Origin of the sequence: Streptomyces sp. NPDC005435 (assembly GCF_040703155.1) — a bacterium.
In the GTDB taxonomy this organism is placed as follows: domain Bacteria; phylum Actinomycetota; class Actinomycetes; order Streptomycetales; family Streptomycetaceae; genus Streptomyces.
Window position 1 is genome coordinate 1 of the sequence record NZ_JBEXEQ010000008.1, and the last position, 57281, is coordinate 57281.

Annotated in this window: 50 protein-coding genes and 1 pseudogene (1 of these 51 running past the window's edge); 16 read left to right on the forward strand and 35 right to left on the reverse strand. The window is 73.3% G+C overall.

The window, feature by feature from the left end; all coding sequences use genetic code 11:
- The first annotated feature begins 143 nt into the window (after positions 1-143).
- Entirely contained in the window at positions 144-776 is a 633-nt protein-coding gene (locus tag AB0898_RS11755) for a TetR-like C-terminal domain-containing protein (protein ID WP_366802720.1), read from the forward strand.
- Between the two features lie 161 nt (positions 777-937).
- Here AB0898_RS11755 and AB0898_RS11760 read toward each other — a convergent pair whose 3' ends face one another.
- A complete protein-coding gene (locus AB0898_RS11760) occupies positions 938-1840 on the reverse strand; it encodes a class I SAM-dependent methyltransferase (protein ID WP_366802721.1) in 903 nt (300 codons plus the stop codon).
- A gap of 197 nt (positions 1841-2037) precedes the next feature.
- Here AB0898_RS11760 and AB0898_RS11765 point away from each other — a divergent pair, with 197 nt between their 5' ends.
- Positions 2038-2808: a ferritin-like domain-containing protein gene (locus tag AB0898_RS11765; protein WP_366802722.1), complete on the forward strand. Its 771-nt coding sequence runs from the start codon at positions 2038-2040 to the stop codon at positions 2806-2808.
- Here AB0898_RS11765 and AB0898_RS11770 read toward each other — a convergent pair.
- Complete coding sequence (locus tag AB0898_RS11770; protein ID WP_366802723.1) at positions 2777-3520, reverse strand: class I SAM-dependent methyltransferase; 744 nt, start codon at positions 3518-3520, stop codon at positions 2777-2779. The two genes, AB0898_RS11765 and AB0898_RS11770, sit on opposite strands and share 32 nt — an antisense overlap.
- Positions 3521-3685: 165 nt before the next feature.
- On the opposite strand from AB0898_RS11770, the gene AB0898_RS11775 reads away from it, so the two are divergent.
- Positions 3686-4549, forward strand: coding sequence for a helix-turn-helix transcriptional regulator (locus AB0898_RS11775; protein WP_366802724.1), 864 nt, complete (start codon positions 3686-3688; stop codon positions 4547-4549).
- A 57-nt stretch (positions 4550-4606) separates the two neighbouring features.
- Here AB0898_RS11775 and AB0898_RS11780 read toward each other — a convergent pair whose 3' ends face one another.
- Entirely contained in the window at positions 4607-5083 is a 477-nt protein-coding gene (locus tag AB0898_RS11780) for a MarR family winged helix-turn-helix transcriptional regulator (protein WP_407078330.1), read from the reverse strand.
- Between the two features lie 119 nt (positions 5084-5202).
- Between AB0898_RS11780 and AB0898_RS11785 the strand changes: the two genes are divergently transcribed.
- On the forward strand, positions 5203-6267 hold the full coding sequence (locus AB0898_RS11785; protein ID WP_366802725.1) for an alkene reductase: 1065 nt from the start codon (positions 5203-5205) through the stop codon (positions 6265-6267).
- A gap of 64 nt (positions 6268-6331) precedes the next feature.
- Here AB0898_RS11785 and AB0898_RS11790 read toward each other — a convergent pair whose 3' ends face one another.
- The 3 genes from AB0898_RS11790 to AB0898_RS11800 all read right to left on the reverse strand — a co-directional run bounded on the left by AB0898_RS11790 (position 6332) and on the right by AB0898_RS11800 (position 9514).
- Positions 6332-6757, reverse strand: coding sequence for an OsmC family protein (locus AB0898_RS11790; RefSeq protein ID WP_366802726.1), 426 nt, complete (start codon positions 6755-6757; stop codon positions 6332-6334).
- A gap of 93 nt (positions 6758-6850) precedes the next feature.
- Positions 6851-8917 (reverse strand): alkaline phosphatase family protein, encoded by a 2067-nt coding sequence (locus AB0898_RS11795; RefSeq protein ID WP_366802727.1) that lies wholly within the window; start codon positions 8915-8917, stop codon positions 6851-6853.
- A gap of 165 nt (positions 8918-9082) precedes the next feature.
- Positions 9083-9514, reverse strand: a complete 432-nt coding sequence (locus AB0898_RS11800; protein WP_366802728.1) for a hypothetical protein — start codon at positions 9512-9514, stop codon at positions 9083-9085.
- A gap of 82 nt (positions 9515-9596) precedes the next feature.
- Between AB0898_RS11800 and AB0898_RS11805 the strand changes: the two genes are divergently transcribed.
- Both AB0898_RS11805 and AB0898_RS11810 read left to right on the forward strand, forming a co-directional pair.
- Complete coding sequence (locus AB0898_RS11805) at positions 9597-10370, forward strand: MBL fold metallo-hydrolase (protein ID WP_366802729.1); 774 nt, start codon at positions 9597-9599, stop codon at positions 10368-10370.
- Between the two features lie 14 nt (positions 10371-10384).
- Positions 10385-11005 carry a VTT domain-containing protein gene (locus tag AB0898_RS11810; RefSeq protein ID WP_366802951.1) on the forward strand — a complete coding sequence of 207 codons (621 nt, stop codon included), beginning with the start codon at positions 10385-10387 and terminating at the stop codon, positions 11003-11005.
- A gap of 55 nt (positions 11006-11060) precedes the next feature.
- On the opposite strand, the gene AB0898_RS11815 is transcribed toward AB0898_RS11810, so the two are convergent.
- The 5 genes from AB0898_RS11815 to AB0898_RS11835 all read right to left on the reverse strand — a co-directional run bounded on the left by AB0898_RS11815 (position 11061) and on the right by AB0898_RS11835 (position 16635).
- Positions 11061-12155, reverse strand: coding sequence for an MBL fold metallo-hydrolase (locus AB0898_RS11815; protein WP_366802730.1), 1095 nt, complete (start codon positions 12153-12155; stop codon positions 11061-11063).
- Positions 12152-13405 carry an aminotransferase class I/II-fold pyridoxal phosphate-dependent enzyme gene (locus tag AB0898_RS11820; RefSeq protein ID WP_366802731.1) on the reverse strand — a complete coding sequence of 418 codons (1254 nt, stop codon included), beginning with the start codon at positions 13403-13405 and terminating at the stop codon, positions 12152-12154. The genes AB0898_RS11815 and AB0898_RS11820 overlap by 4 nt, the downstream gene beginning before the upstream one ends.
- 149 nt (positions 13406-13554) lie before the next feature.
- Entirely contained in the window at positions 13555-14367 is an 813-nt protein-coding gene (locus tag AB0898_RS11825; protein WP_366802732.1) for a hypothetical protein, read from the reverse strand.
- A 265-nt stretch (positions 14368-14632) separates the two neighbouring features.
- On the reverse strand, positions 14633-14890 hold the full coding sequence (locus tag AB0898_RS11830; RefSeq protein ID WP_366802733.1) for a DUF6158 family protein: 258 nt from the start codon (positions 14888-14890) through the stop codon (positions 14633-14635).
- Between the two features lie 125 nt (positions 14891-15015).
- Positions 15016-16635 (reverse strand): ATP-binding cassette domain-containing protein, encoded by a 1620-nt coding sequence (locus AB0898_RS11835; RefSeq protein ID WP_366802734.1) that lies wholly within the window; start codon positions 16633-16635, stop codon positions 15016-15018.
- A gap of 125 nt (positions 16636-16760) precedes the next feature.
- Here AB0898_RS11835 and AB0898_RS11840 point away from each other — a divergent pair, with 125 nt between their 5' ends.
- Together AB0898_RS11840 and AB0898_RS11845 are read left to right on the forward strand one after the other, a co-directional pair.
- Complete coding sequence (locus tag AB0898_RS11840; protein WP_366802735.1) at positions 16761-18257, forward strand: phosphatase PAP2 family protein; 1497 nt, start codon at positions 16761-16763, stop codon at positions 18255-18257.
- Between the two features lie 132 nt (positions 18258-18389).
- Positions 18390-19217, forward strand: a complete 828-nt coding sequence (locus AB0898_RS11845; RefSeq protein ID WP_366802736.1) for a class I SAM-dependent methyltransferase — start codon at positions 18390-18392, stop codon at positions 19215-19217.
- Between the two features lie 28 nt (positions 19218-19245).
- Here AB0898_RS11845 and AB0898_RS11850 read toward each other — a convergent pair whose 3' ends face one another.
- Positions 19246-21090: a transketolase gene (locus AB0898_RS11850; RefSeq protein ID WP_366802737.1), complete on the reverse strand. Its 1845-nt coding sequence runs from the start codon at positions 21088-21090 to the stop codon at positions 19246-19248.
- Positions 21091-21321: 231 nt separating this feature from the next.
- Between AB0898_RS11850 and AB0898_RS11855 the strand changes: the two genes are divergently transcribed.
- Positions 21322-21669 (forward strand): VOC family protein, encoded by a 348-nt coding sequence (locus tag AB0898_RS11855; protein WP_366802738.1) that lies wholly within the window; start codon positions 21322-21324, stop codon positions 21667-21669.
- A 105-nt stretch (positions 21670-21774) separates the two neighbouring features.
- Here AB0898_RS11855 and AB0898_RS11860 read toward each other — a convergent pair whose 3' ends face one another.
- The 10 genes and pseudogenes from AB0898_RS11860 to AB0898_RS11905 form a co-directional block, all read right to left on the reverse strand.
- On the reverse strand, positions 21775-22326 hold the full coding sequence (locus AB0898_RS11860; RefSeq protein WP_366802739.1) for a GNAT family protein: 552 nt from the start codon (positions 22324-22326) through the stop codon (positions 21775-21777).
- Positions 22327-22342: 16 nt separating this feature from the next.
- Entirely contained in the window at positions 22343-22519 is a 177-nt protein-coding gene (locus tag AB0898_RS11865; protein WP_407078331.1) for a hypothetical protein, read from the reverse strand.
- A 14-nt stretch (positions 22520-22533) separates the two neighbouring features.
- Positions 22534-22806, reverse strand: a pseudogene (locus AB0898_RS11870) (MerR family transcriptional regulator); the annotation flags it as partial.
- Positions 22807-22844: 38 nt separating this feature from the next.
- Complete coding sequence (locus tag AB0898_RS11875) at positions 22845-23768, reverse strand: LD-carboxypeptidase (protein ID WP_366802740.1); 924 nt, start codon at positions 23766-23768, stop codon at positions 22845-22847.
- An 11-nt stretch (positions 23769-23779) separates the two neighbouring features.
- Positions 23780-25744: an LpqB family beta-propeller domain-containing protein gene (locus tag AB0898_RS11880; RefSeq protein WP_366802741.1), complete on the reverse strand. Its 1965-nt coding sequence runs from the start codon at positions 25742-25744 to the stop codon at positions 23780-23782.
- A 4-nt stretch (positions 25745-25748) separates the two neighbouring features.
- Positions 25749-27053, reverse strand: a complete 1305-nt coding sequence (locus tag AB0898_RS11885; protein ID WP_366802742.1) for a M20/M25/M40 family metallo-hydrolase — start codon at positions 27051-27053, stop codon at positions 25749-25751.
- Complete coding sequence (locus AB0898_RS11890; RefSeq protein ID WP_366802743.1) at positions 27046-27879, reverse strand: M55 family metallopeptidase; 834 nt, start codon at positions 27877-27879, stop codon at positions 27046-27048. The genes AB0898_RS11885 and AB0898_RS11890 overlap by 8 nt, the downstream gene beginning before the upstream one ends.
- A gap of 160 nt (positions 27880-28039) precedes the next feature.
- Positions 28040-28585: an NUDIX domain-containing protein gene (locus AB0898_RS11895; RefSeq protein WP_366802744.1), complete on the reverse strand. Its 546-nt coding sequence runs from the start codon at positions 28583-28585 to the stop codon at positions 28040-28042.
- 111 nt (positions 28586-28696) lie between these two features.
- On the reverse strand, positions 28697-29086 hold the full coding sequence (locus tag AB0898_RS11900) for a universal stress protein (protein WP_366802745.1): 390 nt from the start codon (positions 29084-29086) through the stop codon (positions 28697-28699).
- Between the two features lie 103 nt (positions 29087-29189).
- Entirely contained in the window at positions 29190-30368 is a 1179-nt protein-coding gene (locus AB0898_RS11905) for a radical SAM protein (protein ID WP_366802746.1), read from the reverse strand.
- A 392-nt stretch (positions 30369-30760) separates the two neighbouring features.
- Between AB0898_RS11905 and AB0898_RS11910 the strand changes: the two genes are divergently transcribed.
- Complete coding sequence (locus AB0898_RS11910) at positions 30761-31759, forward strand: NAD-dependent epimerase/dehydratase family protein (RefSeq protein ID WP_366802747.1); 999 nt, start codon at positions 30761-30763, stop codon at positions 31757-31759.
- A gap of 30 nt (positions 31760-31789) precedes the next feature.
- Entirely contained in the window at positions 31790-32359 is a 570-nt protein-coding gene (locus AB0898_RS11915) for a hypothetical protein (RefSeq protein ID WP_366802748.1), read from the forward strand.
- Between the two features lie 25 nt (positions 32360-32384).
- On the opposite strand, the gene AB0898_RS11920 is transcribed toward AB0898_RS11915, so the two are convergent.
- From AB0898_RS11920 to sbnA, 12 genes are all read right to left on the reverse strand, one after another.
- The gene (locus tag AB0898_RS11920; protein ID WP_366802749.1) at positions 32385-32825 is read right to left on the reverse strand and encodes a hypothetical protein; all 441 of its coding nucleotides are present in this window, start codon (positions 32823-32825) and stop codon (positions 32385-32387) included.
- Between the two features lie 3 nt (positions 32826-32828).
- A complete protein-coding gene (ctaD, locus tag AB0898_RS11925) occupies positions 32829-34532 on the reverse strand; it encodes a cytochrome c oxidase subunit I (RefSeq protein ID WP_366802750.1) in 1704 nt (567 codons plus the stop codon).
- Between the two features lie 294 nt (positions 34533-34826).
- Positions 34827-35546: a class I SAM-dependent methyltransferase gene (locus AB0898_RS11930; RefSeq protein ID WP_366802751.1), complete on the reverse strand. Its 720-nt coding sequence runs from the start codon at positions 35544-35546 to the stop codon at positions 34827-34829.
- A gap of 172 nt (positions 35547-35718) precedes the next feature.
- On the reverse strand, positions 35719-38292 hold the full coding sequence (locus tag AB0898_RS11935) for a SpoIIE family protein phosphatase (protein ID WP_366802752.1): 2574 nt from the start codon (positions 38290-38292) through the stop codon (positions 35719-35721).
- A gap of 445 nt (positions 38293-38737) precedes the next feature.
- Complete coding sequence (locus tag AB0898_RS11940; protein ID WP_407078332.1) at positions 38738-41188, reverse strand: MFS transporter; 2451 nt, start codon at positions 41186-41188, stop codon at positions 38738-38740.
- Between the two features lie 163 nt (positions 41189-41351).
- Complete coding sequence (locus AB0898_RS11945) at positions 41352-41795, reverse strand: SRPBCC family protein (protein ID WP_366802753.1); 444 nt, start codon at positions 41793-41795, stop codon at positions 41352-41354.
- 240 nt (positions 41796-42035) lie between these two features.
- Positions 42036-42992, reverse strand: a complete 957-nt coding sequence (locus tag AB0898_RS11950) for a hydroxyacid dehydrogenase (RefSeq protein ID WP_366802754.1) — start codon at positions 42990-42992, stop codon at positions 42036-42038.
- Between the two features lie 71 nt (positions 42993-43063).
- Entirely contained in the window at positions 43064-43699 is a 636-nt protein-coding gene (locus AB0898_RS11955) for a LysE family translocator (protein WP_366802755.1), read from the reverse strand.
- A gap of 2 nt (positions 43700-43701) precedes the next feature.
- Positions 43702-44631 (reverse strand): homoserine O-succinyltransferase, encoded by a 930-nt coding sequence (locus AB0898_RS11960; protein WP_366802756.1) that lies wholly within the window; start codon positions 44629-44631, stop codon positions 43702-43704.
- Positions 44628-46598: an FAD/NAD(P)-binding protein gene (locus tag AB0898_RS11965; protein WP_366802757.1), complete on the reverse strand. Its 1971-nt coding sequence runs from the start codon at positions 46596-46598 to the stop codon at positions 44628-44630. Before AB0898_RS11965 ends, AB0898_RS11960 begins: the two co-directional genes overlap by 4 nt.
- Complete coding sequence (sbnB, locus tag AB0898_RS11970; protein ID WP_366802758.1) at positions 46592-47599, reverse strand: 2,3-diaminopropionate biosynthesis protein SbnB; 1008 nt, start codon at positions 47597-47599, stop codon at positions 46592-46594. Before sbnB ends, AB0898_RS11965 begins: the two co-directional genes overlap by 7 nt.
- 63 nt (positions 47600-47662) lie before the next feature.
- Positions 47663-48610, reverse strand: a complete 948-nt coding sequence (gene sbnA / locus AB0898_RS11975; RefSeq protein WP_366802759.1) for a 2,3-diaminopropionate biosynthesis protein SbnA — start codon at positions 48608-48610, stop codon at positions 47663-47665.
- 783 nt (positions 48611-49393) lie between these two features.
- Between sbnA and AB0898_RS11980 the strand changes: the two genes are divergently transcribed.
- The gene (locus AB0898_RS11980) at positions 49394-50962 is read left to right on the forward strand and encodes an alpha/beta hydrolase (RefSeq protein WP_366802760.1); all 1569 of its coding nucleotides are present in this window, start codon (positions 49394-49396) and stop codon (positions 50960-50962) included.
- A 16-nt stretch (positions 50963-50978) separates the two neighbouring features.
- On the opposite strand, the gene AB0898_RS11985 is transcribed toward AB0898_RS11980, so the two are convergent.
- Entirely contained in the window at positions 50979-51563 is a 585-nt protein-coding gene (locus AB0898_RS11985; protein ID WP_366802761.1) for an adenylosuccinate lyase, read from the reverse strand.
- A 414-nt stretch (positions 51564-51977) separates the two neighbouring features.
- On the opposite strand from AB0898_RS11985, the gene AB0898_RS11990 reads away from it, so the two are divergent.
- The 4 genes from AB0898_RS11990 to AB0898_RS12005 all read left to right on the forward strand — a co-directional run.
- The gene (locus tag AB0898_RS11990; protein WP_366802762.1) at positions 51978-53783 is read left to right on the forward strand and encodes a 3-hydroxybutyryl-CoA dehydrogenase; all 1806 of its coding nucleotides are present in this window, start codon (positions 51978-51980) and stop codon (positions 53781-53783) included.
- A 271-nt stretch (positions 53784-54054) separates the two neighbouring features.
- On the forward strand, positions 54055-54882 hold the full coding sequence (locus tag AB0898_RS11995) for a TetR family transcriptional regulator (protein ID WP_366802763.1): 828 nt from the start codon (positions 54055-54057) through the stop codon (positions 54880-54882).
- A gap of 465 nt (positions 54883-55347) precedes the next feature.
- Positions 55348-56685, forward strand: coding sequence for a crotonyl-CoA carboxylase/reductase (gene ccrA, locus AB0898_RS12000; protein ID WP_366802953.1), 1338 nt, complete (start codon positions 55348-55350; stop codon positions 56683-56685).
- A gap of 20 nt (positions 56686-56705) precedes the next feature.
- On the forward strand, positions 56706-57281 hold the 5' portion of the coding sequence (locus AB0898_RS12005; protein ID WP_366802764.1) for a protein meaA. The gene runs 1452 nt beyond the window's last position; the window shows 576 of its 2028 coding nt (coding positions 1-576); the start codon lies at positions 56706-56708; its stop codon lies off the right edge, out of view.

Sequence of the window (57281 nt, forward strand, 5' to 3'; positions counted from 1 at the left end):
GGGAGCGGCGTCTGGTGCCGTGCGTCGCAAGGCGGAGGAGGGAGTCGATGCGGAGCATCGGCGACCGACGACAACGCGGCGAGGTGCGGTGCCAGGCGTCGCGAGCCCGGCCTGATCGACGAGACACCCCCTAGGCTCTGGGCATGGGCAGGCCGAGAACGAATGACGAGGGCGTCGCCGAGCGACTGGTGGCGTGCGCGACGGAGATGCTGGCCACGCGGCCCCGGGAATCGGTCACGGTCCGCGTCGTGGCGGCGGCCGCCGGGACCTCGACGGCGGCGGTGTACTCCCTGTTCGGCGGCAAGGACGGCCTGATCGCGGCCGTGCGCGACCGGGCGGTGGCCGGGCTCTTCGCGGACCTGTCGGCGGTGCCGGCCACCGGAGATCCCCTCGCCGACCTGCGCGCGCTCGCCGTGGCGTACCGGCGCTGGGGGCACGGTCACCGTCATCTGTACACGGTGCTGTTCGGCGGGGTGCAGTCCTTCGAACCGTCGGGGGAGGTCGGGGCGGCCGACCCGGTGGGGCCGCTGGTCGCGGCGATCGAGCGGGCGGTGGCGGGGGGCGCCCTCGACGGCGACGCCACGGCGATCGCGCTCTCGTTCTGGGTGGCCCTGCATGGAGTCGTGACGCTCGAACTGGCCGGTGCGCTGGACCTGTTGGCGGCGGACGCGGCGTTCGGGGCGGCGGTGGGGGCGACGCTGCGGGGGTGGGCGACGGTCGAGGCGTTCGCCGAGCTGCGGGAGGGTCTTGGTGCGGGGCGTGTCCCTGGCTTGTGAGGTGCCGCTGCCCTGCCGGGCGCCCTCTGCCCTGCCGCGCACCCTCTGCCCTGCCGGGCGCCCTCTGTACTGCCAGTCCCCCTGACCTATCGCGTGCCCCCGCCTGCCCGTGCCCTCCGACGCAGGCGGGGCCTGCGTCAGGGGGCGGGCAGGAGTCCGGTTTACGCGGGTCGTACCGCCGTGTAGATCGTGTACGCGTCCAGCAGGAACACGTCCGGCCGGAGGTGGACGCTCGCCGGGTCGGTGGGGTCGAGGAGGCGGTCGAGGGTGGTGCGGTCCTCGGGGGTGAGGTCGTCGGGGGCGGCGTCGCGCAGGCGGGTGAGGGTGTGGACGACATGGGCGCGGGCCTGCTCGGTCGCCGGGGCGGGCAGGTCGAGGAGGAAGCTGCGGGTGCGGGCGGGGCGCAGTCCGGCGGCGGTCAGGAGGGCGGGCCAGTCCTCGGTCTCGGTGACGGCGCCGGGGAGTCCGGCGCGCATCCGGGCGAACCACTCCTCCTCCAGGGCCGTCAGCCGGGACTGGAGTCCGGGGCGGCCGATGCCGATGTCGCGGGGCAGGAAGCGGGCGGGCAGGCCGCCTTCCAGGAGGGCCAACGTGCCGCCGGGGGCGAGGCGTTCGGCGAAGGCGGTGAGCGCGGCTCCCTGGTCGCCGAGGTGGTGCAGACTGCGGCTGGCCCAGAGGAGATCGACGGGGTAGTCCAACTTGTCCAGCACGTCCGGCAGTTCACCGGTCAGCGTGCTGAAACGGCCGCCCAGTCCGCGCTGTTCGGCACGCGTCTGCGCCCGCTCGAGCAGCGGGGCGGCGGCGTCCACCGCCACCACCCGCGCCTGCGGGAACGCCTCCGCGAACAGGCACGCCACGACACCGGGGCCGCTGCCCGCGTCCACGATCAGCTCAGGGGCGGGCACCTGTTCGGCCAGCCAGGCGATGGCCTGCTCGTACGTGGGGGTGTACAGCTCCGCCTGCGCCTCCAGGACCGGTCCCTGCTCGGCCCAGTCGAGGTCCGTGTGGCTGTGTCCGTGCGCCTCGTGGTGCTGGTGGTGGTCGTGGTGCTGGTCGTGCGCCATGGTGGCCCGCCTCTCTTCCGGATGGGCCCAGCGTGCGACGGCGTGAGGGGCGGGGGCCAGTTCTGTTGCCGTTACGGCAAGTGCGGATGCCGTACGAGCGGCGGGCGGGGCGGGGGCGGACGCGGTGGAACGGTTCGGCGCCCGCGCGCGTCGTCCCTCATCAGGGTGCGAGGGCCGCACCCGGGGAGGGGGCCGGGGTGCGCCGGAGCGATTTCGCGGAGTGGACACGGCGGTTCGAGGAGGAAGGCGAGCGGCGGACCGCCCTGGGCGACCCGGACTGGCGGCGCGGCGCCACCGGGCACCCGGCGGTGTGGGCGAGCGTCCAGCGCTTCCAGGTCGGGGAGGACGGCGACGGCGCCGGCCTCCTCGCCAAGGCCGGCCGCGCGGGCGACCCCGACTACGCGCGGGCGGCCCGCCTCTTCGTCGCCGAGGAACAGAACCACGCCCGGCTCCTGGCCCGCCTCCTCGCCTCGGCCGGCCTGCCGACCCTCGCCGGCCACTGGAGCGACGCCGTCTTCGTACGCCTGCGCCGACTCCTGGGCCTGCGGCTGGAGTTGCTCGTCCTCATGGTCGCGGAACTGATCGCCCTCCGCTACTACCGCGCCCTCCGCGACGGCACCACCGACCCCCTCACCACCGAGGTCGCGGCCCGCGTCCTCGCCGACGAGGAACGCCACATCCCCTTCCACTGCGCCCGCCTGAGCGACTCGTTCGCGGAATTCCCCCGCCCCCTGCGCCACCCCCTCCTCCTTCTCTGGCGCCTGCTCCTGCTCACCACCTCCCTCTTCGTCGCCCTCGACCACGGCCGCGCCCTGCACACCCTCGGCGTCGGCCGGGCACGCTTCACGGCGGACGTGATGGCGACGGCCGGGACCGCCGTCACCGCGATCCTGACGCCCACGACGGACGGCCCGGCTCAAGGCGACGGCGGCTGCCTCACTCCCGTTTCCGATAAGCCCGCAGCCTGAACACCGGGTCCGCGCGCGGGCGTTCCTGGTCGGGGAGGTGGGAGAGGAGGGTGGCGAAGCGGGTGGTTTCCGGGGCGCCCGGGGGGAGGGTGCCGAACCAGCCGCGGCCGAGGTCGGTGATGGTGGTGCGGGGGCTGCGGCCCTGGCCGACGCCCACGAAACGGCCCTCGCCCGCGGGGACCAGGCCGGCCTCGGCGGCGTGGGCGGTGACGATGTCGGGGGCGTCGGCGGCGGGGGGACGGGTGCGGGGGGCGAGGACGGCGTCGATGTCGCTGCCCACGTCGTGGGAGCGGGCCTTGTCGACGGTGGTGACGTAGGTCCCGCCGGGGCGCAGGACGCGCGCGACTTCGGCGAGGACCGCGCGCCGGTCGGCCGGGTCGGCCAGCAGATGGAGGAGCCAGATGCTGGTGACGGCGTCGAAAGTGGTGTCGGGAAAGGGGAGTTGGCGGCAGTCGGCGCGCAGGATCGCGCCGGGAACGAGGACCGCGGAGCGCCGGGTCATGGCGCGGGCCCGGTCCAGCCCGGTCACGCGCAGGTCCGGGCGGGCGGCGGCCAGGCGCCGGGTGACCGTGCCGGTGCCGCAGCCGAGGTCCAGGAGGCGGCCGGTGCGGTCGGGGATCAGGGCGAGGACGGCCTCGGCGGCGGCCTCGGCGCGAGCCTCGCCGCCACGGGAGGCGTCGTAGGTGTCGGCTTCCTTCTCATAGTCGAGCACGCGGCCAGTCTGGGGGCGCCGCGTTTGCCATGTCCCGTTATTCGTAAAGGAGTTGACAGATCGTCAGATACGCGTTCCCGATCTTTCTTACCTTTGAACACGTGTGCGGGAGCCCGGCTCGTGACAGACTGACTACACGACGTCAACGCGTAGGGGAGGGCGGGCGTGAGTGAGCGGCGGGCGGCGCCCACCGTGGGCCAAGTGGTCCTGGGCAGGCGGCTGCAGGAGCTGCGCGAGGCGGCCGGCCTGGGCCGGGACGCGGCCGCGCGGGTGCTCCATGTGAACGCCGCGACCGTACGGCGCATGGAGACGGCCGAGGTCGCCCTGAAGATCCCGTACGTCCAGGCGCTGTTGTCGACGTACGGCGTGACCGGCGACGAGGCCGCCGCGTTCGTACAGCTCGCCGAGGACGCGAACCGCCCGGACTGGTGGCAGCGCTTCCACGACGTGCTGCCGGAGTGGTTCAGCCTCTACGTCAGCCTGGAGGGCGCCGCCCGGCTCATCCGCTCCTACGAACCCCACTTCGTCCCGGGCCTGTTGCAGACCGAGGCGTACGCGCGCGCCGTGCTGGAGGCCGGGACCATCGGCCAGCACGCGCCGGACTCGGTCGAGCGGCACGTCACCCTGCGCATGGAGCGGCAGCACCTGCTGGAGCGGGAGGACCCGCCGTACCTGTGGATCGTCATGGACGAGACAGTCCTGCGCCGCCCGGTCAGCACCCGCTCCGAGGTCATGCGCGACCAGCTCGACAAGCTCCTCGAATACGCCGAGCGCGACCGGATCACCCTCCAGCTCGCCGAGTTCGCCGCCGGCCCGCACCCCGGCACCTACGCCCCGTTCACCCTCTTCCGCTTCCCCCAGCGGGAGTTGCCCGACATGGTCTTCACCGAGTACCTCACCGGCGCGCTGTACCTCGACTCCCGCGAGGAGGTGTCCACCCACCTGGAGGTACTGGACCACATGACGGCACGGGCAGCCTCGGCACAGCGGACACAGAAGCTGCTGCGGGAGTTCCGCGAGAGCCTGTAGCGCTCCGCGCGCGGAACCGGCGTTGCCGCCACGGTGCGGCAGGCCCCGCCGGGAGGCTCACTCGGTGAGGTTCCGCTCGACTGCCGCCAGAATCCTGGCCAGATGACCTCGGTCCTCCTCACTGACACCGGCAAGCGTACGGTTCTCCAACTCCTGCCACATCGTTCCCACTTCGGGGCGCAGTGCCTCCCCGGCCTCCGTCGTCGCCACCAGCACGGCACGGCGGTCTTCCGGGTCGGGGGACCGGGTGACGAACCCCTTCTGTTCGAGCCGCTGCACCATCCGCGTCACCGTCGACGCGTCGAGGTCGAGCATCTTGATCAGCTCGGACTGCCGCTGCGGGCCGGTCTCCCACAGCCGCATCATCAGCAGCTCCTGTCCTGCGTACAGGCCCATGCGGCGCAGCAGCTGTCCGGCCGCACTCCGGTGGGCGCGGGCGACGCGGGCGATGGCGTGGCTGATCTGCCCGCTGCCGCCACTGTCCTGACCTGCACGGACGTCACCGCAGGCCATGTCGGTCGGCGTGTGGTTCACGGGGTCAGCCTCCTTGGCCGGTGAAGTTCCGGGTCCATTATGTTGGCTGACCAAGTAGTTGCGCTACGGTGAGTCCGGCCGAATCATTGGCTAACCAAATAACAGTCGAGGGGACAGTCATGCCTACTGCTTTCGACAGTGTCACCGTCGGAAAGACCAAGCTCGCCAACCGGATCGCGATGGCGCCCATGACCCGCAGCCGCGCCTACGACGGGCTGCCGTCCGAGCTGACGGTGGAGTACTACGCGCAGCGTGCCTCCGCCGGCCTGATCATCACCGAGGGCATCCAGCCCTCGGTCGTCGGCCAGGGCTACCCCTTCACCCCGGGCCTGCACAGCGCCGAGCAGGTGGCCGCCTGGCGCAAGGTCACCGACGCCGTGCACGCGAAGGGCGGAAAGATCTTCGCCCAGATCATGCACACCGGGCGCATCGGCCACCCGGTCCTGCTGCCCGACGGTCTCGTACCGGTGGGCCCCTCGGCCGTCGCCGCCGAGGGGCAGGGCTTCACGCCCGAGGGCCCGAAGGACTTCGTCGTCCCGCGCGAGCTGACCGGGGCGGACATCGAGCAGACCATCACCGACCACGTGACGGCGTCCCGCAACGCGATCGAGGCAGGCTTCGACGGTGTCGAACTGCACGGCGCCAACGGCTACTTGATCCAGCAGTTCCTCGCACCCAACAGCAACCGGCGCACCGACGCCTGGGGCGGCTCGGTCAAGGGGCGCATCCGCTTCGCGGTGGAGGTCACCTCGGCGGTAGCGGACGCCATCGGCGCCGAACGCCTCGGCCTGCGGCTGTCCCCCGGCTCGACCCTCAACGACATCCACGAGCCGGATCCGCGCCCCACCTACGAGGCGCTGGTGCGCCGGCTCGCCCCGCTCGGCCTCGCCTACCTGCACGTGCTGGAGGCAGGCGACCGGGACGTGACGCTGTCCCTGCGCGGGCTGTTCCCCGGCACCTTCGTCCTCAACCCGAATACCGGCGAGCGCCCGACCGGACCCGAGGACCTCGTCCTGATCGAGGACGGCACCACCGACGTGCTCGCCTTCGGCCGGCTCTTCCTCGCCAACCCCGACCTGCCCGCCCGCCTCGCCGCCGACGGCCCCTTCAACACGGCCGACCCGGCCACCTTCTACGGCGGTGACGCGACGGGCTACACGGACTACCCGGCACTGTCGGCCTGACGCCGCTCCCGGGATGACCGGGGGTGCGGTGCCCCCGGTCACCCAGGGGCACCGCCCGTCCGGATCAGGCCAGTTCGGCCGTCAGTGTGATCGGGACGCCGGTCAGGGCCTGGCTGACCGGGCAGTTCTTCTTGGCGTCCTCGGCGGCGGCGGCGAAGGCCTGCTCGTCCAGGCCGGGGACCTCGCCGCGGACGGTGAGGTGGATGCCGGTGATGCCCTCGCCGGGCTGGAAGGTGACGTCGGCCTTGGTCTCCAGGCGGGTGGGCGGGTTGCCGGCGCCGGTCAGGCCGTGCGAGAGCGCCATGGAGAAGCAGCTGGAGTGGGCGGCCGCGATCAGCTCCTCGGGGCTGGTACGGCCGTTCGCCTGCTCGGCGCGCGACGGCCACGAGACCGGCTGGGAGGCGATGCCGGAGGAGTCGAACGTGACGGTGCCGTTGCCCGTCAGGAGTTCGCCCTCCCAGACGGTGTGTGCGGTGCGCGTGGTGGCCACGGTGGTTCCTTTCGCAGGTGATCCCGTTTCCGGGCTCTGTTCAGCCCATCCGATCACATCCGGCGGCGCGGCGGGGTGAGGACCCGTCCGCGCTCAGGCGGCGCGCCGGTCGCCGTCGGTGTCGAGCGGCACCTCGGGTCCGTTCAACTCCCGCAGCCAGCGCCGCAGTACGGCGTGCACGTCCTCGGCGCCCACCAGCTCCCCGCCCGGTGCGGACAGCGCCAGCGGGGAGAGCAGGAAGGGGCGGGACTGGGCGCCGCCGAGGCCGCCGTGCGAACCGATCTGCTCCTCGAAGGCGAGGACTTCGCCGGTCTGCGGGTCGTAACAGGAGTTGACCATGATGTCGGCGGTGTGCGGGAAGGCGTGCGTGCGGCGTACGGCCTCGGCCGCGCCGGGGCCGAAGGGGGCGAGCGGGCCCGGGTGTTCGTCGAGGCCGGCGAGCGGGATCTCGGTGCCCGCGGGGCCGAGCACCACACCGCCGTGCTTCTCGCTGCGTACCAGCAGGAAGCCGACGCCGGGGTGGTTGGCGAGGGTAGGCAGCAGGGCGGGGTGGCGGGCGTCGATCTCCTCCTTGGTCAGCCGGTGCGGCATGTCCGGGAAGGAGATCAGGCCGAGGTTGCCGGAGGCGAGGACGACCGGTTCGAGGCGGCGGGCGGGGCGCGGGAGTGTCTCGTCGGGCTCGTCGGGGCGGCCGAGGGCGGCGCGTACGGCGGCGCGGGCCTCGGCGCCGCTGTGCGTGTGCTCGGCGCGGCGCGGTACGGGCAGCCCGCAGCCCGCGCGGACGAGGTCGGCAAGGGTGAGGCCGTAGCGGGCGCGGAAGGTCTCGCCGGGGCTCTGGCCGTGGTCGGAGAGGATCACCAAGTGGTAGGGGCGGGGCGCGTGTTCGGCGGCCTTCTCGATGAGGGCGACGGAGCGGTCGAGCCGGCGCAGCACCTGCTCCACGTCGCGGCTGTGCGGTCCGGAGTGGTGGGCGACCTCGTCGTAGGCCACGAGGTCGGCGTAGACGACGCTGCGCCCGGCGAGCAGGTCGCCCATGACGGCGGCGACCACGACGTCCCGCTCCACGACGGTGGCGAAGGCGCGGATGAAGGGGTAGAGGCCGCCCCGGCTCACCCTCGGGCGGTCCCGGCGCAGCCGGGCGCGTACGGACTGGCCGATCTCGCGGCCGATCTCGGCGGCGAAGGACAGGGCGGTGCGTACGGCGTTGGCGGGGTCGCTGAAGTAGGCGAAGTACCCGGCGCGGGAACGGTTCTCCCGGCCCCGGCGGCGGGTCGCGATGGACAGCACGAGCGCCTGTTCCCCGGCCCCGCCGCTGAAGAGGTTGCCCCGGCTGGCGCCGTCCATGGCGAGCAGTCCGCGCTCGCCGGTGCGGATCATGGCGCGGCGCTGGAGTTCGGCGGCGGAGGTGGGCCGGTTGCAGACCATGACCTCGCCGCGCTCCTTCTCGTACCAGCGGAACGCGGGCACGTCGAAGGTGCTGCCGTGCAGGATGCCGAGCTGGCTGGCGCCGGTCTGGCTGGACCAGTCGGTGCGCCAGGGGGTGAGCCGGTGGGTCGGCTCCCCGGCGTCCCCGCCGGTCAGCAGGCGGGCGAGGGCCGGCAGCTGTCCGGCGCGGACGGCGGCGGTGAGCACGTCGTGTCCCACGCCGTCGAGCTGGACGCAGACCAGGCCGGGACCGGCCGGGCAGGGCGGGGTGCCCCGGCGGCGGCGGTCGGCCAGGCGCAGCAGCCGGCGCCGGTAGGCGTCGTCGTCGCGTACGGCGAGGGCGCCGCCGGTCGCGGAGGCGACGGCGGACATCACGGCGGCCACGATGACGGCGGTCTCGGGCGCGGCCTCGCCCTGCCCGGTGGGGCTCAGCCGCAGCGCGAGCAGCAGCAGCGAGCCGTTGAGCGCGAAGACCAGGAGGCCGAGGAAGAGGGCGGGCACGAGCAGCAGCAGCCGTACCAGGAGCGGCCAGACGAGGGCGGAGAGCAGACCGAAGGCGCCCGCGCCGCAGGCCGCGGTGATCGCGATCCGGGTCGCGCTGTCGCCGTCGGCGGACTGCAGCCGGAAGTCGGGCAGCAGCCCGGCGAGCACGAGCATGGTGAGCGTGGAGACCGCCCACACCGTGACGCTCCGTCCGAGCTGACCGGCGATCCGCCGCCACCGTACGTCCCGCACGCCCCGTGCACCTCGCCTCCCGGCCCGCACGGCACCGGGCCCCGCTCCACCTTGCCACACCGGGGTGCGAAGCCCGGGTGATCCGGATCACCGGGGCGATACCGGGCGCGGGGCTCCCGTTCGGAGACCGGCCGTTCGGAGGCCGTCCCGTCAGAGCCCGTCCCGTCAGAGCCCGTCGTACCCCGCCGTCGGCATCGACAGTCTCCGGTGCACCCGCGCCTTCATCGCCGCGTCGTACGCCGGTTCCGCGCGCCCCACGGTCTCCACGCGCACCCCGCGCCGGACGCACTCGGCGGTGAACTCCTCCACCGAGGACAGGGCGCGTTCGAGGACACGCCGGCTGGGGGCGACGAAGACGTCCACACCGGAGCGCACCCCGTCCCACAGGGCGCCGTGGTCGAAGCGCACTCCGCCGACCAGGAGTTCCCGGGTGACGACGAAGCCCTGCTCGGCGGCCCAGCGGGCGCACATGGCGTGCTGGCTGCGGGAGTCGACCAGGAACGGGTCCTCCTCCAGCTCCTCCAGCGGAGTCAGGCTGGCGATGGCGGTGACCCGCACCGGCGCGATCCCGTCGGCGGCACCCCGTAACGGTCTCATGGCGTCCCCTCACCTCCGGGTTCGCCGCAGACCCTACCGCTGCCCGTAGGCTTCAGGGGAGTCGCGCGAAGGAGGTGCGGGGGTGCCGGTGGAGGTCACCTGGTGGGGGCACGCGACCTGTGCCATCCGGGATTCGGACACACGGGTGCTCACCGATCCCCTGTTCGCCGTGCGCCTCGCGCATCTGCGCCGCCGCCGGGGCGCGTTGCCCCCGGCGCGCGCCCGGCACGCGGATCTGGCGCTGGTGTCCCATCTGCACTCCGACCATCTGCACCTGCCGTCGCTGGCCGGGCTGGAGCCGGGTACGCGGCTGCTGGTGCCCCGGGGCGCCCCGCGCGCGGTGCCGGGGCTGCGGCGGCTGCGGCATCTGGACCTCACCGAGGTCGAGCCCGGGGACGAGGTACGGGCCGGGCCTCTGCGGGTACGTGTGGTCTCCGCCCGGCACGACGGACGGCGGCTGCCGTTCGGCCCGCACCACTCCCCCGCGCTCGGCTACGTGGTCGAGGGCGAGGCGCGGACCTACTTCGCCGGGGACACCGGTCTCTTCGACTCCATGGCCGAGGAGGTCGGCCCGGTGGACGTGGCGCTGCTGCCGGTGGGCGGCTGGGGGCCGTTCCTCGGCGAGGGGCACCTGGACGCGGGGCGGGCGGCGCGGGCGCTGGCCGGACTCGGGCCGCGCTGCGCGGTGCCGGTGCACTACGGCACGTACTGGCCGATCGGCATGGACGCGGTCCGCCCGCATGAATTCCACGCCCCCGGCGACGAGTTCGCGCGCCTTGCGGCCCGGGTCGCGCCGGAGGTCGCGGTGCACCGGCTCGGGCACGGCGAGAGCATACGGCTGGAGGTCGCCCGGTGAGATGCCCGGCGGGCGTGGCCCTGCTGGCGGCGGCCGTCCCTCAGGTCGTACCGCCCGAGTCCACCCAACAGGCGCTCGGCTACCCGTCGTTGTTCCTGCTGGTGCTGATCGGGGCACTGGTGCCGGTGGTGCCGACCGGGGCGCTGGTCAGCTCGGCCGCGGTGGTCGCCTTCCATCAAACGGCGCCGTACGCACTGGCGTTGGTCTTCGTGACGGCATCCTTCGCCGCCTTCCTGGGGGACGCGGCGCTGTACTGGCTGGGGCTGCGCGGGCTGCGTTCGCAGAGCGGCTCGCGCTGGCTGGAGGCGATACGCGACCGGGCGCCGGAGGAGAGACTCGCCGGCGCCCAGGAGAAGTTGGCGGATCACGGGGTCGCGGTGCTGGTGCTGTCCCGGCTGGTTCCGGCGGGCCGGATACCCGTGATGCTCGCCTGTCTGCTGGCCAAGTGGCCGCTTCGCCGCTTCGCCCGGGGGAATCTGCCGGCCTGCCTGGCGTGGGCGGTGACGTACCAGCTGATCGGCATCCTCGGGGGTTCGCTGTTCCCCGAGCCCTGGGAGGGCGTGGTGGCGGCGGTCGCGCTGACGGTGCTGGTCAGCGCGGCGCCGGGGGTGGTACGGCGGTTGCGGGGGCGGTGAGGGGCTTCTCGTACGCCGGGTGCGGCGGCTTCTCGTACGGCGCGGGCGGTCCGGGTCAGTCGAGTACCCGTGAGGCCCCGATCGGCAGGTCCCACAGGTCCTCGCGGTCGAAGCCGGCCTTCTCCCAGGCGGCGCGGACCCGGGTGAGCGGTTCCAGGACCGGTTCCGCCGAGAGGACGAAGGTGCCCCAGTGCATCGGCGCCATCCGCCGGGCGCCGAGGTCCTCGACGGCCTGGACGGCTTCCTCGGGGTCGCAGTGCACATCGCTGAGCCACCAGCGCGGGTCGTAGGCGCCGATCGGCATCAGGGCCAGGTCGATCCCGGGGTAGCGGCGACCGATGCGGCTGAACCAGTGGCCGTATCCGGTGTCCCCGGCGAAGTACACGCGCTGTCCGTCGGGCGCGGTGAGCACCCAGCCGCCCCACAGGCTGTGGCAGGTGTCGGTGAGGGTGCGCTTGGACCAGTGGTGCGCGGGCACGAAGTCGAAGCGGACGCCGTCGAGTTCGGCGCCCTCCCACCAGTCCAGCTCGGTGACGCGGGTGAACCGCCTTCTGCGGAACCAGCCGCCGAGCGCTGCGGGCACGAACATCGGTGTGTCGCGCGGGAGTCGGCGCAGGGTCGGCGCGTCCAGGTGGTCGTAGTGGTTGTGGCTGATGACGACGGCGTCCACCGGGGGGAGCGCCTCCCAGGGGACGCCGACCGGGGTGACGCGGGCGGGGGTGCCGAGGATGCGGCGTGACCACACCGGGTCGGTGAGCACGGTCAGGCCGCCCACCTGGACGACCCAACTGGCGTGCCCGGCCCAGGAGGCGGCGAGGGTACGGGCGCCGACGCGGGGCAACGGACCTGGCTCGTAAGGGAGTCGGGGGATGTCGGCGAGGCCCTGCGGGTCGGGGCGTATCGCGCCCTCGCGGGCGAAGCGGGCCATGGCCTTCAGCCCGGGCAGCGGCGCGGTGAGCCGGTCGTGGAAGGTGCGCGGCCACACCCGGCGCTCGCCGAGCGGGCGCGGTTCGGCGAGCGGCGGAAAGGCGGGCGGGGGCGGGGACTTGGGCACCTTGCCGACGGGGACGGCGGTGGTCGTGCCGGCGGTCGCGCTGGTCGCTTCGGGGGTCGTGGCGGTGGACCCGGGCTCGTGCGTCTGTTGCGTCATCGAGGATGCTCCCATCGCTGAGCGTCGTCACGGAGATCGTCGAAAACCGACCCCAAGGACATCAACGCGCGTTGCACATGCGGCAGTTCCGTCGGTGTGGGCGACGTGAGGCTTTCGGTGCGTTCCGCGTCGGTCGCGCCGGTCAGGGGGCCGGTGGCGAGCCGTACCCGCAGCGCGCCGAGGTCGTCGCCGAAGCGGTGGGCGCCGGGGGCGGACATCGGGAGCCGGGCGGTGAGGTGGTCCTCCAGTTCCTGGGCGTCGCCGACGCCCCGCGCGGCGAGCGCCTCGCGCAGCGGGCCGAGGTCGGCGTACACCTGGCGGCCGGCCTGCGGGGGCCGGGCGAGCGCGCCGCCCGCGACGACCGCGTGGCGCACGGCGGCGGCCAGGTGCGCGTGCAGCCGTACGGCGGCCTCGCGGCGGGCGATGACGGGCTCGGGCTCGTCGAGCGCGTAGCGCGCGGCCTCCGCCACGGGCGCGGCGACACGGGCGCCGAGCGCGGTGAGCGCGTCCAGCACCCGCGCGTGGAGCCCCTCCCCCGCCGGACCGGCCGGGAAGCGGGCGACGGCGGCGGGCCAGCCGGTGGGGAGCAGGGCACCGGCCAGGTCGCTGACGACGGTCACCCGGTCGGGCAGCATCTCGGCGGGGCTGAGCAGCACGGTCTCGTGCGGGGCGTGCAAGGTGTCGCGCCAGGTCTCGTCGCTGACCAGGTGCAGCCCTTCGGCGGCCGCCGCCTCGACCGTCTCGTACAGCGGCTCGGGCGGGGTGACGGTGCCGGTCGGGTCGTCCGCGGCGGACAGCACGAGGAGCCGGGGGTCGCCGCCCTCGGCCCGTACCCGGCGGACGGTCTCCAGCAGGGCGTACGGGTCCGGCACGCCCCCGCTCTCGGGCGGCACCGGCACAGGGAAGACCCGTCTGCCGAGCAGCCGGGCACAAGGTTCCCACCAGGCGGCGTGCGGGCGGGGGACGAGCACGTCGCCGCCGTCGGCCGCGAGCGCGGCGACGATCGCGAGCAGCAGCGCGGGCGCGCCGGGCGCGGCGGCCACCTGGTCGGGGACGGTGGGCAGCGCGCGGCGGGTCCAGTAGCCGCAGGCGGCCTCCAGCAGGGCCGGGGCGCCCCCTACGGGCTGGCCCGGAGCACGGCCGGCGTCCGCGAGGCGGGCGGCGAGTTCGGGCAGCACCGGCAGACCGTCACCGGGCAGGGACGGGCCGTAGCGGACGGGGCCGTGGCCCTCGGTCTCCGTCGGTCGCATCGTCGCCTCCGCGCGCTGGGTGTGCCGTTGCCGCTCACTCGCCTGGTGCCGTGTGACCCGTGTGCCGGTAGTGCCCTCGGTTTGGTGTGTACCCGGTGATCGGCCCGGCATGGCTGCCGGTTCGGGTCGCCCTGGTCACAGCGCGGACGTCAGCCGTCGGACGGGCGCCGTCGCCTGCGGGGCAGATACGGCGCGCCGAGGCGGTGCAGGGCGGCGGCGCAGGCGGCGGCGATGAGCGCGGCGCCCGCCGCCAGGAGGGGGACGGAGCCGGTGAAGGAACCGCCGGTGCCGGCGTCGACGCCGTGCTGGACGGTGGGTGGGGGGTCGCCGGGGGCGCGGCCGGTTCCGGTGTCGGTGCCGGGGCGGTCGGGGGTGCCGGTGCCTGTGCCTGTGCCTGTGTCGGGGCGGTCACCGGTGCCGGTGCCTGTGTCGGGACGGCTCTCGGTGCCACTGCCGGTGCCTGTGTCGGGACGGTTCCCGGTGCCGATGCCACTGCCGCTGCCGGTCTCGGGCCGGTCCCCGGTGCCGCCGCCGCTGTCCCGCTCCGGGGTCTGACCGGTCCCGGGGGCGGCTTTGCCGGGCGCCGGAGAGCGGCTGTCACCGGTGCCGGGGGCCGGGGAACGGCCCGCGGCGATACCCGGGGCCTGGGAACGCGCCACGCCACCCGCACCCGCACCCGGCACATCCGCCACCCCGGCCCCGTCACCGCAGTCCCCGCCCCCGGAGCCGTCCTCGGGGGCATCCCCGAGACCGTCGTCCGGAACGTCCCCGGGAACGTCCTCGGGGATCTCCGCGCCGGGGATCTCCGCACCCGGCACGGCAGGGCCGTCACAGGCCGCGGCAGCGGCCGGCGCGGCCCGCGCGGCGGGCGCGTCCGCGCCCCGGCCGGAGGCGAAAGCCATGGTCGGGCCGGTTATGACGAGCACGGTGGCGGCCGTGAGGGCGCGGGCGGTGCGGTGCATGGGGAGGGCTCCTCGGCAGGGCGGCGACGACGGCCGACGCCTGTCGGCAACCGCTGCCGCGCCGGTCGTCGGCCCGTCTGCGGGACACGGCTCTCGTGCCCTCGCCTGCCATCACAGCCCGCCGCGCGCCGCACCGCGCGCGGCCGGACCCCATTCGCGGGACGCGACCGCCCGTGCGGGTGACGCGGGCGGCCCGAAGGAGGCTCCCCACAGGTCCCGGGGCAGCTCAGGGTCAGCTCCGGGCCAGGTCCGGGTCAGCTCAGGGTCAGCTCCCGGGCGTCCCCGGCGCCGCCGCCTCGCCGCACCCCCGCTCCCGCGCCCCCTCGCGGGTGCGCCCCGAGCTGACCAGGCGGCGCGGGTTGCGGCGCAGGTACTCGCCCTCCAGCTGCGCCATGCGTTCGTTGTGGGCGCGCAGCGCGTCGTTCGAGGCGTAGAGGAGCGTGTCGTGGCGTGTGCGGTGGATGGTCTCCAGCTCCTTCATGAGCTGCTGATCGTCCAGCCTGCTGGGGTCGACTCCGGTCATGGTGATACCCCGCTCGTCGTGTCCGCGTTCCCGAGGTGCGTCCGCTGTGCCCAGATTGTCCGCGTCCCCCGAAGCTCCACTGTACGAACATCCGGGCCGACGGGCCTGCGCGCCAGGACGCGGGCTCAGCGGACCCGGTCCACCCGGCGTTCGTCCCAGACGGGCTCCGGGGTCTCCCGCACCCGGCCGTCCGTGCCGAAGACCAGGAAGCGGTCGAAGGAGCGGGCGAACCAGCGGTCGTGCGTGACCGCGAGGACGGTGCCCTCGAACGCCTCCAGACCCTCCTGGAGCGCCTCGGCGGACTCCAGGTCGAGGTTGTCGGTGGGCTCGTCGAGGAGCAGGGCGGTGACGCCGGCGAGTTCGAGGAGCAGGATCTGGAAGCGCGCCTGCTGGCCGCCGGAGAGCCGGTCGAAGGACTGCTCGGCCTGCGCGGTCAGCTCGTAGCGCCGCAGCCGGGACATCGCCGCGCCCCGGTCCTGGGCGTGCTCCTTCCAGAGGATGTCGAGAAGGGAGCGGCCCCGCAGCTCGGGGTGGGCGTGGGTCTGCGCGAAGTGGCCGGGTACGACGCGGGCGCCGAGCTTGAAGGCGCCGGTGTGCGCCACGTCCTCCCCCGCGAGCAGGCGCAGGAAGTGGGACTTGCCCGAGCCGTTGGAGCCGAGCACCGCGACGCGTTCGCCGTAGAACACCTCCAGGTCGAACGGCCGCATCAGACCGGTGAGTTCGAGGTTCTCGCAGGTCACCGCGCGTACGCCGGTACGGCCGCCGCGCAGCCGCATGGTGATGTTCTGCTCGCGCGGCGGCTCCGGGGGCGGGCCGGCCTCCTCGAACTTGCGCAGCCGGGTCTGCGCGGCCGCGTACCGCGAGGCCAGCTCATGGCTGACGGCGGCCGCCTGGCGGAGGCTGAGGACCAACTTCTTGAGCTGGGCGTGCTTCTCGTCCCAGCGGCGGCGCAACTCCTCGAAGCGGGCGAAGCGTTCACGCCGGGCCTCGTGGTAGGTGGCGAAGCCGTCGCCGTGCACCCAGGCGTCGGCGCCGGCGGGGCCGGGCTCGACGGAGACGAGCTTCTCGGCGGCGCGGGCGAGGAGTTCGCGGTCGTGGGAGACGAACAGGACGGTCTTGCGGGTCTCCTTGAGCTGCTGCTCCAGCCAGCGCTTGCCGGGTACGTCGAGGTAGTTGTCCGGCTCGTCGAGCAGGAGCACCTCGTCGGGGCCGCGCAGCAGCGCCTCCAGGACGAGCCGTTTCTGCTCGCCGCCGGAGAGGGTGCGCACCAGACGCCACTGGGCCTGGTCGTAGGGCATCCCGAGCGCGGCCATGGTGCACATGTCCCACATGGTCTCGGACTCGTACCCGCGCACCTCGGCCCAGTCGGCGAGCGCCTGCGCGTAGGCGAGCTGGGCGGCCTCGTCATCCACGGTCATGATCGCGTGCTCGGCCTCGTCCACCGCCTTCGCCGCCGTGCGGATGCCGGGCGGGGCGACGGAGACGAGCAGGTCGCGCACGGTGGTCTCGTCCCGTACGGAGCCGACGAACTGGCGCATCACGCCGAGGCCGCCGCCGACGGTGACCGTGCCGCCGTGCGGCTTCAGCTCGCCGGAGATCAGCCGCAGCAGGGTGGTCTTGCCCGCGCCGTTGGGACCGACCAGGGCCACGACGGCGCCCTCGCCGACCCGGAAGGAGACATCGCCGAGCAGCGTCCTCCCGTCGGGGAGGTGGTACTCGAGATGCGCGGCTTCCAGGTGTCCCATGCGGCGCATTCTCCGCTGGCACGGACGGCGCGGGCAAACCCGTTTCCCGTGGTCGCCCCCTGCCCGGGGCCCCCGACGGCCCACATCCCGCACAAGGAAGCCCCGCTTCGGGGTAGTCGGACGCCATGAGCCCTGATGTCGACCTGACCGCCGTCCCCGTCCCCGGCCGCTCGGTGCTGCGGCGGCTGCTCGCCGCCGACGCCCGGCTGTTCGAGGTGGCCGCCGAACGGAACTGGCCCGGCGCCGAGCGCGTCCTGCCGAAGCTGAGCCGCAGCGCGAACCACGGGGTGCTGTGGTGCGCCGCGGCCGCCGCCATCGCCGCGACCCGCACCCCGCGCGCCCGCCGGGCGGCGGTGCGCGGCGTGGCCTCGCTCGGCCTCGCCTCGCTGACGATCAACACCCTCGGCAAGCGCTCGGTGCGCCGGCCGCGCCCGGTGATCGCGCCGGTGCCGGCGGTCCGGCGGCTGAAGCGGCAGCCGATCACCACGTCGTTCCCCTCCGGGCACGCCGCCTCGGCCGCCGCCTTCGCGGCCGGTGTCGCGCTGGAGTCCCCGGCCTGGGGCGCCGCGGTGGCGCCGATCGCGTTCTCGGTGGCGATGTCCCGGGTCTACACGGGCGTCCATTTCCCCAGTGACGTGCTGGCCGGTGCGGCGCTCGGCGTGGGCGCCGCCTTTGTCGTACGGGCCCTGGTGCAGACCCGCGCCCAGGCGCGGCCCGCCGCCCGGCCGGCCGCCGACGCCCCGGCGCTGCCGGAGGGCGAGGGGCTGGTGCTGGTGGCCAACCAGGCTTCGGGTACCGCCGACCGGGTGAGTGTGCTGCGTACGGCGCTCCCGGCCGCCGAGATCGTCGAGTGCGCGCCGGAGGACGTGGTCGCGGAGCTGGAGAAGGCGGCGGCCCGGGCCCGGGTGCTCGGGGTGTGCGGCGGCGACGGCACGGTGAACGCGGCGGCGGGCATCGCCCTGCGGCGCGGACTCCCGCTCGCGGTGCTGCCCGGCGGCACCCTCAACCACTTCGCCTACGACCTCGGCGTGGAGGACGAGCGCGACCTCGCCGACGCCGTGCGCGAGGGCGAGGCGGTCTCCGTGGACGTGGGCCGCTTCACCACCGACACCGGCTCGGGCGTCTTCCTCAACACGCTCAGCCTCGGCGTCTACCCCGAGCTGGTGCGCGAGCGGGAGCACTGGTCGCCCCGGATCGGCGGCTGGGCCGCGGGGGTCCTTGCCGCGCTCAGGGTGCTGCGCGCCGACTGCCACCCGCTGGAGCTGGAGGCGGCCGGGCGGCGCCGCGCGCTGTGGATGCTGTTCGTCGGCAACGGCGTCTACCACCGCCGGGGCCTCGGGGCGGGCCGCCGTACGGACCTGTCGGACGGGCGCCTGGACGTGCGCGTGGTGAACGGCAGCGGTCACCCGGCGCTGCGCCTGCTCATGGCGGCGGTCGCCGGCCCCCTCACCCGCTCCCCCTCCCACGCGGCCGTCCAGCTCGGCCGGCTGCGCCTCTCCGGCATCGCACCCGGCACCCCGCTGGCCTACGACGGCGAGGTGACCCCGGTCGGCGGCCGGATGACGCTGGAGGTGCTGCCCCGCGCACTGACGGTCTACAGCCCCGGCGCCACCGCCAGTTGACGGTACGTCAGTCCGTATCGCGAAACACGGGTCTCACGATACGGCGCTCAGGCGTAGCGTTCGGTCCAGCACGGCCACGGTGTCCGCAGCGGCCCCGTGGCCGGACCGTCGAGCGGTGAGGGAGATCCGGCCATGCCGAAACCGCGGGAGACCGCCGTCTACACGCACGGGCACCACGAGTCCGTGCTGCGCTCGCACACCTGGCGTACGGCCGCCAACTCGGCCGCGTATCTGCTGAGTTCGCTCAAGCCGCACATGAAGGTCCTGGACATCGGCTGCGGTCCGGGCACCATCACCGCCGACCTGGCCGCCCTGGTCCCGGACGGCCGGGTGACCGGTCTCGACCGCGCACCCGGAATCCTGGAACAGGCCCGCGCGACGGCGGCCGAACGCGGCCTGGACAACGTCGACTTCGCCGTGGGCGACGTACACGCCCTGGACTTCCCGGACGACACCTTCTGCGTGGTCCACGCCCACCAGGTGCTCCAGCACGTGGGCGACCCGGTGCGGGCGCTGCGCGAGATGGCGCGGGTGACCCGGCCGGGCGGGATCGTCGCGGTGCGCGACGCGGACTACGCGGCCATGACCTGGTACCCGGCGGTGGACGGCCTGGACGAGTGGCTGGACCTGTACGAGCGGGTCGCCCGGGACAACGGCGGCGAGCCGGACGCCGGGCGGCGGCTGAAGAGCTGGGCGCTGGAGGCCGGGCTGCGGGACGTCACGGCCTCCTCCAGCACCTGGACGTTCGCGACGGAAGAGGAAAGGGCCTGGTGGAGCGGCCTGTGGGCCGACCGCACGCTGGCCTCGGCGTACGCGGACCGCGCCGTCGGGGGCGGGCACGCGAGCGCCGGGGAGCTGCGGGCGGTGTCGGAGGCGTGGCGGGAGTGGGGGCGGCAGGAGGACGGCTGGTTCGCGGTCCTGCACGGGGAGATCCTGTGCAGGAAGGAAGGCCGGGACTGAAGCCGGCCGTCCCCCGCTCGGCACGCCCTCAGCTCACCATCGCCTCCTCCACCAGCAGCTTCGCCGTGGCCGTGATGTTCGCGGCGTCGATCCCGGCCGCGTGCAGCTGCTCCTCGGGCTTCGCGGAGCCCGGCATCGTGCGCACCGCGAGCCGGACCAGGCGGGGCACCGGGCGCCCGTCGGTGAAGGCCTCCACGACGGCGTCCCCGATGCCGCCCTCCTCGTGGTGGTCCTCCACGGTCACCAGGCAGCCGGTGTCCTCGGCGGCGCGGCGCAGCGTCTCCACGTCGACCGGCTTGACCGAGTACAGGTCGATGACCCGGACCCGGATGCCGTCCCGCGCGAGCCGGTCGGCGGCCGTCAGCGCCTCGGGCACGGTGACCCCGGCGGCGACGATGGTGAGCCGGTCCTCGGCGCTGGAGCGCAGCACCTTGCTGCCGCCGATCGGGAACTCCTCGTCGGGGCCGTAGATCACCGGTGTCTTGCCGCGCGAGGTGCGCAGATAGCGGATGTCCTTCAAGTCGGCCATGGCCGCGGTGAGTTTGGCGGTCTGGTTGGCGTCGCACGAGTAGAGGACCGTGGAGCCGTAGACGGAGCGGAACATCGCGAGGTCCTCCAGGCCCATCTGGGAGGGCCCGTCCTCGCCGATGGCGACGCCCGCGTGCGAGCCGACCAGGTTGATGCCGGAGCCGCTGATCGCGGCCATGCGCACGAAATCGTAGGCGCGGGTGAAGAAGGCCGCGAAGGTGGAGGCGTAGGGCAGCCAGCCGCGCGAGGCGATGCCGACGGCGGAGGCGACCATCTGCTGTTCCGCGATGTACGTCTCGAAGAAGCGGTCGGGGTGTTCCTTGCCGAACTGCTCGGTGCGGGTGGAGTCGCCCACCTCGCCGTCCAGGACGACCACGTCGCCGCGGGCGGTGCCGAGCGCGGCGAGGGCCCCGCCGAAGGCGTCCCGGGTGGCGACCTCGTCGCCGACGTCCCAGCGCGGCAGGCTCAGCGGCTCGGTGGCGGTGCGGCGCGGGGTGCCGGTGGGCGGCTCGGCGACGTGGACGCGCGCGTCGCGGCGGCCGCCCAGCTCCTCGATCGCCTCGTCGGCGTCGGGCAGCGGCTTGCCGTGCTGGCCCTCGCGGTCCTCTACGGCGGCGACGCCCTTGCCCTTCAGCGTGCGGGCGAGGATCGCGGTGGGCTGTCCGGTGGTCGACAGGGCCTCGCCGTAGGCGCGGTCGACGGCGTCCACGTCGTGGCCGTCGACCTCGACGGTGTGCCAGCCGAAGCCCTGGAAGCGGCGGGCGTAGGCGTCCAGGTCGTGGCCGTGCCGGGTCGGGCCGCGCTGGCCGAGCCGGTTCACGTCCACGATGACGGTCAGGTTGTCCAGGTGCTCGTACGCGGCGGTCTCCGCGGCCTCCCACACCGAGCCCTCGGCCATCTCGCTGTCCCCGCACAGCACCCACACCCGGCTGTCGGAGTGGTCCAGGCGCTCGGCCGCGAGCGCGATGCCGACGCCCACGGGCAGGCCCTGGCCGAGCGAGCCGGTGGCGGTCTCCACCCAGGGCAGCCGGCGCGGGGTCGGGTGGCCCTCCAGGCGGCTGCCGAGCTTGCGGAAGGTGAGCAGCTCGCCGTCGTCGATGGCGCCGGCGGCCTTGTACGCGGAGTACAGCAGCGGGGAGGCGTGCCCCTTGGAAAGGACGAAGTGGTCGTTGGCGGGGTTGTCCGGGCGCTCGAAGTCGTAGCGAAGGTGGTTCGCGAGCAGGACGGCCATCAGGTCCGCCGCCGACATGGACGAGGTCGGGTGACCGGAGTTCGCGGCCTGGGCGGCCCGCACGCTGTCCACGCGCAACTGCTGTCCGAGTTCGGCGAGTTCTGCGGTGTTCATGGGTCTCCTTCCGTGGGGTCCGAGACGGTCGGACGGCGTCCGGGGCCGGGGCCGCCGCCCACGGTCACCGTGCGTGAGCGCAGGGTGGTGCGGCCCGTCCGACCTCCTCCGCGTATCCGGAGGCGCGCCGGGCAAACGCCGGGCGGGCCATCCGGGTGACGGCCGCTCCCCCGCCGGCCGGCGCGAACGACGGCCTGTGCGGGCCGGGCCGTCCCAACTAGGCTCGTCCGTATGGAGATTCTGGGCGCGACCCTGCGCATCTGCGTCGACGACCTCGACACCACGATCCCGTTCTACGAGCGGCTGACGGGCGCCCGGGCGCACCGGTTCGGGCGTGGCGGGGTGCAGGCCGCGGCGATCGGCTCGTTCCTGCTGATGAGCGGGCCGGAGGCCGAGCTGGAGGTACTGCGCAAGGTGACGGCGACCATCGCGGTGAAGGACGTGGACGAGGCGCACCGGCAGCTCACGGAGCTGGGCGCGCGCGTGGTCGCGGGTCCGCTGTCCACCCCGGCGGGCCGGAACCTGCTCGCGGTGCACCCGGACGGCTCGGTCTTCGAGTACGTGGACCAGCCGGGCTGAGCGGTACGCGCGGACGCGGGGTGAGCGGTACGCGCGGGCGGGGGCTGAGCGGTACGCGCGGGCGGGGGCTGAGCGGTACGCGCGGGCGGGGTGCGGGCGCCGGTGTCAGCCGCCGGCGCGCATCTCGGCCGTCAGCGCCCAGCGTTCGTGGTCGCGCCACTCGCCGTCGACCTGGATCATCTTCGGCGAGAAGCCCTCGAGCCGGAAGCCCGCGCCCCGCGCGAGCGCGATCGACGCGGTGTTGCCGGGCTGCACGTTGATCTCCAGCCGGTGCAGTCCGAGCGGCCCGAAGGCGTACCCGATCACCAGCTCCAGCGCCTCGCGCATCAGTCCGCGCCCGGCGGCGTGCGCGAAGGCGCCGTAGCCGAGGGCGCCGCACTGGAAGCCGCCCCGCACGATGTTGTTGATGTTGATGAACCCGGCGATGTCCCCGGAGTCCTTCTCGCAGACCAGGAATCCGGCCCGCGCCGGGCTGCCGGTCAACCGTGAAGCGTACTCCGCGTAGGCCGCCTCGCTGTCGGGCATGACCAGCCACGGCCCGTGCAGATCCTCGCTCTCCCGCACCCGCCGGACGAACTCCTCGCCGTCCTCCATCCGGAACCGCCGGACGGCGACGCGGGGGCCCTCGGCTGCGTAGTGACTCGACGTGTGCGGCATCGGCCCAGCGTAAGCCTCAGTCGCGGTGCCCTTCGACCGGGCCGGCCGCGTGGTCACGGGTGAGGGCGAGGACCGGCGCGCGCGGATCGTCCGCGTGGAATCTGAGGGTGCGTACGACGCCCTGCGCGCCCAACGGGCGTACGTACGGCAGCGGTTCGGCCAGTTCCACCGTCACCGCGGTCTGGCCGCCCACCGAGAGGTCCAGCACGATTCCGGCTGGGGCTCGGCGCAGGGGACGGGGAGGGCGCCTTCGGGGACCTGGCGGCGGCGCCGGATCTCCTGCTTCTGCCGGGCCAGGCCGGCATCCAACTCCCCGAGCACCTCCGCCAGTTCGCGCCCCGCGTCGTCCGCGAGGACGTCCCGCACCTCGTCCAGCGACAGCCCCAGCCCGGTCAGCCTGCGGACCCGCGCCGGCAGCACGGCGTGCCGCACGGCTCGTGTGGTGACTCCGACGGGCGCGGCGATCTCTCCGATGCGCATACGGCCAGTAAGAACGTTGACGCCGCGACAAGGTCAACTCACCGCAGCGCCGGCTCCTCCAGGGTCAGGGTGCCCCGGTCCGCGTCGAGTTCGGCGGTCACCCCGAACGGCACCGTCAGCGCGTCCGCGCAGTGCCCGAACCCGAACTCCTCGGCCACGGGCACCCCGAGGGCGCCGAGCCGGTCGGCCAGCAAGGGGCGCACCCGCTCGTACGGGTCGCACTTGTCCCAGGAGCCGAGCAGCACCCCGCGCACCCCCTCCAGCCAGCCGGAGCGCAGGAGTTGGGTGAGGTAGCGGTCGAGGCGGTACGTCTCCTCGCCCACGTCCTCCAGGCAGAGCAGGCCGCCGTGCGCGGAGGGGCGGGCGTGCGGGGTGCCCAGTTCGGCGGCGAGCAGGGAGAGACAGCCGCCGAGGGTGACGCCCCAGGCCCGGCCAGGCACCAGGGCGCCGCCACCCGAGGCGATGACCTGGACCTTCTCCGGGGCGAGCAGGGTGAGCCGCAGGTGTTCGCGGGCCCGCTCGCTGCCGATGAAGTCGATCCCGGCCGCCATCGGGCCGTGCAGGGTGACCAGGCCGAGCCGGGTCGCGATGGCCTCGTGCAGCGCGGTGATGTCGCTGAAGCCGACGAACACCTTCGGCCCGGCCGCCCGCATCGCCTCCCAGTCGAGCAGATCGACCATGCGCTGGACCCCGTAGCCGCCGCGTGCGCAGAGCACGGCGTCCACGGTGGGGTCGCACCAGGCCCGCTGGAAGTCGTCGGCGCGGTCGGCGTCGGTGCCCGCGAGGTAGGCGAACTCGCCGTGCCGGTCCAGGACATGGGGTGCGACGACGGGTTCCAGGCCCCAGTCGCGCAGCACGTCGAGACCGGCGCGGAGCCGTTCGCCGGGCACCGGCCCGCTGGGCGCGACCACGGCGACCCGGGCTCCGGGGGCGAGCCGGAAGGGGCGCGTCAGTTCTCTCACGACCGGTTCTCTCACGTGTCCAGCTCCAGCTTCGGTACGTCCACCACATCCAGCCCGAACACCTGGGCGTACAGGGAGAGTTCGGCCTCCAGGGCGCGGACGAGCGTGTCGGCGCGGCGGAAGCCGTGTCCCTCGCCCTCGAAGGTGAGGTAGGCGTGCGGGACGCCCCGGCCTGCGACCCTGGCGAGGAGGCGGTCGCACTGGACGGGCGGGCAGATCACGTCGTCCAGGCCCTGGAGCAGCAGGAACGGGGCGGTGAGCCGGTCGGCGTGGGTGACGGGCGAGCGCTCGGCGTACCGTTCGGGCACCTCCTGGCGTGGTCCGACCAGCGACTCCAGGTAGTGCGACTCGAAGTCGTGGGTGTCGCCGGGGCCCCAGGTGGTGAGGTCGAGGACGGGGTAGCTGATCGTGCCGCAGGCGTAGACGTCGGTGCCGGTCAGGGAGGCGGCGGCGGTCCAGCCGCCCGCGCTGCCGCCCCGGATCGCGAGCCGGTCCCGGTCGGCGGTGCCCTCCTCGGCGAGGCCGAGGGCGACGGCCGCGCAGTCCTCCACGTCGACCACGCCCCACTGCTCGCGCAGCCGCTCGCGGTAGGCGCGGCCATAACCCGTGGAGCCGCCGTAGTTGACCTCGGCGACGCCGATGCCACGCGAGGTGAAGTAGGCGATGGCGAGGTCGAGGACGAGCGGCACCCGGCTGGTCGGACCGCCGTGCGCCCAGATCACATACGGCGGCAACTCGCCTTCGGGGGCGCTGTGTTCGGGGTGGTGCGGCGGATACACGTGGGCGTGCACCTCGCGGCCACCGGGTCCGGTGAAGACGCGGACCCGCGGGTCGGGGTAGTAGGCGGGGTCCACGGGGTCCTGATGGCGGGCGCCGACGGTGCGGGCGCGTCCGGTGACCGTGTCCAGTTCGATCACCTCGTACCCGCTGCGCGGACTCGCGCCGACCGCGACGACTCGGGCGCCGTGCGCGGCGAGCGTCGGGGCGTACTCGGTCCAGGGTCCGGCGGCGTCGGCCACCTCGCCGGACTCGGGGTCGAGTATCCCGAGCACGGCGGCGCCGCGCCCGTGCAGGACGGCGATCAGCCCGCTGTCCAGCGGCGCGAACCAGCGCAGGCCCACCTTCCAGAGCGGGCCGCCGAATTCCTCGGCGCGCGGGCAGAGCGGGGTGCCGTCCCGGTAGAGGTTCCACCAGCCGTCGCGGTCACTGGCGTACAACAGCCGCCCGTCGGCGGACCATTCGACCTGGGTCACGGACTCCTCGGTGCCGCCCGCGACGACGTCGGGCTCGCCCAGCGTTCCGTCGTCCCCGACCTCCGCGACGAGGAGTTCGGTGCCCTCCCACGGCATCCGGGGGTGGTCCCAGCCGAGCCACGCGGCCCGCCGCCCGTCCGGCGACAGGCGCGGCCCGGTGACGAACCGGTGCCGCTCCGGGGCGAGTTCGCGTACGGCGGTACGATCCTCGGCGGCCAAGCCGTCCAGCGGTACGGCCGCCAGGACGCGGCGCAGGGCGCCCGGTTCCTCGCCGGTGAACTCCTCCAGGACGCACCAGACTTCACCCCGGGCGAGGTCGATGCGCGGTTCGGCCCAGCGCAGTCCGCCGCCGACGGGAGAGAGCGGGGTCAACGGGCGCGGTTCGGAGCCGGGTTGGTGGAGATAGAGCCGCTGGTCCGCGAAGTGCGCGAAGACCAGCAGGGGTTGGCCGTCCCGGGATACGGCGTCCCAGGGGCGGCCGCCGTATTCCATCACGCGGTTGCGGACGTTCCACGGCGCGGGCAGCACCGTCTCCTCGGTGCCGTCGGCCGTACGCCGCACGAGGGTGCGGCGCCCTCCCTCGGCGGGCCGGGGCTCGGTCCACCACACCTCGTCGCCGACGAACCCGGCCCACTCCGGGTGCCCGTCGTGCGCGGCGGCCAGGGCCGCGTCCACGGGCGAGGGCCAACTACCGTACGCCTGCTCGATCATGTCCTCCCCCATCCGTTCAGGCCGTGCGCAGGAAATGGTCCAGTACGCGGACGCCGAAGTGCAGCGCGTCCACGGGCACCCGCTCGTCCACGCCGTGGAAGAGCGCCTGGTAGTCGAAGTCCTCGGGCAGGCGCAGCGGGGCGAAGCCGTAGCCCTTGATGCCGAGCCGGGAGAACTGCTTGGCGTCGGTGCCGCCGGACATGCAGTACGGCACGACGTGCGCGCCGGGTGCGAACTTCTCCACGGCGGCGCGCATGTGGCTGAAGACCGGCGCGTCCACCGGTGCGTGCAGGGCGACGCCGTGGTGCACGAAGTCCCAGTCCACGCCGGGGCCCGTGAGGCGGTCGAGGGTGGCGCGGAACTCCTCCTCGTAGCCGGGGAGGAAACGGCCGTCGATGTGGGCGGTGGCCTCGCCCGGGATGACGTTGACCTTGTAACCGGCGTCCAGCATGGTCGGGTTGGCGCTGTTGCGGACGGTCGCCTCGACCAGCTTGGCGGCCGGGCCGAGCTTGGAGAGCAGCAGGTCGGCGTCGTCCGGATCGTCCTCCAGGCCGTAGAGCGCGGCGAGTTCGGTGAGCGCGGCCCGGACGGTGGGCGTGATGCGCAGCGGCCACTCGTACTCGCCGATGCGGGTGACGGCGGCGGCGACGCGGGTCACCGCGTTCTCCCGGTTCACCTTGGAGCCGTGTCCGGCCCGGCCGTCGGCGGTGAGCCGCAGCCAGCCGGTGCCGCGCTCGCCCGCCGCGACGGGGTAGATCTCGCGTCCGGTGCCGTCGTGGAAGGTGAACGCGCCGGACTCCCCGACGGCCTCCGTACAGCCCTCGAACAGCTCCGGGTGCGTGTCCGCGAGGAATCCGGCGCCGTCGGCGGCGCTGTCCTCCTCGTCGGCGGTGAACGCGATCACGATGTCGCGGCGCGGCCGTACGCCCTCGCGGGCCCAGGAGCGCACCACCGCGAGGATCATCGCGTCCATGTTCTTCATGTCGACGGCGCCGCGCCCCCACACCACGCCGTCGCGGACCTCGCCGGAGAAGGGGTCCACCTGCCAGTCGGCGGCCTCGGCCGGCACCACGTCGAGGTGCCCGTGCAGCAGGAGCGCGTCGGCGCCCGGGTCGGTGCCCGCGATCCGGGCGACCACGTTGCTCCGCCCGGGTGTCCGCTCCAGCAGCACCGGCTCGAGTCCGGCTCCGGCGAGCCGCTCGGCCGCGTACTCGGCGGCCGGCCGCTCGCGGCAGTCCCCGCCGCCCCGGTTGGTGGTGTCGATCCGGATGAGTCCCGAGGTGAACTCGACGACCTCGTCCAGGGCCTGCTGGTCAGCCATACTGCTCCTCCACGGCGGACGAGGCGATCGTGGTGACCGCCTTGAACGTGCGAATGCCCTCGTACATGGTGTCGGCGGTGTACGCCACCTTCCGCTCCCCGATCCGTGTGACCCCGGGGACGACGGTGACGGCCATCGCCAGATGCTCGGCGTCGAACTCGACGGCGACGGTGAACGGGCCCGTGTTCTGCGGCTCCAGGCGGACCGCGAGCCGTGCGGCCTCCTTGGCGGCGGCGCGGATGTCGGCGGCGGCGCGGGCCGGGGTCCGGCACACCGCCGCGTACCGCGACACATGGTCCTTGACGGCGACCTTCAGCGCCTCGGGCGCGTAACCGAGCGCGTCCTCGCAGGCCAGGTCGTCCCCGGTGACGAGCACGACGGGAACGCCGTACTCGGCGGCGACGTGTGCGTTGAGCAGCCCCTCGCTCGCCCGGACGTCGTTCAGCCAGACGCCGGTGATCTGGTTGGCGAGGTAGGTGTGGGCGAGGACGCCCTCCATGCCGGCCCCGGCGTGGTACCCGACGAACGCGATCCCGTCCACGTCCCCGTGCTGCACGCCCTCGACCATGGACAGCGACTTGTGCCGCCCGGTGAGCATCTCGACCCGCTCGTCCAGGTCCTCCAGGAGCAGGTTCCGCATGGACCAGTGGGCCTCGTTGACGAGGACCTGATCCGCACCGCCCTCGAAGAACCCGACCGCCGCCGCGTTCACGTCCGACGTGAACAGCCCCCTGCACCGCTCCCACTGCGGCGTCCCGGGCAGCACATCACCCGGCCAGGTGACACCCGTCGCGCCCTCCATGTCCGCACTGATGAGGATCTTCACCCGCAGCTCCACCCTCTCTCGTTCACCACACCCGTCTGCCCCCATTGTCGACAACGACCACGTCGGGACACGGCAGCACACGAGCGTGGCGGGTGCGCCGGAGGGCAGCGTGAGTGTATGCGGGGGCTGCGCACATGTGACGGGGGAATATCCCGGGAGATCACACCCAGGTGTAGTTCTCGTCGGTGACGGCGGGCAGGGCGGCGTCACCCACGACGGCGCGGGGGTGGGCCAGGGCGGCCAAGGCGGGGCCGATGGGCGGGAAGAGGGGCAGTCCTGCGGTCTCGCGGTAGTCGACCCACTCGATGACGCCGACCTCGTTGCCGCCGTCCGGCAGCTCGTCCAGCTCCACTTCGGCGAGCGTGGCGCGTACGTCCGGCGTGATGTGGAGGCGGTGGATCAGGTGCAGCTTGCGCGGCGGCGGGGTCGGGCCCGGGCGGCTGACCCGCTGGTCGACGACCCACAGCAGGTCGCCCCCTTCCGCCCGGCCGACGTCGAGGCCGAGCTCCTCCGCCAGTTCACGGGCGAGTGCCGCGCGAAGGTCTTCGCCGTGCTCCACGTTCCCGCCGGGCGGGGTGTAGTGGGTGGAACCGGCGCGGTCACGGCGGACGAGGGCGACCTCGTCACCGCAGAAGACGAGGGCCCCGGTACGGATCTTGATCCGTGAGAACCGGGGCGCCGGCGGGGGCTCGGGAGTGGGCGTCATGGCGGCCAGTATCGGGGCCGCGACCGGGGACCGGGGGCGCTTGCGCACCCGACCGTTCCCGACCGTTCCCGGCTGCCCCGGCCGCGACGGCACCCCGATGGGCCCCCTCCGCTACGCGGACGACGCCGGGACCAGCACCACCGGGGTGGCGCTGCGGCGGAGGCAGTGGCGGGTGAGGGGGCCGGGGGCGTCGGGGTCTTCGCCGCTGCCGAGGATCAGCAGGTCCGCGTCCTCGGCGCGGCGCACCAGCTCCTCGCCGGGAAGGCCGCGCAGAGGGGCGGTGACGATGCGGCGAGGGGTGTTGCGCTCGCGGACCAGGGTGGTGAGGGCGGCTCCGAGGCGTTCGCGGGCCAGGTCCAACGGGGCTTCGGCCAAAGGGATGTTGGCGGCTCCCTCCTCCCACACCGTCACGATGTCGAGTACGGCCCGCCGCTCGCGCGCCTGTCGTGCGGCCCAGCGGAGGGCGGCGCGGGCGGGGTACGAGCCGTCGAAGCCGACCACGAAGCGGGGCGGGCGCGGCGACTCACCGGTTTCCGGGGCGGTGACGGTGAGCGTGGGGGACGGGGCATGGTGTTCCTCTCGTGGGGGTGCCGGCGGCGCGCGTTCACAGGGGCGGCTCCTCCGCCGCCCGCCGCGCGGCGAACGGTGGCTTCGCGGGGCGCGGGCGGGCGTACCGCGCGGCCAGCGCCCGCGCCACCTCCCGCCGGTACGGGAAGGAGCCGGGCTGGTAGGCGCACCAGGGCTCCTCCGCGTACGGGTCGCCCGTGACGCCGTACGCCCGCGACCGGGACCCCCCGCACACCCGGCGGAACTCGCACGCCCCGCACCGCCCGCCCAGCATCCCGGCGGCGCGCAGACCGGTGAAGAGCGGGGAGGTGCGGTAGAGGGAAGTGAGCGGCGCGCGGCGGACGTTGCCCGCGTCGAGGGGGAGGCAGCCGCCGGGGTGCACGGTGCCGGTGGGCGAGACGTGCACGAAACCCCGGCCGGTGTCGGCGTCGGCGTCGAGCGGTGGACGCGTCCGGGCGCGGGGGACGCGGTCGCGCAACTCCCGGTAGAGCGGCCCGAGTCGGAGTATGGCGGCATGGTCCTCGCCCCGGTCCGCGAGGATCCGCCGTTGCAGGGCGACACGGCGGAAGTGGTGGGCGCCGGTGGTCTTGACGGGTACGGCGAGCCCCGCGTCGTAGACGAAGTGGAGCACGTCCTCCACCTCGCCGGCGGTGAGGGCCCGCACGCCGCGTTCGGGCAGGGTCGGCACGGGAAAGCAGGCGCTCCACAGGGCCGCGCCGCGCCGGTGGGCCAGGCGGACGATGTCGGGCAGGCCGCGGAGGTTGCGGCGGGTGACGGCGGTGTCGATCCGTACCTTCACGCCGAGCGCGCGGGCGGTGTCCCACGTGTCCAGGGTCCGTCGATACGCACCGGGCAAGTCCCTTACGGCGTCGTGTAGTTCAGGGGTCGCCCCGTCCAGGCCGAGGACGAGCCCGACGGCGCCCGCGTCCCGTACGGCCCGCAGCTGGTCCCCGCCGAGTGCGGGCGCGCCGGTCGGGCTGAGGGCGGTCCGTACGCCGAGACCGGCGCCGTAGTCGATCAGCGCGGGCAGGTCGTCCCGCCGGAACGGGTCGGCGCCGGAGACGACGAACAGCGGGGCGGGTCGCCCGAAGGCGGCGACCTGCCGGACCAGGTCCCGGGCCTGGGCCGCGTCCAACTCGCCTTCCCGGGGCCCGCCTTCGCCCTCACCCGTCTCCCACACGACGACGAGCGGCCGCTCCGCCGGATCGTGCGCCACCGGCCGTTCCCCGCTCACCGGACCGGCCCTCCGACGCCCATGTATTGTCCGGCCGCCCCTCGGTCAGGGCAGACGATCCGGGCGGCCGGACGACGACCGGTCCGGCACCGGAACACTCCCCGCCGCGAGCGACGGCGACGGGATCGGCCTTGAGGAAGGTCGACGCGTTCGTCCACGGGATACCTCCGGATCGGTCACCCCGAGCATCCCCCGCCATCGACCCCGCCCGCGTCGGCCGATGGTCCTGCCGGACATGGGTCAACGGTCCCTGTGGGCCGGGACCATAACGCCCTGCGAACACATAGATGCCCCACACATGGAGGGCGCCCCCACAACTCCGCTGTCGGCGAACCCGTCTGGGCGTCGCCCCTCGGCCCTGCTTGGCTGTCGGCATGGACATCTTGGTGCTGGGCGGAACAGCGTGGGTGGGCCGGGAGCTGTCGCGGCAGGCGGTCGAGCGGGGTCATCGGGTGACCTGCCTCGCGCGCGGCGAGAGCGGCGACGTCGCGGACGGCGCGGAGCTGGTGGTCGCCGACCGAAGCGAACCGGGGGCGTACGAGGCGCTGTTGGACCGCGAGTGGGACGAGGTCGTGGAGGTCTCCTGGCAGCCGGGCTTCGTCCGCGGGGCGCTCGCCGCGCTGGGCGCCCGGGCCAGGCACTGGACGTACGTCTCCTCGGTCAGCGCCTACGCCTCCTACGCCGTACCGGACGCCGACGAGTCCGCGCCCCTGCTGCCGCCGGCCGAGGGCGCCGAGGCCGACCGCGCGTCGTACGGCGAGGCGAAGGTCGCCTGCGAGCAGGCGTCGACGGCCGGCGTGGGCGACCGCCTCCTGATCGCCCGCGCCGGTCTCATCGGCGGCCCCGGCGACCACACCGGACGCTCCGGCTACTGGGCCGCGCGCGCCGCCCGTGACCCGCAGGGCCCGCTGCTGATCCCGGACGCCCCCGCCATGCCGACTCAGGTGATCGACATACGCGACCTCATCGCCTGGCTCCTCGACTGCGCCGAGTCCGGCGTGACCGGCACCTACAACACGGTCGGCCCCGTCGTCCCCTTCACCGAGTGGCTGCACGCCGCCCGCACCGCCGCCGGCCACGTCGGCCCCCTGGTCGCGGCCGGCTCGGACTGGCTCCTCGCGCACGGCGTCGCCGAGTACCGGGGCCCCGACTCCCTCCCCCTCTGGCTGGCCGGCCCCGGCTACGACGGCTGGTTCACCCGGAACGGCACGGCGGCCCGCACCGCCGGCCTGCGCCACCGCCCCCACGCGGAACTCCTCCTCGACACCCTGGCCTGGGAACGCGAACAGGGCCTGGACCGCCCCCGGCAAGCGGGTCTCAGCCCCGAGCGCGAACGGGAGTTGCTGGAGAAGCTGGGCGGCGACGTTGCCTGACTCCGGCAGGAGCGAGTTGAGTTGACCCACGTGACCACACACCGCCGGACCTACCGCTATGTGGGCCCGGCCGAGTTGAGGGCTACGGTCCGCCCCGGCGGCGAGGGCCGCCTGATCGGTTCGTCCGCCGACTTCGACGCCTGGGCCGCCGAGCAGTCCGCCGCCGAACTCGCCGAGCCGTTCACCTTCGTCGTCGGGACGGACGGCACGCTGCGCCTCGCACCACGCCGGAGCGAGCATGTGGCGTGCGCGGGCGGAGGTCCGGTGCTGAGCGCCGGGGAGATCGCGTTCACCCGGGCGGCGACGGGATGGTCCGTGGCCGGCGTCACCAACCACTCGACCGGCTACTGTCCGGACACCGGCTCCTGGCCGGCGGTGGCCGACGCCCTGAGCCGCGCGGGGCTCGCGCACCCGGACGGCTTCACGCACGGGATCGTGTTCCGGCGCTGCCCCGGCTGCCACGAGCACAGCATCGTGCGCGAGGACGACTTCGTCTGCGTCTTCTGCGGTGAGGACATGCCCAGGACGTGGAACGTCGACCCGTCCGACACCGGCCGCGGCACACCCGCACCAGCCGCCAGGAGCCGCCCCGCTCCGTGAAGGACCGCCCCGCCCGCGTACCCCGTCAGTCGGCTCCGACCCCGTACGCCGCCGCCAGCGCCGCCACCCCCGTCGTCATCGCCGCCGCCATGCAGAGGGCGGTGACGAGGAGGGCGCGAGGGCGGCGCGGGGTGGGCGGGGGCGGGGCCGCGCGCAGTTCGGCCCAGTCGCGGGCGGCCTCCCTGGACTCCCGGCGACGGAGGACCGCCGCGCGGAGCCGGAGGGCCGCCGTCGCCGGCGCGCCCGCCGCGAGGGTCGCGGCGGCCGGCCACCATCCCGCCGTCAGGAGCAGCACCACCGCCGCCCCGCCCAGCACGGCCCAGCCCGTCAGGCACGCCGTCGCCGCCGTACGGTGGGAGGCCGGGCGGTCGGCGCCCGCGCGGAGGGCGGTGTACGCGGGGACGTACCAGGCGGAGCCCGCCGCCGTCATCAGGGTGGCACTGGCACCCAGGACCAGGTGTGTCATGGCTCAGTGCGCCGACTCGAGCGCGGCGATCTCCGGGTGGTGGAGGTCGAAGGCGGGGGATTCGCTGCGGATGCGGGGCAGCGAGGTGAAGTTGTGGCGCGGGGGCGGGCAGGAGGTCGCCCACTCCAGCGAACGGCCGTAGCCCCAGGGGTCGTCGACGTCCACCGGCTTGCCGTACTTCGCGGTCTTCCAGACGTTGTAGAAGAACGGCAGGACCGAGAGGCCGAGCAGGAACGAGCCGATGGTCGAGAGGGTGTTGAGGGCGGTGAAGCCGTCGGCCGCGAGGTAGTCGGCGTAGCGGCGCGGCATGCCCTCGGCGCCCAGCCAGTGCTGGACGAGGAACGTCGTGTGGAAGCCGACGGTCAGGGTCCAGAAGGTGATCTTGCCGAGGCGTTCGTCCAGCATCTTGCCGGTGAACTTGGGCCACCAGAAGTGGAAGCCGGCGAACATGGCGTACACGACGGTGCCGAAGACCGTGTAGTGGAAGTGGGCCACCACGAAGTACGAGTCGGACAGGTGGAAGTCCATCGGGGGTGAGGCGAGGATGACGCCGGTCAGGCCGCCGAAGACGAACGTGATCAGGAAGCCCGTGGTCCACAGCATCGGCGTCTCGAAGGACAGCGATCCCTTCCACATGGTGCCGATCCAGTTGAAGAACTTGACCCCGGTGGGCACCGCGATCAGGAACGTCATGAAGGAGAAGAAGGGCAGCAACACACCACCGGTGACATACATATGGTGCGCCCACACGGTCACCGAGAGGCCCGCGATGGCGATGGTGGCGGCCACCAGCCCCATGTAGCCGAACATGGGCTTACGGGCGAACACCGGGATGATCTCCGAGACGATCCCGAAGAACGGCAGCGCCAGGATGTACACCTCGGGATGCCCGAAGAACCAGAACAGGTGCTGCCACAGCAGCGCCCCGCCGTTGGCCGCGTCGAAGACGTGCGAGCCGAACTTGCGGTCCATCTCCAGCGCGAAGAGCGCCGCCGCCAGCACCGGGAACACGATGAGGACCAGCAGCGCGGTCAGCAGCACGTTCCAGGTGAAGATCGGCATCCGGAACATCGTCATGCCGGGCGCGCGCATACAGATGATGGTCGTGATGAAGTTGACCGCCCCGAGGATGCTGCCGAACCCGGACAGGGCCACGCCCATGATCCACAGGTCGGCGCCCAGCCCCGGCGAGTGCACCGCGTCCGACAGCGGGGCGTAGAGGAACCAGCCGAAGTCGGCCGCCCCGCCCGGCGTCAGGAAGCCGAACGCAGCGATGGACGAGCCGAACAGGAACAGCCAGTACGCCAGCATGTTCAGCCGGGGGAACGCCACGTCCGGCGAGCCGATCTGCAACGGCATGAGCCAGTTGGCGAAGCCCGTGAACAGCGGCATCGCGAACATCAGCAGCATGATCGAGCCGTGCATCGTGAACGCCTGGTTGAACTGCTCGTTCGACATGATCTGGAGCCCGGGCCGTGCCAGTTCGGCCCGCATCAGCAGCGCCAGGACTCCGCCGACGAGGAAGAACACGAGCGCGGAGACCAGATACAGCGTCCCGATCTTCTTGTGGTCGGTGGTCGTCAGCCACTCCACCCACGCCGGCCGCCCGGTCGCCGTCCGCACGGCCACGCCGGCCTCTTCCCGGACGGCCGGACGTATCCGCTCCCGCTCCGTGCTCGTCCCCTGCTCGACCTGTGCCTCGTCCACCGGACGGTGCCTCCCCATCTGCGCTTGTGGCTGTCGGGCCGGGGAGGCGCCGCACACATGGTGAGTTCACACATGGTGACTTCGCACATGGTCGCCCTGCACAGGGGCGCCCTGCACACAGTGATCGCGCACATGGGCGCCCCACGCATAGGGGCCGCACACACAGTGGTGGGACCCGGCGTCTCCCGGCCGCCGCCACATGATCGCCGCGAGGCACCCCCCGCCCGATAGGGGCGAACGGTCCCGGCCTCACCGAACGGCCGGGACCAACGGCACTGCGCCGACCGGCCCCTGCTACCGGCGCGCGAGCACGAACCACCGCGCGGGCAGCTCGATCCGCGTCCCGTCCGCGAAGTACTCCGTCTGCGGCAGGACCGTCTCCCCCGTGGCCAGGATCTCCAGTCCCGCCGCTTCCAGCAGCCGCGGGATCTCCCCGTCCGGGGCGTCGGCGGGCTTGAGGCGGTGGTGGAAGACGCGGCGCAGCTTGGGCGGCGGCCCGTCCGGACCGGCGGCCGCCCGCTGGAGCACCTCCCGCGACTCCGAGGTCAGCTCGGCCACGAAGGCGCGCCCCGCGCTGCCGATCAGCTCCGCCACGGCGGCGGCGACGGCGGGGCGTGCCTCGGGCTCGCTCTGGTGGATGACGGCCCGCATGTAGACGTTGCTGTCCCCGAGCCGGGCGTGCAGCTCCCGCACCGCCTCCGCGTCCGTGAGGTCCAGCTGCTCGAACTCCACGGCGTCGTCCTTGGCGGCACGGCGGGCGTGTTCGACGGCGGCGTGCGAGAGGTCCACCCCGACGGCGCGGGCGAACCTGGTGGCGAGATAGCGGGTCTGGGTGCCGTTGCCGCAGCCGAGGTCCACGATGACGCGGCCGGAGTCGGCGTACGGCAGCAGGAGTTCGCTGTGCGGTCCGGCGGACAGCGACGGGTCGGCGTCCCAGATGGCGGAGCCGCCCTCACCGGGCGTCTCTTCCCAGTAACTCTCCCAATTGGAGCGGTAGTTGTCGGACACGTTCATCGCGAACTCCCCAAGGTCGGTGGCGTGCTCGGGATATCGCGCCCGCCACCACCCGGGCAAGAGGCCGGAGGGCACCTTTACGGGATGCTCGACCGGTTTTACGGAATGTACGAGTCAACGCACGGTGTGTGCGGCGGAGTTCACGGAATGTACGCCGCAGTGCGGCCGCACCTCAGCGCCCGTTCAGTCCCTGCTCGAACCACACCGTCTTGCGGTGCCCGCTCCCGCTCGCGCCCCACTCCCGCGCCAGCCGGTTGACCACGCGCAGACCCCGGCCTTCTTCGTCCTCCGGGCCGGCGGCGAGCAGTCGCGGCAACTCCGGCTCCGCGTCGGTGACTTCGAAGAGCAGCGCGTCGGTGCGCACCACCCGCAGCCCGACCGAGCCGCCCCCGCCGTGCCGTACGGCGTTGGTGACGACCTCGCTGACCAGCAGCCGGGCCGTGTCGACGGCGTCCGGCAGTCCCCACTCCATCAGCCGGTCGGCGACGAGACGACGGGCCCGGGCGACCTCGCGCGGGTTCGCCTCCAACTGCCACTCGGCCACATGGTCGTCGGGGATGCCGTTGAGCCGGGCCATCAGCAGGGCCACGTCGTCCTTGCGGCCGCCCCGGGTGTTGAGGGCGCGGATGATGGTGTCGCAGGCGGCGTCCATCGAGGCGGCGGGGTGCGCGGCGGACTCGCAGAGCGCGGCCAGACCCTCCCCGATGTCGGTGCCGCGCACCTCGACCAGGCCGTCGGTGCACAGCACCAGCCGGTCGCCGGGCGCAACCTTGATCACGTCGGCCTCGAAGGGCACCCCGCCCACGCCGATGGGCGCGCCGGTGGGCAGGTCGAGCAGGGTGCTGCCGCCGTCCTCGGCGCGGACCAGGACGGGCGGGATGTGTCCGGCGTTGGCGAGCTGGAGTTCGCCGCGGATCGGGTCGTAGACCGCGTAGAGACAGGTGGCGAGGTAGTTCTCGCCGAGGCGCCGGGCCAAGTCGTCCAGGTTGCGCAGGAGTTGGGCGGGCGGGGTCGCCATCGCCGCCATGGTCTGTACGGCGGTGCGCAACTGGCCCATCATCGCGGCGGAGTTGAGGCCGTGGCCCATCACGTCGCCGACGACGAGGGCGGTGCGGGAGCCGGGCAGTTTGATGGTGTCGAACCAGTCGCCGCCGATCCGCCCGAGCCGGGTGCCCGGCAGATAGCGGGTGGCCACGTCGCAGCCGGCCATGCGCGGGGTGACCTGCGGCAGCATGCTGTCCTGGAGGGTGTCGGCGACGTTCTCCTGGTAGGTGTACATGCGCGCGTTGTCGAGCACGAGCCCGGCGCGGGCGGCGAGTTCGGCACCGGTGGTGCGGTCCATGTCGTCGAAGGCGGGCCGGTCCGGGCGGCGCATCAGCACCATGAATCCGAGGACGACGTTGCGCGCCTTGAGCGGGACGATCAGCAGGGAGCGGCCGCCGATGAGCGGGCGGAGGTCGCGCTTCTCGAACTCGCCGGAGATCCGCTCGGACAGCTCGTCGGTGACCCTCGGGATGAGGACCGGCTCGCCGGTGACCATGCACTTGTAGAACGGGGTGTGTTCGGGGAAGGCGAAGGACTCGCCGACCGGCACGGTGTCGTCCCAGCGGCCGGGTTCGTCGTTGTGCTCGACCCAGACGCGGTGCATGTCGGTGGTGGCGTCGGGCGGTCCGTCCGGGAAGCCCTCGCCGGCGAGCACGGCGGCGCGCAGATGCGTACCGGCGAAGTCCGCGAAGCGGGGCACGGCGGCGCTGGTGACCTCGCGGATGGTGGCGCCGAGGTCGAGGGAGGTGCCGATGGCCGAGCTGACCTCGTTGAGGAACTCCAGGCGCTCGCGTACGGCCGCGTACTCCAGGTCGTGTTCGGCTCCGGCGGGGATCACGGGGGCGCTCGGGCGCAGGGGGACAACGCTGTCAACGCGCACGCGCCCCGGCCTGCGCGGCACGCCCCAGTACGGGGTGACGGGCACCCGCTCGGACTGGTTGAACTCCAGTATGGGGTAGCCGAGTTCGAGGACCTGGGAGACGATGCGGGCGCTGAGGCCCGGGCCCATGTTGGGCAGGATCTCGGGCAGGCGGCGGGCCAGTTCGCCGGAGTCGGGGAGTTCGGTGTGGCGGGCGAAGGCCGGGGCGATGCGCTCGGTGGTCTCGTCCTCGTGGCCGCGTTCGGCGCGCAGCCGGGTGGCGTCGGCGGCGAGTACCAGCAGCCGGGAGGGGCCGGGACCGACCAGCGGATAGGCCCACCAGAGCACGTCGATCCGCTCGCCCCCGGGCGCCTCGTCCGAAGCCGAACCCGAGGCCGAAGCCGAGGTCGAAGTCGAGGTCGAAGTCGAGGTCGAAGTCGAGGTCGAAGTCGAACTCGCGTCCCCCACACGGGACTTCTCCGGCGTCAGCCGCGCCCGCCCCGCCGTCGGATACCCCGTCTCGCCCCCGAGCGAGACCTCCAGATCGGGTCCGAGCCCGTCGTACACCTCGTCGGCGTACGCGTCGTAGGCACCGGGGTCTCCGGGCGGCGGGGCCGCGTCCGGGAGGTCGTCGGGCAGTGCGCCCGCGACCGGCAGCAGATCGGCCGCGGGGCGGCCCACCGCCTCCTCGCGGCCCGGCCCGAACAGCCTGCGGGCCCCGCTGCTCCAGTGCGAGACGAGTCCGGCGCGGTCGACGACCACCACGGCCAGCGGGATACGGCCCGGCGCGGTGTCATCGGCGCCGCGGCCGGGAGGTGTGTCCCGCTCGCTGCCACGGTCCATGACCCAGGCCCTCTCTCCCACGGCTGTCCGCAAACGATCTGTGCCGCCCGCCACTACCGTACGGGGGCGGCCGGTCGCGATGTGGGGAGATTCCTGGAATTGGTCGCCCCGCCCCGGACCGGCCCGCTCACCGCGCCCCCGTCACGCTCCCGGCGTGCGCTCCCGCCCGGGCCGGGCACGCACGCCGTCCCGGCCCGGCAGCGCACTCCGCCCGAGCAGGGCGCACACCCCGCCCCGGCCCGGCAGCGCACTCCGCCCGAGCAGGGCGCACACCCCGCCCGGACCGGACGCGCGCCCCATGCGAGCCGAGCGCACGCCCCGTCCGAACCCGACCGAACCCACGCCGAACCCACGCCGAACCCAGCCGGTCCCACGCCGATTCCAGCCGGTCCCGCGCCGGTCCCGTCCCGGGCGCGCACCCCCGCCCCGGCGGCAATCCCCGCCCTCAGTCCTCGTGCCCCAGCTGAAGATCCCGCTCGGTGCGTCCCCCGCCCGCCACCTGGAGCACGGTGGCGACCGGCGGATATCCGGCCGCGATCACCGTGTACTCCCCGGAGGACAGGTCCACGAACCGGAAGGTTCCGTCGGCGCCGGTGGTGAGCGTGTCGACCACGTTCCCGGCGGCGTCGAGCAGGGTCACGCGCGCGTCCTCCACGGCGCGTCCGCCGGTCGCCCGGACGGTGCCCTTGAGGACGGCGCCGCCCGCCAGTTCGACGTCCTGCCGGGTCTCGCGCGCGGCCTGGACGGAGACCGGGAGCGCGGCGGGGCGGAAGGCGGGGGCGCTCGCGGCGAGGGTGTACTCCCCCGCGACGAGTTCGGTGATGACGTAGCCGCCCTCGCGGCCGCTGCGGGTGGTGGCGACGACCTCGCCGTGCACGTTGGTGAGGGTGACGATGGCGTCGCGCACGGGGCTGCCGTCGGCGGTGACCACGCTGCCGGCGAGGCGTCCGGCCCCGCCGAGCACGACGTCGAGTTCGACGGGCCGTTCGCCGACGGTGACGGAGACGGCCTGCGGCTGATGGCCGCCGGCGGCGGCGATGAGGACGTACGAGCCGGAGCCCGGGGTGGCGAGCGCGTAGCGGCCGTCGTCGCCGCTCGCACCGCGTCCGATCTGCTGGCCGGCGACGTCGATCAGGGTGAGCGCCGCGCGCGGCACCACGGTCCCGTCGGGGTGCTGCACCGTGCCGCACACGGGGATTCCGGCGGCGTACGGCGAACGGGCGTGCGGCACGCCGGAGTTGGGCGACGTCGTGTCCGGCTCGGTGGCGGGGGCGGGGGCGTTGTGGGACACCAGTGGTTTCTCCTTGAGGAAGAAGGCGATGACGAGTCCGAGGACGAGCACCGGGACCAGGTAGAGGAAGATCCGGGGCATCGCGTCGGCGTAGGCGCGGATGTAGGCGTCGCGCAGGCCCGCGGGCAGCGCGTGGACGAGCTGCGGGGTGATGGACTGCGCGTCCGGCAGCTTGGCCCCGGCGCCGGGCGGGAGGTCCGCGCGCAGGGCGTCGGTGAGCCGGTTCGCGAAGAGCGTGCCGAAGATGGCGGCGCCGACGCTGCCGCCGATCTGCCGGAAGTAGTTGTTGGCGCTGGTGGCGGTGCCGAGGTCGGCGGGGCGCACGGAGTTCTGGACGGCGAGGACGAGGACGGGCATGACCAGGCCGATTCCGGTGCCGAGGACGGCCATCCAGATGCTGTACGCCAGCCGGGAGGTGTCCACTTCGAGCAGCGAGAGCAGCCACATGCCGAGTGCGGCGAGCGCGCTGCCGAGCAGCGGGTAGAGCCGGTAGCGGCCGGTACGGCTGATGAGCTGGCCGCCGATGATGGAGGCGCCGACGATCCCGGCCATCATGGGCAGCATCAGCAGCCCGGACTCGGTGGCGCTGGCGCCGTCCACCATCTGGAGGAAGGTCGGCAGATAGCTGGCCGCGCCGAAGAGGGCGACGCCGATCACCAGGCCGACCAGCGCGGAGACGTTGAAGACGGAGTCCCTGAACAGCCGGAGCGGGATGAGGGGTTCGGCGGCGAAGCGCTCGGCGACGAGGAAGAGCGCGATCGAGGCGAGCGCGCCCGCGCCGAGCCCGAGGATCTGCCGGGAGCCCCAGGCGTACTCGGTGCCGCCCCAACTGGTCAGCAGCACCAGACACGTTGACGCGACAGCCAGCAACAGGGCGCCGGGCAGGTCGAGTCGGGCGCGTACGCGCGGCCGGGGCAGTTTGAGGACGGCGGCGACGACGCCGAGGGTGACAAGCCCGAAGGGGACGTTGATGTAGAAGCACCAGCGCCAGGAGAGGTGGTCGGTGAAGTAGCCGCCGAGCAGGGGTCCGGCGACGGAGGCGAGGCCGAACACGGCGCCGATCAGGCCCATGTAGCGGCCGCGCTGCCGGGGCGGCACGATGTCGGCGATGATCGCCTGCACGCCGATCATGAGGCCGCCCGCGCCGACGCCCTGGACGGCGCGGAAGGCGATCAGCTGGTCCATGCTCTGCGCGCGTCCGGCGAGCGCGGAGCCGATGACGAAGACCACGATGGCGAAGAGGAAGACGCCCTTGCGGCCGAAGAGGTCCCCGAGTTTGCCGTAGAGCGGCAGGCCGATGGTGGAGGTCAGCAGATAGGCGGTGATCGCCCAGGACATCTTGTCCAGGCCGTGCAGCTCGCCGACGATCTTCGGCAGCGCGGTGGCGACGATCATCTGGTCGAGCGCGGCGAGGAGCAGCGCGCACATCAGCCCGAGGAAGACCAGGCGCACCCGGCGGGGCCCGAGGCCGAGACCGGACCCGGGGGCGGGATCGGGGGCGGGCAGCCGCGCCTGAACATCCGTCTGCCCGGCCGGAATCGGGATCGGGATCGTCGCGGCGACCCCCTCGTCCGGCTCGTCCCGCACCAGCGTCGTCCCGGCCACGTGACCGCTCCCCTCGTCGCACTTTTCGCACATTTCCCGCGTCAAGGGACAACTGCGAACAAGTGCGGCGAGTTACGGCCAAAGCTCAAACGGCGCCGATGTCACCCGAACCGGTGAAGGGCACAACACCCCTTCACCGGACGGACGTTGAGAGCGGCGAGGGTTACTTCTCCACCTGGGCGGCGAGGTTGGCGAGGATCGCACTGTAGATCCGGTCGAGCCCCTTGGGCGCGAAGGTGCGCTCGAAGAAGCCGCCGATGCCGCCGGCGCCCTTCCAGGTGGTGGTCGCGACGACGCGGGACCGGCCGTCGCCGGCCGGGGTGACCCGCCAGGTGGTGACCATGGTGGAGTTGCGGTCCTTCTCGACCAGCTCGCCGTCGGTGGGCTCGCTGACCTCCAGCAGGCAGTCGCGCACGCGCTTGCTGGTGGCCTGGAGCTTCCAGTGGACGAGGGTGCCCTCGCCGTCGCCGCCCTCGCGCACCTCGTACTCGCTGAAGTGCTCGGGGAGCAGCTGCGGGCGCGTGTCGCGGTAGTCCGCGAGCGCGTCGAACACCGTCTCGGCGTCCGCCGCCACGATCCGTTCCGAAGTGGCCTCGACCTGCGCCATCGCTTTCCTCCACGACCTGGTTCCTGGGGTTCGGCCAAGCCAATCACCCGGGGGGCCGCGGGCCAAATCGACGGGCGGGCCGAAGACCCGGGAGGTGGTCCGGGCCCGGAGACCGCAGGGGAATCCGGGCCGGGCCCGGAGACCGCAGGGGAATCCGGGCCGGGCCCGGAGACCGCAGGGGAATCCGGGTCGGGCCCGGGGCGGCCCGCCCTGTCGGCTCGCAGCCGTCCCGACGAGTGGTCAGCGGGGCGTGGGCGGGTTCACGGCCTCCGCGACGGCTTCGCCGGCGAGCGTGCGCAGGACCGCGCGGATGACGTCGGTCGCCGCTCGTTCCTGGGCCTCCCGGGTGCTCGCGCCCAGGTGCGGGGTCACCGTCACGTTGTCGAGTGCGAGGAGGGGGGAGTCGGTGCACGGCTCGTCGTCGAAGACGTCCAGGGCCGCGCCCGCGAGACGGGACTCCGTCAGGGCCGTGTGCAGGGCCGCCTCGTCCACGATGCCGCCCCGGGCGACGTTGGCGAGGTACGCCGTGGGCTTGACGAGGCGGAGTTCGGCCTCGCCGATCAGCCCCACGGTCCCCGGCGTCCTCGGTACGTGGACGGTGATGAAGTCGGCACGGGACAGCAGCTCGTCGAGGGGGGCGAGCTTGATGCCGTGCTGGTCGGCCGTCTCCGCCGTGGCGTAGGGATCGTGGCCGAGGACCGTCATGTCGAAGGCGGACATCCGCCGCGCCACGGCCAGGCCGATGCGGCCGAGACCGACGATCCCCAGCGTCTTTCCCGCGAGTTCGACGCCCACGTGGGTGCCGCGCCGCCAGATGCCGGACTTCACCTCCCTGCCCGAGGCCTGGATGTCGCGGGCCGCCGCCAGCAGCAGTCCGCACGTCAGCTCGGCGGCGCTGACGACGTTGGCGGCCGGGGCGTTGACCACCGCGACGCCCGCCGAGGTGGCGGCGGCGACGTCGATGTTGTCGATCCCCACCCCGGCCCGGCCGACGACGGCGAGCCGGGGGGCCGCCGCGAGGACCTCGGCGTCCACGGTCGTGGCGCTGCGGACGAGGAGCGCGCGGGCCTCGGGCACCGCGGCCAGGAGCCGCGCGCGGTCGGCGCCGTCGCAGTGGCGCACCTCGTACTCGGGGCCGAAGTGCTCCAGGGCGGACGCCGGCAGGGGATCGGCGACGAGGACGACAGGGGAAGACATCGGATTCTCCGTAAGGGTCGGGGTGCCGGGTACCGGATACGCCGGGGTCCCGGCGACCCCGGCGCTGTGGCTCAGCTCTCCGCCGCCATCGCGAGGCCGAAGGCGATCATGACGGTGCCCGCGGTGGCGTCGATGGAGCGGCGGACCGAGCGGCGCTTCATCCAGGTGCGCAGGCCGTGTGCGCCGAGGCTGATCAGGCCGTACCAGACCACCGCCTCCAGCGCGTTGACCGCGGCCAGCGCGGTGCCCATGAACGCGGCCGACACCCCGGCGGGGATGAACTGCGGGATCGTGGCCCCGTAGAAGACGCCGACCTTGGGGTTGGCCAGGTTGTTGAGCATCCCGCGCCCGAAGGAGCGCCACAGCGAGGCGGACTCCGGTTCCACGTCGGCGTTCCCCTCCTGTCCCGCGCCGATGGCCCGGGCCGAGCGCCACAGTCCGATGCCGAGCCAGACCATGTAGGCCGCGCCGACGATCCGGAACACCGTGTACGCCGTCTCGGAGGCGGCCAGCAGGGCTCCGATGCCCACCGCGATCGCCGCACCCCAGATGACGGCGCCGACGCCCACGCCCACGCCGGTGACGAACCCGTGGAGGCGTCCGCGCGCGACGGTGTTGCGGATCACCAGTGCGGTGTCCACGCCCGGCATGATCACCAGCAGGGCGGACACCAGCGCGAATGAGATCAGTGACTGAAGGACGGACACGATTACACTCCTGACTTCCGGGCCGCGTTCTCGGCCGGGGGGATTTTGTCGCGCGTGAGGCCGCGCAGCCAGTTGCGGTAGAAGATCCGGCCGGGTTCCCGCCAGTTCTCCACCGGGGCGGCCGAGGGGTCGTCGTCCGGGAAGTAGTTCACCGGGAGGGCGATGTCCGCCCCCTTGGCCTGGTCGCGCCGGAACTGGCGCAGCAGGGTGTCGGGGTCGTACTCCGGATGCCCGGAGACGTACAGCTCCCGGCCGCCCCGGCCCACCGCGATGTGCACCCCGGACTCGGGCGACTCCACGAGAATCCGCAGGTCGTCGGTCTTCTCGAAGTCGGCGCGGAGGTTCTCGGTGTGCCGCGACTGCGGCACCGCGACGGTCTGCCCGAGGTCCGCCAGGAGCGGGGAGGACGGGTCGGTGAGCCGGTGCGGGAAGTTCCCGAACAGCTTGGCCGGCAGCTCGTACTTGGGGATGCCGTACCGGTGGTACAGCGCGGCCTGGGCGCCCCAGCAGACGTACATGGCGGAGGTGACGTTCTCCTGCGCCCAGTCCATGATTCCGCGCAGCTCGTCCCAGTACGTCACCTGCTCGAAGGGGAGCAGTTCGACGGCGGCGCCGGTCACGATCAGGGCGTCGAAGCGGCGCCCGGCGACGTCCTCGTGCACCTGGTAGTGGGTCTTCAGATACGCCTCGGGGGTGCTCTTGGAGACGTGGTCCCTGGGCCGCAGGAAGGTGACACGGATCGGGTGCCCGGCGCCGGCGAGCAGACGCAGCAGCTGGGTCTCGGTGACCGGCTTGTCCGGCATCAGGTTGAGGATGGCCAGTTCGACGGCCGGGGTCCCGGTGCCGGCCGCGCGCGGTTCGACGGCGACCGTGATGCCTTCCTCGGCGAGCCGGTCGACGGCGTCGACCCGGGTGGAGACGGTGAGAGTCATGGCGCGGGGCTCCTGGTGACGTCGGGTTCGGTTGCTGCGGCGAGTTCGTCCAGTGCGGCGGTGACGCACCGGTCGGCGTCGGCCAGCGCGCGGTTGCGGCCCCCGGGGGACGGCACGTAGTGGTTGTAGAAGGTGCTCCCCTCGCAGAGCGGGCCGAGGACCCGGACCTTGCGGTCGGGCCGCCCGTCGGCCGCGACGGGGTGCTGGTCCGCCGTGATGTCGACGCCCCGGCTGCTGGGGGCGCCGGGACGGTGCCGGCGGATACGTCCGCTCGCTTGGAGGCCGGCCAGCAGCGGGCTGCCGGTCGCCTCCACGTCCGGCTGTCCCGAGGTGGCGTACGCCAGCCAGTCGGCCGACGCGCTGTGGCCGGTGCCGAGGCGGGTGGAGGAGAGCCGCCACGCCGTCCCGTCCCACGTGACGCGGGGTGCGGGCCCGAAGGGGACGCTGACGACGCCGGCCTCCAGCAGGGCGAGCAGTTCCTCGTGCCGGTCGAGCTGCGGGCCGGTCACCGATCGGTTGAGCGTGCCGGTGAGGGAGCCGTAGAACTCTTCGTGGGATTGCTCGTCCAGGCCACCGAAGTCGACGGCGTGACGGACGACGTCGCGCAGGTCGCGCAGGACTTCGAGGCCGGCCTTGACCGGGCTGCCGCCGAGGCCCGGGCGCGCCTCCGCCAGGTCCGACCGCAGCCGCTCCTCGTACCACTTCTGGTAGGCGTCGCTGGAGTCGAACTCGGTGGTGTCCGGGAAGAGCAGCTCCTGCGGGTCGAAGTGTCCGAACCGCTCGGCGTGTTCCACATCCAGGGCATCCAACTCGCCCTCCAGGAGGCCCAATTCGACCACCAGAGCGCCCAACTCGCCCTCCAGGGAGCCCAACCCGACCCCCAGGGAACCCGCCGCCGCCCGGAGCCGCGCCGTCAGGGCGTGCTCGGCCTCGGTTCCCCGGGTGAGGGCGGTGGCTCGGCGGTGGAAGGCGACGCGCATCTCGGCGCGGATCAGGGGCAGGAGGTCGCCGTGCAGGTCCAGGGGGCGGCCCGCCCGGGCGGCGCGGAGGCGGTCGAGCGTGTGGGGTGTGAACACCACCGGTTCGTACGGGCCCCCGGTGCGGTTGACGGCGGGCCGGGCCCGGAAGGGGATGCCGGTCCGGGAGAACAGCAGGATGCGCGGTTCCCGTCCGCTGGGCAGGTATCGCAGGCCGCCGTCGGCCGCCTCGTACCGGCCGCCCCGGCCGAGGGTGAGCGAGGCGAGGACGTCCATCGCCGACAGGCCGGTTCCGCCGAGGGCCAGGGTCCGGCCGGCCGTGACGTCCGCGAAGGCCGTGGCGGGCGGATAGATCTCGTGGACACGGCGGGCCGCTCCCGGCGCGTCCGGGACGGGAGGGGCGGGAGGGGTGTGGCCGGTGGTGAGGAAGACCGTGTCCACCCGCAGGGTCTCGCCGGTGTCGAGGGTGATGTGCCGGGAGTCGTCCGGCCCGGTGGACAGGCCCGTCGCGGTGGCGCGGTGGAACCGTATCTCCACGTTCCCGGGGACGCGGTCGAGGAGACGTCTCAGGAACCAGCCGAGATACTCGCCGAGCACCCGTCGGGGTAAGTAGTCGTCCGGCCGCACGGGCCGGCCGTGGTCGCCGAGCGTGTAACCGTCCTCGGCCACCTTCAGGCCCCGGGCCGTCACCCAGGCGTAGAGGCTGGGGCCCCGGTCGCCGACGGCCGGGCCCACCGTCGCCTCCTCGGGGAAGAGGCTCACCTGCTCGCAGACGGTGTTGAGCAGCAGATGGTCGGGCTGGCCGACGACGTGGATACCGACACCGGTGCCGTCCGGGTCCACCACCTCGACCACGAGCCGGCGGCCCGCCCGGTCCGGCCGTGCGGCGAGGGTGACGATGCGTTCGAGGACGCCGATGCCTCGGGAGCCCAGGCCGATGATCCCGATCGTGCCCGCGACCGGTGCCTGCGAAAGGGAGGTCGTCACCATCGCTCGGTCTCCCCGAAGAAGTCGGCGATGGCGGTGACGCGGCCCGACTCGGCGGCGACGCGGTGCACTTCGAGGCCCACGGCGAGGTCGAGGACGCCCAGGCCGAAGGGAGAGAAGACGACCGGCTTGTCCGTGCCGACCGTGACCTCGCCGTTGATCACCTCGGCGAGGGTGCCTGTGACGAAGTCGCGGTTGCCGTACTTCTGTTCGGCCAGATGCGGGGAGGTGCCGGCCTTCAGGCAGTGGTCGACGTCGTCGAGCACGTTGGAGGAGCCGGCAATGAGCTCGGGGCCGATGTCCCGCAGGGAGATGTTGAGGATGATCTGCCCGGGGGCGAAGGTGTCGGGCGCGAGGACGTACGGCTCTCCGGCCGTGGTCGCGAAGACGACCAGGTCGGCGCCGGTCACCGCCTCCTCAAGACGGTCGGTGCGGGACGCCGGGTAGCCCAGCCGCTCGGTGGCGTGGGCCGCCAGGGCCGTGCCGTACTCCTGGCTCAGGTCGTACACCGTGACCTGCTCAAACGTCCACTGCTCGGCGTGGAAGAACTCCAGGATGTTGCGGGCGATGACGCCCGCGCCCACGACCGCGAGCCGGCCGCCTCCGCGCCCGCCGGAGAGGACGTCCGCCGCGAGGACGGCCGACGCGGCGGTACGGGCGGCGCTGATCTGCGAGGCCTCCAGGAGCGCGAACGGGTACCCGGTCCCGGCGTCGTTGAGGACGAGCGTGGCCGAGGCGCGGGGGATGCCGCGCTGGATGTTGGCCGGAAAGCTCGCTATCCATTTGATGCCGGCGACCTCGCGCTCGCCGTCGAGGTAGGCGGGCAGGGCGATGATCCGGTCCGCCGGCTTCTCGGGGAAGCGCAGGAAGTAGCTGTCCGGGTTCACGGACCGTCCGGCGTGGTGGGCGAGGTAGGTGTCCCGCACGACCCGGACGATGTCCCGGCGGCTGTCCTGGACGATGTCCCGGACGGCACGGCCGCCGACCACATCAAATTCGAACACAGTGACTCCTTCACAGGGAATGCGTATGCACGGCTGGGCGAAAGGACGGAATGGGCGTCCGGGTCAGTCGTCGACGGCGCCGAAGTGCTCGGCGACCCAGTCGTCGTCGTAGATCGTGTCGAGGTAGCGCTCACCGAGGTCCGGGCTGATGGCGACCACCGACGCGCCCTGGGCGATGGTGTGGGACCTGGCCGCGACCGCGGCGAGCACCGAGCCGGTGGATCCGCCGGCGAGAATCCCCCGGCCGGTCGCGAGCCTGCGGCACATGCGCACCGTCTCGGACTCCGGCACCATGACGACCTCGTCGACGAGCCCGTCACGGAAGATCTCCGGGCGCCGGCTCGTGCCCAGGCCGGGGATGTGCCTGCGCCCGGGGGGAGAGCCGAAGGTGACCGAGCCGACCGCGTCGACCGCGACGATGCGGGTCCCGGGCGAGTGCTCGCGGACGTACTCGGCGCACCCCATGAGGGTGCCGGTGGTGCCCGCGCCGATGAAGAGGACGTCGACCTCGCGCTCCTTGAGCAGGGCCGGGGCGGTACGCCGGTAATGGGCCTGCGGATTGGCCGCGTTGGCGTACTGGTTGGGCCACACCAGGCCGGGGTCCTCGCGCAGCCGGTCGTGGATGTGGTCGATCCGGGACTGGAGGAAGCCGCCGTTGGCGTCCCGGCGGTCGATGATGACGACCTCGGCGCCGTAGGCCCGCATCAGCCGGATGCTCGTCGTCGCGGTGTTGGGGTCCGCGACACAGGTGAACCGGTAGCCGCGGGCCGCGCAGACCGAGCTGAGCGCGATGCCGAGGTTGCCGGAGGACGACTCGATGAGCCGGCCGCCGGGGTGGAGCACGCCGCGGCTCTCCAGATCCTCCAGCAGGCCGACGGCCGCCTTCAGCTTGATGGAGCCCGCCGGGTTGAGGCCCTCGATCTTGAGCATGAGGTCGATGCCGGGGAGGAAACCGCGCAGATCGAGGAAGAGGTCGTCGAGGACTAAGTCGTACGCGTTACGAAAGATCATCGAGCACCTTCGGAAACGGTTGAGCGTGACGGAGGTGGTACGAGTGGTGCGGTGGCCGTGCCGCACGGCGCGTCCGCGGTGATCCGGGGCGGAAACGGGCATGGGCGGCGAGAACGCGGACATGGCCGTCGTGGACGATGACGCGAACGTGATCCGGAGTACGCCGGGGGGAGGTGTCCCGCCCCGTCCGGCCGGAGGTCAGGAGAGGGTGAGCCTGGACGTGGAAAGGGCCTCGCGCTCCGGCCGCTCACTCGGTCCGGCGGAGTGAGGGCGGGTCCGATAGCCGTCGGCCGGACAGGGGGACGGTTCGGGCGCCGGCGGCGCGGCTTCCCCGGGCACGGTGAATCTCCGTTGACTCACACGGTGCGTTGACCGCACAGGTGACGTGCACACCTTTCCCCCTCCCCCGTAGCCGGCACATGTGTTGCCGACATGTCACGAACCGCCTGAGCAGGGGCAGTTCGCGATCTTGAGGAAACACTAACCCGCGACTCGTGACGGGCCTGTGACGGCAGGATTAACCCATCCGGAAATCGGCCCGCGCCGCGCCCGGGTGCCGCCGGTGAAGCACCGGCGGTCGGCCGGGTCCCGCGCGGGAGGCCCGCCCGGCCTCCTCGTCCGACCCGGCTCGCCCTCGTGTGAGCGGCGCGTTCGAGCGCATCACGCGACCCGATCGGGTCAAGTCCGGCGAAGACGCGTTCGCACGGAGGCCGAGTCCGGGACGATGCGGCGTGGACCGTGGCCCGCGCGGTCCGCGCCGCACGCCGTACCCGGGAGGACTCCTTGAGAACACGCGCAGCCGTGCTGTGCGCGGCCACCGCCGTGCTGGCGACCTCGCTGACGAGCACCCACGCCGTAGCCGCGCCCGGCCGGGACACGGCGGGCATCACATGGAAGGACTGCGGCACCGGCGCGTCCCCGACCCTCCAGTGCGGCACCCTGAAGGTCCCCCTCGACCGGGCCCGCCCGGACGGGCCGCAGGTCACGCTCGCCCTCTCGCGCGTCCCGCACACCGCGAAGACCTCCCAGGGCCCGCTGCTGGTCAACCCCGGCGGCCCCGGCGGCAGCGGTCTCTCACTCGCCGGGTTCGTCGCGTCCTCGCTGCCGAAGAAGGTCGCCGCGCGGTACGACGTGATCGGCTTCGACCCGCGCGGCGTCGGCAAGAGCACCCCCGCGCTGAACTGCGCGCCCGGCCACTTCGACCCGGTGCGGCCCGACAGCGTGCCGGCCACGCCCGAGCTGGAGCGCAGGAACCTGGAGCGGGCCCGTGCCTTCGCCACCGCCTGCGCCCGCGCCCACGCGGACGTGCTGCCGTACATCGACACGGTGGACGCCGTGCGGGACATGGACGCGATCCGCGCGGCCCTCGGCGCGCCCCGGATCAGCTACTTCGGCTACTCCTACGGCACCTACCTCGGCGCGGTCTACGCCAAGCTCTTCCCGCAGCGGGTGCACCGTCTGGTCCTCGACTCGATCGTGGACCCGACCGGCGTCTGGTACGAGGACAACCTCGCCCAGGACGTCGCCTTCGACGACCGCCACCGCGCCCTGATGGCATGGATCGCCAAGAACGACGCGGCGTACCGGCTCGGCACCGACCCGGCGAAGGTCGAGGCGAAGTGGTACGCGATGCGCGCCGCCCTCGCGAAGAAGCCCGCCGGGGGCAAGGTGGGCGCCTCCGAGCTGGAGGACACCTTCATGCCGGGCGGGTACTACGACGGCTACTGGCCCACGCTGGCCGAGGCGTTCTCCGCCTACGCGCGTGACAAGAAGACCGCCCCGCTGGTGTCGGCGTACGAGAAGCTGGCCGCGGTGGACCCCTCGGGCGACAACGGGTACAGCGTCTACACGGCGGTGCAGTGCCGGGACGCCGCCTGGCCCCGGAACTGGTCGCGCTGGGAGCGGGACGCCTGGCGGACGCACACGAAGGCGCCCTTCATGACCTGGAACAACACCTGGTACAACGCGCCCTGCGCCTTCTGGCCGGCCACGCCCCGGCAGCCGGTGAACGTCGCCAACGGCAAGCTGCCCCCCGCCCTGCTCTTCCAGGCCACGAACGACGCGGCGACCCCGTACGCCGGCGGCGTCATGGCGCACCGGCTGCTGGCCCACTCCAGCCTGGTGGTCGAGGAGGGCGGCGGCAACCACGGCGTCACCCTCAGCGGCAACGACTGCCTGGACAAGTACCTCGCGGCCTACCTGACCGACGGCACGGTCCCCCGCGGCCGCGGCCTCGTCGACGCCACGTGCGAGAAGTCCCCGGACCCCGAGCCCGAGCCCCGCACGGCGAAGCGCGCCGCGACGGTGGCCCGCGGCTCCACCCTGCACGGGCTGCTGGGCTTCCGCCACTGATCGCGGTCCGGGAACCTCAACTCCGCCCCGCCTGCCGGGGGATGCGCGCCAGTGCCCCCACCGCCGCCTCCGCCAGGGCCGGATGTGCGAGAGCCTCGTTCAGGACCCGGCGGGCGCGTGGGTCGGCCAGTTCACCCAGGCCCTCCACACAGGCGAGGGCCACGCGGCGGTAGGGGTCGTGGGGGCGCAGGCGGCGTTCCAGGGTGGTGATGAGGGCGGGGACGGACTCGGGGGCGCGCAGGGTGACCAGGAGCCGTACCGGGTGCAGGGCGTAGGCGACGCGGAGTTCGTTGGTGGCGAGGGCGGCGGCCGCGCGGGCGGTGCGGGGGTCGCCGAGGCGGGCCAGGGCGGTCGCGGCGGCGGAACAGCGGGGCGGATCGCGGTGGTTGAGGAGCAGGACCAGGGACTCGAAGGCCCGGCGGTCCCCGGCACTGCCGAGCCGGAAGGCGGCCAACTCCCGCGCCCACAAGGGCTGTCCGGGCGCGGTGAGGACCCGCGCGAGCTCGTCGTGGTCCTCGGTGTCCAGCAGGCGTTCGCAGGCCGCCGCGCCGCGCGACTCCTGCCGTAAGCGCTCCGTGAGCAGTCGCAACTCTTCGTCCACGGATTCAGATTAGGCACGTCACACGCCCTTGGGGAGGTACATCACAAAGTCACGTCCTCGCACAGGTCTGGCGCGCTCGTTACTCACTGGTTAAGCTCAGACGAGCGAGTTACCCACTCGCGGCTCCGCTCGGGGCGGTCTGGTGACGCGGCCGTCGTGGGCGATCGACGTCTCAGGTGCCTCGGCACCTGCGGTACGACCCGGCTCCGGGACAGGGCCGGTCGGCACACCGCCGTGCGCGGGTCTGTGCGTGACCCGCGAGGACGGCACCGGGCGTGTGCGCTCGCAGCCCGGAAACACCCGCATCCCCGGAACATCCGCACCCCCGGAACATCCGCATCGACTCCGCTCCGTCGTGCGCCCCTCGGCGCACCCGGCGCGTTCCCTCGTCGTCACCCTTTCTGGAGTCCCGTGATGGCCACTCCCCTGTCCCACTCCTCCGCTTCCCCGCTGCGTACGGTCGCCGTGGTCGGCCTCGGCACGATGGGCACCGGCATCGCCGAGGTGCTCGCCCGGGCCGGCCGCGAGGTGATCGGCGTCGACATCAGCGCGGCCCAGGCCGCCCGGTGCGTCTCCGCCCTGGAGGCCTCCACCGCCCGTGCCGTGGCGCGCGGCCGGCTGTCCGAGGAGGAGCGCGCCGGCCTCCTCGCCCGGGTGCGCACCTCGACGGACCTCGCGTCGGTCGCCGGCGCCGATCTCGTGATCGAGGTGGCGCCGGAGTCGTACGAGATCAAGCAGCAGATCTTCCGTGAACTGGACGCCGTGGTGCGCCCGGAGACGATCCTGGCGACCGGGACCAACGCCCTGTCGGTGACCCGGCTGGCCGCCGGTTCGGCCCGTCCGGAGCGCGTGCTCGGGCTGCACTTCTTCAACCCGGCCCCGGCCATGAAGCTGGTCGAGGTGGTCTCCTCGGTGCTGACCGCGCCGCAGGCGGTGGCCGCCGTGACCGACCTCGCGGTGGAGCTGGGCAAGGAGCCCGTCGCGGTGGGAGACCGCCCCGGTTTCGTCGCGGACGGCCTGCTGTTCGGCTACCTCAACCAGGCCGCCGCGATGTACGAGGCCCGCTACGCCTCCCGCGAGGACATCGACGCGGCGATGCGGCTCGGCTGCGGGCTGCCGATGGGCCCGCTCGCGCTGCTCGACCTGATCGGCGTGGACACCGCGCGCACCGTCCTGGACGCCATGTACGCCGAGTCCCGCGACCGGCTGCACGCGCCGGCGCCCATCCTGAAGCAGCTCAGCGAGGCGGGCCTGACCGGCCGCAAGGCGGGGCGCGGCTTCTACACCTATGCGGCGCCGGGCAGCGCCGAGGTCGTCCCCGACGCCCTCACCCCGGCCGACGGAGGCACCGGCGCGCAGGGCCGTACCGTGCGCTCCGTGGGTGTCGCCGGGTCGGGCACGATGGCCTCCGGCATCGCCGAGGTGTTCGCCAAGGCGGGGTACGACGTGATCCTCGCGGCCCGTACCGAGGAGAAGGCGGAGGCGGCCAAGTCCCGTATAGGGAAGTCACTTTCGCGCTCGGTGGCCAAGGGCCGGCTGACCGAGGAGGCGGCCGCCGGCATCCTGGACCGGATCGCCCCGGCGGGGTCGTACGAGGCGTTCGCGGACGTGGACCTCGCCGTCGAGGCGATCGCGGAGGACCTGGACGTCAAGCGGCAGCTCTTCCAGGCGCTGGACAAGGTCTGCAAGCCGGGCGCCGTCCTCGCCACCACCACCTCCTCGCTGCCCGTGGTCGCCTGTGCCCGCGCGACCTCCCGGCCGCAGGACGTGATCGGGATGCACTTCTTCAACCCGGCCCCGGCGATGAAGCTGGTCGAGGTCGTGCGCACGGTGCTGACCGGCGAGGACGTCCACGCCACCGTCCGCGAGGTCTGCGCCCGGATCGGCAAGCACCCGGTGGACTGCGGCGACCGCGCCGGTTTCATCGTGAACGCGCTGCTGTTCCCGTACCTCAACAACGCGGTGAAGATGGTCGAGGAGCACTACGCCACCCTCGACGACATCGACGCGGCGATGAAGCTCGGCGGCGGCTATCCGATGGGCCCGTTCGAACTCCTCGACGTGGTGGGCCTGGACGTCTCCCTGGCCATCGAGAAGGTGCTGCACCGCGAGTTCCGCGACCCGGGCCTCGCCCCGGCCCCGCTGCTCGAACACCTGGTGGCGGCGGGCTGCCTGGGCCGCAAGACCGGCCGCGGTTTCCGCGAGTATGCCCGCCGCTGAGGCAGGACGGGGCCGCGGCCGCGCGGAGCCGGAGTGGGGCGGGCTGCTCGATCCCGGCGGGTTCTCCCCCGCCGCCGGGCGGCCCGCTCCGGCGGCCGGGGGCGGCCGCACCCCGGGCCGGGGCGGCCGCGCCCCGCGCGGAAGCAGGCGGCCCCCGGCCCCCGACTCCCCGCCGGACACGGCGCCGGCCTCCTCGCCGGCCCCCGCCCGGGGCTCCGCTCCAACCCCCGCACCCGAGCGTGAAAGTGGCTCCATGCAGTACGTTCGGGGCATGTCCCAGCCCGCCAGGTCCTCACGTACACCCGCCACGCCCGACACTCCGGAGAGTGCCGCGGGCGGCCGCGCCGCCGCCCAGCGGCTCAAGATGCGCCGGGAGCTGGCGGCCGCCGCGATGGAGCTCTTCGCGACGAAGGGGTACGAGGCGACCACCGTCGACGAGATCGCGGCCGCGGCCGGGGTCGCCCGTCGCACCTTCTTCCGCCACTTCCGTTCCAAGGAGGAGGCGATCTTCCCGGACCACGACGACACCCTGGTGCGGGCCGAGGCGGTCCTCAACGCCGCGCCCGCGCACGAGCATCCGCTCGACACGGTGTGCCGGGGCATCAAGGAAGTCATGAAGATGTACGCGGCGCAGCCGGAGATCTCGGTGGCCCGCTACCGGCTGACGCGCGAGGTGCCCACCCTGCGCGAGGCCGAGATCGCCTCCGTGGCGCGCTACGAGCGGCTGTTCACCCGCTATCTGCTCGGCCACTTCGACGAGCACGCGCACGCCGACGACGCCAACGACGACCCGCTGCTCGCCGAGGTCGCCGCCTCCGCCGTGGTCACCGCCCACAACCATGTGCTGCGGCGCTGGCTGCGGGCCGAAGGGCAGGGCGACGTGGAGGCCCAGCTCGACCACGCCTTCGCGATCGTCCGCAAGACGTTCGGCACGGGCATCGGCGCCGGGCGCGGCACGTCGTCCGGGACGGGCGCCGGTACGGCCATCGCGCCGGCCGCGGTCTCGGCGCAGGGCGAGGTCCTGGTGACGGTCGCGCGCACCGACGCCCCGCTGGACGAGGTGATGCGGACCATCGAGGAGGCGCTGAAGGCCCGCTGAGCCCCGCCTCACCCGCACGACGACGGCCACCCCTCGGGGTGGCCGTTCTCGTGCCCGGACCGCATGCCCGGACCGCATGCCCGGATTGCGCGCCCGGGGTGGTTTCCACCGTTTTCCGGACCTCCGGTCGATCGATCATCGCTCATTTGTTAAGTGAAGATTTCATTTGAGTCCGGTTTTTGGCACTCAGTGCCTTGCCGACTGTCACGCGGTGTCATACGTTGAGAGTGTCCGGGCGGCCGGCGCGCAGAGTCCCTTCGTGCGCCGGCTGTCCCCGCAAGCCCCACTCGGCTTGTGCGCCCGGACGCCTGCGTCACAGGCACCCTCCCGCGCCACCCAGCGCTGCCGAAGCACCCCGCCGGAACCCCGGCCCACCCCTCGCACCCTCAGCAGCACTCCCGCACCACCGACGAACCGCCAGTGCCCGCCCTCAGGGCACTCACCGCCGGAGGCACTACCGTGACCGTGAAGGACATCCTGGACGCGATCCAGTCGCAGGACGCCACGTCCGCCGACTTCGCCGCCCTGCCGCTCCCCGACTCGTACCGCGCGATCACCGTGCACAAGGACGAGACGGAGATGTTCGAGGGTCTTCAGACCCGCGACAAGGACCCTCGCAAGTCGATCCACCTCGACGACGTCCCGCTGCCGGAACTCGGCCCGGGCGAGGCGCTGGTGGCCGTGATGGCCTCCTCCGTCAACTACAACTCCGTGTGGACCTCGATCTTCGAGCCGCTGTCCACCTTCGGGTTCCTGGAGCGCTACGGCCGCACCAACGAGCTGGCCAAGCGGCACGACCTGCCGTACCACGTCATCGGCTCCGACCTCGCGGGCGTCGTCCTGCGCACCGGCCCCGGCGTCAACGCCTGGAAGCCCGGTGACGAGGTCGTCGCGCACTGTCTCTCCGTCGAGCTGGAGTCCTCCGACGGCCACAACGACACGATGCTCGACCCCGAGCAGCGCATCTGGGGCTTCGAGACCAACTTCGGCGGCCTGGCGGAGATCGCGCTCGTCAAGTCCAACCAGCTGATGCCGAAGCCGGACCACCTCAGCTGGGAGGAGGCCGCCGCCCCCGGCCTGGTCAACTCCACCGCCTACCGCCAGCTGGTCTCCCGCAACGGCGCCGGCATGAAGCAGGGCGACAACGTGCTGATCTGGGGCGCGAGCGGCGGACTCGGCTCGTACGCCACCCAGTTCGCGCTCGCCGGCGGCGCCAACCCGATCTGTGTCGTCTCCAGCGACCAGAAGGCCGGCATCTGCCGCTCGATGGGCGCCGAGGCGATCATCGACCGCAGCGCCGAGGACTACCGGTTCTGGAAGGACGAGCAGACCCAGGACCCCAAGGAGTGGAAGCGCTTCGGCAAGCGCATCCGCGAGCTGACCGGCGGCGAGGACATCGACATCGTCTTCGAGCACCCCGGCCGCGAGACCTTCGGCGCGTCCGTCTTCGTCACGCGCAAGGGCGGCACCATCACCACCTGCGCCTCCACCTCGGGCTACATGCACGAGTACGACAACCGCTACCTGTGGATGTCGCTCAAGCGCATCATCGGCTCCCACTTCGCCAACTACCGCGAGGCATGGGAGGCCAACCGCCTGATCGCCAAGGGCAAGATCCACCCCACCCTGTCGAAGGTGTACTCCCTGGAGGACACCGGGCAGGCCGCGTACGACGTGCACCGCAACCTCCACCAGGGCAAGGTCGGCGTGCTCTGCATGGCGCCCGAGGAGGGCCTCGGCGTGCGCGACACCGAGAAGCGCGCGCAGCACATCGACGCCATCAACCGCTTCCGAAACGTCTGACGGCAACGGAGGCCACACCCATGACACAGCGTCAGAAGGACCGGCCGTGGCTCATGCGCACGTACGCCGGCCACTCCACGGCTGAGGCGTCGAACGAGCTGTACCGGCGCAACCTCGCCAAGGGCCAGACCGGTCTGTCGGTCGCCTTCGACCTGCCCACCCAGACCGGCTACGACGCCGACCACATCCTCGCCCGCGGCGAGGTCGGCCGGGTCGGCGTGCCCGTCTCGCATCTGGGTGACATGCGCAGGCTGTTCCAGGACATCCCGCTGGAGCAGATGAACACCTCGATGACGATCAACGCCACCGCCATGTGGCTGCTGGCGCTCTACCAGGTCGTCGCCGAGGAGCAGGGCGCGGACGTGACCCGGCTCCAGGGCACGACCCAGAACGACATCGTCAAGGAGTACCTCTCGCGCGGGACGCACGTCTTCCCGCCGGGCCCCTCGCTCCGGCTGACGACGGACATGATCGCGTACACGGTGTCCCACCTGCCCAAGTGGAACCCGATCAACATCTGCAGCTACCACCTCCAGGAGGCCGGCGCCACGCCGGTCCAGGAGATCGCGTACGCCATGTCCACCGCCATCGCGGTC

What these genes read in the sequence shown, in the direction of transcription:
- AB0898_RS11755 (WP_366802720.1), top strand. Translation starts at nt 144, where the DNA reads ATGGGCAGGCCGAGAACGAATGACGAGGGCGTCGCCGAGCGACTGGTG.
- AB0898_RS11760 (WP_366802721.1), bottom strand. Translation starts at nt 1,840, where the DNA reads ATGGCGCACGACCAGCACCACGACCACCACCAGCACCACGAGGCGCAC.
- AB0898_RS11785 (WP_366802725.1), top strand. Translation starts at nt 5,203, where the DNA reads ATGCCTACTGCTTTCGACAGTGTCACCGTCGGAAAGACCAAGCTCGCC.
- AB0898_RS11800 (WP_366802728.1), bottom strand. Translation starts at nt 9,514, where the DNA reads ATGAGACCGTTACGGGGTGCCGCCGACGGGATCGCGCCGGTGCGGGTC.
- AB0898_RS11815 (WP_366802730.1), bottom strand. Translation starts at nt 12,155, where the DNA reads ATGACGCAACAGACGCACGAGCCCGGGTCCACCGCCACGACCCCCGAA.
- AB0898_RS11820 (WP_366802731.1), bottom strand. Translation starts at nt 13,405, where the DNA reads ATGCGACCGACGGAGACCGAGGGCCACGGCCCCGTCCGCTACGGCCCG.
- AB0898_RS11825 (WP_366802732.1), bottom strand. Translation starts at nt 14,367, where the DNA reads ATGCACCGCACCGCCCGCGCCCTCACGGCCGCCACCGTGCTCGTCATA.
- AB0898_RS11830 (WP_366802733.1), bottom strand. Translation starts at nt 14,890, where the DNA reads ATGACCGGAGTCGACCCCAGCAGGCTGGACGATCAGCAGCTCATGAAG.
- AB0898_RS11835 (WP_366802734.1), bottom strand. Translation starts at nt 16,635, where the DNA reads ATGGGACACCTGGAAGCCGCGCATCTCGAGTACCACCTCCCCGACGGG.
- AB0898_RS11840 (WP_366802735.1), top strand. Translation starts at nt 16,761, where the DNA reads ATGAGCCCTGATGTCGACCTGACCGCCGTCCCCGTCCCCGGCCGCTCG.
- AB0898_RS11845 (WP_366802736.1), top strand. Translation starts at nt 18,390, where the DNA reads ATGCCGAAACCGCGGGAGACCGCCGTCTACACGCACGGGCACCACGAG.
- AB0898_RS11850 (WP_366802737.1), bottom strand. Translation starts at nt 21,090, where the DNA reads ATGAACACCGCAGAACTCGCCGAACTCGGACAGCAGTTGCGCGTGGAC.
- AB0898_RS11855 (WP_366802738.1), top strand. Translation starts at nt 21,322, where the DNA reads ATGGAGATTCTGGGCGCGACCCTGCGCATCTGCGTCGACGACCTCGAC.
- AB0898_RS11860 (WP_366802739.1), bottom strand. Translation starts at nt 22,326, where the DNA reads ATGCCGCACACGTCGAGTCACTACGCAGCCGAGGGCCCCCGCGTCGCC.
- AB0898_RS11880 (WP_366802741.1), bottom strand. Translation starts at nt 25,744, where the DNA reads ATGGGGGAGGACATGATCGAGCAGGCGTACGGTAGTTGGCCCTCGCCC.
- AB0898_RS11885 (WP_366802742.1), bottom strand. Translation starts at nt 27,053, where the DNA reads ATGGCTGACCAGCAGGCCCTGGACGAGGTCGTCGAGTTCACCTCGGGA.
- AB0898_RS11895 (WP_366802744.1), bottom strand. Translation starts at nt 28,585, where the DNA reads ATGACGCCCACTCCCGAGCCCCCGCCGGCGCCCCGGTTCTCACGGATC.
- AB0898_RS11910 (WP_366802747.1), top strand. Translation starts at nt 30,761, where the DNA reads ATGGACATCTTGGTGCTGGGCGGAACAGCGTGGGTGGGCCGGGAGCTG.
- AB0898_RS11920 (WP_366802749.1), bottom strand. Translation starts at nt 32,825, where the DNA reads ATGACACACCTGGTCCTGGGTGCCAGTGCCACCCTGATGACGGCGGCG.
- AB0898_RS11930 (WP_366802751.1), bottom strand. Translation starts at nt 35,546, where the DNA reads ATGAACGTGTCCGACAACTACCGCTCCAATTGGGAGAGTTACTGGGAA.
- AB0898_RS11935 (WP_366802752.1), bottom strand. Translation starts at nt 38,292, where the DNA reads ATGGACCGTGGCAGCGAGCGGGACACACCTCCCGGCCGCGGCGCCGAT.
- AB0898_RS11945 (WP_366802753.1), bottom strand. Translation starts at nt 41,795, where the DNA reads ATGGCGCAGGTCGAGGCCACTTCGGAACGGATCGTGGCGGCGGACGCC.
- AB0898_RS11950 (WP_366802754.1), bottom strand. Translation starts at nt 42,992, where the DNA reads ATGTCTTCCCCTGTCGTCCTCGTCGCCGATCCCCTGCCGGCGTCCGCC.
- AB0898_RS11960 (WP_366802756.1), bottom strand. Translation starts at nt 44,631, where the DNA reads ATGACTCTCACCGTCTCCACCCGGGTCGACGCCGTCGACCGGCTCGCC.
- AB0898_RS11965 (WP_366802757.1), bottom strand. Translation starts at nt 46,598, where the DNA reads ATGGTGACGACCTCCCTTTCGCAGGCACCGGTCGCGGGCACGATCGGG.
- sbnA (WP_366802759.1), bottom strand. Translation starts at nt 48,610, where the DNA reads ATGATCTTTCGTAACGCGTACGACTTAGTCCTCGACGACCTCTTCCTC.
- AB0898_RS11990 (WP_366802762.1), top strand. Translation starts at nt 51,978, where the DNA reads ATGGCCACTCCCCTGTCCCACTCCTCCGCTTCCCCGCTGCGTACGGTC.
- AB0898_RS11995 (WP_366802763.1), top strand. Translation starts at nt 54,055, where the DNA reads ATGTCCCAGCCCGCCAGGTCCTCACGTACACCCGCCACGCCCGACACT.